This is a genomic window from Paenibacillus sp. MB22_1, from assembly GCF_047200555.1.
In the GTDB taxonomy this organism is placed as follows: domain Bacteria; phylum Bacillota; class Bacilli; order Paenibacillales; family Paenibacillaceae; genus Fontibacillus; species Fontibacillus phoenicis.
Genome location: NZ_JBLADV010000001.1, coordinates 1 through 57,671 on the forward strand (window position 1 = coordinate 1; position 57,671 = coordinate 57,671).

Below are 57,671 nucleotides of genomic sequence, written 5' to 3' on the forward strand. Positions count from 1 at the left end.
CCTGTAATGAATTAATTTGAGGTTTGAACGAAAAAAGCGCCTCCTGTATGCTGGGTCTTGGAATGTGGACCATTCACTGCCCTAATTAAGAGGAGGACGCTCACTATGAAGTATAAGCAATCGAAGAAGCAGAATCAACGGATTACACAAATTACCGAAGCTACACTAGTGGTTGGAGCAGACATTGCAAAAGAAACCCATGTAGCACGCGGGATCGACTTTCGGGGAATCGAACTTGGCAAAGAATGTGTGTTTAGCAATAACCGCTCAGGGCTGACTAAACTGGTATCGTGGATGAAGGAGCTACAGTGGCAACATGCGAAGACTGATGTGATCTTCGGCATCGAGCCGACCGGACACTACTGGTTCCCGCTAGCGGAATTTCTGCAGCACGAAGGGATTAAGGTGGTTATCGTCAATCCTCATCATGTGAACAAGAGCAAAGAGCTTGAGGACAATTCCCCGACGAAAAACGACTATAAAGATGCCAAAGTGATCGCAGATCTGATCCGCAATGGGAAGTACACCGAACCGAAATTCCCGAAGAGCGTCTATGCGGATTTACGCATCTTGATGAACCTGAGGGAAAAAGTGATGGGGAACTTTGGGCAAGTCCAAAGGCGGATTCAAAACTGGCTGGACCGTTTCTTCCCGGAATACCAACAGGTGTTCAAAGACTGGGAAGGGAAAGCATCGCTCATCACACTGACAGATTTTCCAACACCGCAAGACGTCGTATCTCAAGGCGCCTATACGATTCTGAAGCGTTGGAAGCAGGATGTGAAACGAGCTGTAGGCATGAAGCGAGCGGAGAAACTGGTTCAAGCCGCCAAGTCTTCGATCGGACTTACCGAGGGTCTCACTGCAGCCAAAATCGAATTGAAGGCTTTACTGGAGCAGTACGACTTATTTGCTCGTCAGCTAGAAGACATCATGCAACAGGTGGAACAACTACTGGATCGGGTTCCCGGTTCTGAAGAGATGTTGACGGTACCTGGAGTCGGAGTGGTGACACTGGCTGGTTTCCTGGCGGAAGTCGGGGATCTGCGAGGCTACGATCATGGCCAACAGATCATACGACTTGCCGGATTCAATCTGAAGGAAAACAGCTCCGGCAAGAAGAAGGGCAAGTCCACGATCACCAAACGTGGACGATCCCGGCTACGGGCGTTGCTGTTCCGGGCTGTCATGCCGATGGTGGCAAAAAACGCGGAGTTTAAGGCATTACATCAATATTACACGACACGCACAAACAATCCGTTAAAGAAGAAACAGTCCATTGTAGCCCTGTGTGGAAAACTCATTCGAGTCTTATTCACATTGGGGACAAAACAAATGTGCTACAACCCTATGGATGTTCTGGGGCCGGTACGCCAGTCTCAGCTTCGGATGGCAGCGTAAAACGAGATTCAAACTTTCAGCGTTTGCATACGACGAATAGGTTATAAACAACGACAACAGAAGCACGGAGCAGCCGCAAGGAATTATTCCATAAGGGCAACGACCCAGTAAAGGAGCAAGAAGCGGCGTCCACCCCTTGAGAGGCAGGACGAAGGAATGTGAGGGCTATGACCCAGTGTGACATGGGAGGGTAAGCCGTCAAGGGAATGGTGTGGATATCCAAGGTGCGAACATACCGATGTTATCCATAGATTGGAAAATGGGTTCCAAACTCTATTCCTGCCATCGGCTCCACCAGAAAAATATGTCATATAAACATAATATCTCCATCTCTCGAAAACGTCGAAGTTGAAAATCTAAGAAATCGTAAGCAAATGAAAGAAAACATTAATTTATAGTGGGAGGATGAAAAGGAACAAATCATGGTCTTTCGGCCTGAACTATTCAATATTTGGGAACCAACCACGGAACTTACAAAAGGCATTTATGAAATTAGTAAAAATCTCGATGATGTGACCCGAATGCAATTGATTGACCTTCATTTATGGTTGCCAGGGAATATTCTCATGAAGGCAGATAAGATGAGTATGGCACATTCTTTAGAGATTCGGGTTCCTTTTTTGGATAAAGAGGTTTTCAATATTGCCCGAAAAATCCCGGTGAATTATCGCATATCAAAAGACACTACAAAGTTTGTTTTACGTCGGGCCATGGACGGTCTGGTCCCTGATCATGTGTTAAATCGGCCTAAGCTTGGCTTTCCCGTACCCTTAAGAAAATGGCTTATGACATCTATAGGGGATCACATGCTAGAGCAAATCATAGGTAGTGGGGTAGAGGAATGGTTTAAACTTAGTCAGGTGAAGGAGATGTTAGATCGGCACCGCAAAGGTTTAGGGGATTACTCCAGAAAGCTCTGGACCATTTATATTTTTTCATTGTGGAAGTCCCTCTATATTCAGCCCGATTATATGAAAATGGTCATGATAAATTGATTAACTGCCTTGTTCATGCACAAATGGTCTTCACATCGGTCATTAATAAAATGACATTCATCATAATGGTTAGGAGAATGAACATGTTTAGAGTAAAAAAGAAATTTTCTTGGGGATTTGGCTTTTACTTAACAATAGCTTTAGCTTTAATTATCATTTTTGCGATATGGGGTGGAACTAAAAAAAGCAAAGAATCAAATTTGGCATCTTTGATTACCGAGTCCAACACGCACCCACACGTCTTTAGTTATGCACTCGATGATACAACGGTTTTGATGGGGACACATACAGGTGTATATGAACTTGTTGATCAGAAGTGGCAGAGAACTTTTGAGCCGATTAAAACCAACGATGTGATGGGAATCGAAACGGATTTCGAGAATCCTTCAAAAATATATGCCGCAGGTCACGGATTTGTGAAACGATCTGTCGATGGCGGAGATACGTGGGAAACGATTGAAAATGGACTTCCTAATCAATCCAAACCCAATGAACCCGATGCGCATTATTTAGTTATGGATCCTGACGATCCGAATCATTTATTTACCTTGTTGGCAGGTTCGGAGAACAACTTATTTGAAACAAAAGATGGGGGCGAGATATGGCAGAACATAGGCACTCTGCCTGAAGGTGCGTACTCCATTACGGCGCTGCCGGGAGCTCCTGTTTCCTTTTTGGCAGCCACGGAAACAGGACTTATTCATTACATTGTTAATGAAGGCAAGGTTCAGAACTTGCTCTTAACCAATGAACCGGTATATGGGGTGCTTTATTTAGCTAATGGGGAGGTCATCCTTATGTCGGAAAGCGGATTTCTAAAATCAAAAGATTTGAAAGACTGGTCAGACCTTCATGTTGATTTAAAAGGTGAAATGCCGCTCGGCATCAAAGCGTCGAAACGTGATCCCAACCGGCTGGTCATTGTGACTGACCGATATTCTGTTTTTGAAAGCGACAATGGCGGCAGTAGCTGGTCACTGAGAGCAAGTGTTGAATAAACATATATCTTCTGATCTCTCCTTATTTTTATTATCTATTATTTCAAAATTTAGATGTCTTCATAAATTCCACACAAATTTTAGATATACTGTTGGAGATAAAATCAATAGGAGCATTCCTGTAATGAATTAATTTGAGGTTTGAACAAAAAGAGCGCCTCCTGTATGCTGGGTCTCGGAATGGTGCACATTCACTGCCCTAAATGAGGAGGACGCTCACTATGAAGCATACCCAATCTAGCAAGCAAAATCAACGTATCTTAAGAATCTCTGAATCGACGCTGGTCATCGGCACAGACATCGCCAAACGAAATCACGTTGCGCGTGCATTCAACTACCGCGGAATTGAGCTTGGCAAGCGCTGTCTGTTCACCAATGACGACAACGGCTTGAACAACCTACTAGCCTGGGCGAGAAACCTTCAGCAAGAGCATAGCATGAATGACATCGTCATGGGAGTCGAGCCCACAGGCCATTACTGGTTTCCGTTGTATCACTTCATGAAGTCTCGCGATGTCGAGGTGGTGTTGATCAATCCGCATCATGTGAACAAGAGCAAGGAACTGGACGACAACTCGCCAACCAAGAACGACACCAAGGATGCCAAGGTTATCGGAAAGCTGGTGATCGATGGTCGCTATACGAAGCCTCAACTGCCAGAAGGGATCTATGCCGATCTGAGAGTCTACATGAACCAGCGCGATCGCTTAAACAAAGACCTGAATCGTGCCAAGGCGCGAGTTCACAATTGGCTAGATCGATTCTTCCCCGAATATACCAAGGTGTTCAAGGACTGGGAAGGCAAGGCCTCGATTATCACATTGGAACACTTCCCAACGCCACATGAGGTGATTCAAGCTGGTGAAACATCGATTGTGGCGACTTGGAAGAAGAACGGCGTACAGCGGGCTGTAGGTGCCAAGAGAGCCGCTCAGCTGTATCGTACAGCCAGCAAGTCCATCGGCCTGACGGAAGGTGTAACGGCAGCCAGACATGAGCTAGCCCTGTGCTTGGAGCAGTACACCATGCTGTCTAGGCAGCTTGATCAACTGATGGAGCTTGTTGAAGCGTTGGTCAAACAGATTCCTGGGGCCGAAGTCATGATGAGTATCCCCTGTGTGAAGCTGGTTACTGTTGCAGGGTTTCTAGCGGAAGTCGGCGATCTCAGCGACTATGATCATAGCCAGCAGATCGTGCGTCACGCCGGTCTGAGCTTGCGTGAGAACAGTTCAGGGGATCGCAAAGGGGAGACGACCATATCCAAGCGAGGACGTCGTCGCCTAAGAGCCTTGTTGTATCGGGCGACGCTTACCTTGGTAGCGAAGAATCCTGAGTTCCGTGCATTGCATCTGTACTTCACGACACGCAGAGACAATGCACTGAAGAAGAAGCAATCGATGATTGCACTGTGTAACAAGCTCATCCGTGTCTTATTTGAGCTGGGTCGAAAGCAAAAGCACTATGATTCAAGCAAAGTCCTTGGCCCCCATCGGGAGGCTCAAATGCAAATCGCAGCTTAATTTATTCACAGGTTAGCAACTCAACGTTTTACTTGCTTTATCCACATGTTGATCTTTGACAAACGAAGCACGGATAGGCCGGGAGGAATTATCACCACAAGGGCATCGACCCCGCAAAGGAGCTTACCTGGCCTCCACCCCTTGAGAGGTAGAACGAAGGAATGTAAGGGCATTGACCCAGAGAGATATGGGAGGGTAAACCGCAAGGGAATGTGTGGAGATCCATTTGCGACCAAAGGGCTGAAAAAACGAGGTGACCACCACCTCTGTTCCCGCCGACAGGTCGATCCCATATTTTTGCTCTTCATTAAATCTTATCCAAGGACGCTTCGTTGGTCAAAGGAGATATTGTAAGAAAAAGCGAGAAAAACGTAGGAAACATTAAATTATTGAGGGAGGATCATTATGAAAGGTAAACTAAAAATTCTACTTGCAGTAGGTGCTTTTAGTGTCATTGTGGCAGGTTGCGCAAATTCAGACGGTCAAAATGGGATGGAAGGCATGGATCATTCAAAAATGAACATGAGTGATTCTCAACAGAATACGGATCAAAATAAAGACCAGTCAGGGGAAATCAAATTGACGAAAGGGTAGCGTCCCGTCAAGTGGTGTAAAATTGATTTCTACTCTGTGACCCATATTTATTTCTGCAAGAGCATAGCAGATGTTAAGAGATTTTGCTCCCCCTGAACCACTTTGGCCATGGACTCTTTACTAAAATAACGGCGCGATACTGTCCATTCATCCTGCTGTTCCATCAGGATGGCACCAATAAGACGAATGGCAGACTCTCGATTCGGAAAGATCCCAACAACATCGGAACGCCGGCGGATTTCTCGGTTCAAGCGCTCCAATGGATTCGTGGAATGGATTTGCCGCCAATGTTCCTTGGGGAAAGCCATGTAAGCCAGGACATCACTTTCAGCCTGCTCAAGGATCTCCATAGCCTTCGGGAACTTCCCGTGAAGCTGGTTCACGACTTGCCGTAATTGCAGGATTGCATCTTCTTGGGTCGGCTGTGCAAAAATGGTCCGAATAATCGAAGAAACCATCGATTGTGAAGACTTCGGCACCTGGCTCAACACATTGCGCATAAAGTGAACACGGCAACGCTGCCAAACCGCGCCTGTCAGAACTTGCTCGATTGCGCCGCGTAATCCTTCATGTGCATCACTAATCACCAGTTGAACGCCATGCAGCCCTCTTGAAACCAATTTGCGAAGAAATTCAACCCAGAACGGGCCGTCTTCGCTCATCCCAAGGTCAAAACCAAGGATCTCTCGTTCTCCGGTTTCCCGAACCCCAATGGCTACAACCAGTGCCATACTTCGTACACGGCCGCCTTCACGCACCTTCGGGAATGTCGCGTCCAACCAAACATAAGGGAACTGCCCTTCGAGCGGACGCTCCTTGAAGGCCAGTACGACTTCATCCAGCTCTTTGCAGATCCGGGAGACTTCACTTTTGCTAATGCCCTTCATGCCGAGCGATTCTACGAGTTCGTCTACTTTCCGTGTGCTGACGCCATGAACGTATGCCTCCTGAACCACGGAAAGCAGCGCTTTCTCTGCACGCTTTCGAGGCTCAAGCAGCGAAGGAAAATAAGTGCCTTTGCGTAGTTTTGGGATTCTTAGATCGAGTGTTCCTACGCGTGTATCCCATTCACGGTGTCGATAGCCATTTCGATGGTTGGTTCTGTCTGTGTTGCGTTCATAACGCTCTGCACCGATTTGTGCCGCTACCTCCACCTCCATCAGTGCATGAACCAGAACGTTCAAAGCCTCTTTAAGAAAATCTACATCACCATCAATTCCGGACTTGCGCAACAGCTCTAAAAGTGACATTCTATCTATAGAAGTCACGGTGTGATCCTCCTTCTAAAGGTGATTGGCTTCACTTTAGTAGAAATCATACCGTGGCTTCCTTTGTCAAGAAGCCCGGGCTAATTTTACACCACTACTTGAGACTATAACGACGAAAGTTGCTCCTGTTGCGGATGGAAAAGAATTTACGATTACCGCGCAAACGAGCAACTTGAAAGTATCGGATGATCTGACGCTGCCTGTGTGGACGTTTAACAATTCGGTGCCGGGTCCACAGATTCGTGTGAAGGTCGGTGATACCGTGAAAATCAAATTGAAGAATGAGTTGGAGGAGCCTGTCTCCATACACTGGCATGGTTATCCTGTTCCAAATAATATGGATGGTATTCCGGGGGTAACTCAAGATGCAGTACCTGCAGGTAAGGAATTCACCTATGAATTTAAAGCGACTGTCCCGGGAACTTATTGGTATCACTCGCACCAAGATAGTGTAAATCAGCTTGATAAGGGCTTGTATGGTACGTTAATCGTAGAAGATCCCAATGAAAACTATGACCGTGATTATACCCTTGTGCTGGATGAGTGGATGAGCTCAGGCGAGATGGATATGAGCAACATGGAAGGCATGGAGGGGATGGATCACAGCCAAATGAACATGGGAGATATGAGTAGCATGACAGAGATGGCTGGGCATGATATGAGCGTGTATGACCTGTACACCATGAATGGGAAAACTGGGGATTCGATTGATAAGCTTATCGTGAAGGAAGGGGATAAAGTTCGCATTCGTTTGGTCAATGCGGGCTACATTACGCACACGTTGCATTTACACGGACATGAGTTTAAAGTCATTGCCTCCGATGGGCAACCTGTAAATAGTCCAGCCGTGATCGCCAATCAAGGCATTGCGATCGCGCCTGGTGAACGCTATGATCTCGAATTTACTGCCAATAACCCCGGATCATGGCTCTTCGAAGAGCATGGAAAAGATGAGCGGGTGAAGAACATGCGTGCTGTAATTGAGTATGAGGGCGCAATAGGCAAAACCGATAACTCGAATGCGGATGATGAGCTGCCTAACTTTGATTTAACCAAATACGGCCAACAAGCGATGTCTAATTTCTCTTTGGATCAAAAGTTTGATCAAGACGTAAAATTAAATCTGAACACAGAAATGAAGGATGGGGAAATGGTCTACACAATCAATGGAAAGATGTTTCCTGATACCGATTCGATCAAAGTAGATAAAGGGGACAAAGTGAAGGTTACCTTAGTTAATTTGTCTAAAACCGATGATCATCCCATGCACTTACACGGTCATTTCTTCCAAGTATTAAGTAAGAACGGTAAACCACTAGAAGGAGCACCTGTGATCAAAGACACGCTTAATGTGAAGCCTGGCGAAGAATACGTGGTTGCATTTGAAGCGGATAATCCGGGGGATTGGATGTTCCACTGCCATGATTTACACCATGCGTCCGCAGGGATGGTTACAGACGTGATGTACGAGGGCTACAAAAGTAATTACACACCTGACCCTACAGTCGGAAATAAGCCAGAATAATTTAACAGACTCCTGCAGCGATCAGTCGTTGCAGGAGTTTTTGTTTCAACTCTTCTCTATGTCTATCGACAAAACTCGCTTCTATTTTTCATCTTCTTACTTTCCACACAGATTCTCAACATTTTCCATGTACAATGGACTCATCATAGATTACGAGAGGAGCAATTCCTGTAGTGAATTAATTTGCGGTTTGAAATGAAAAAGCGCCTCCTGTATGCTGGGTCTCGGAATGTCGCACATTCACTGCCCTAAATGAGGAGGACGCTCTAGATGAAGCATAACCAATCCAGCAAACAAAATCAACGGATTTCGAGAATTTCTGAAACAACACTGGTCATCGGGACCGACATCGCGAAGCACAACCATGTCGCTCGGGCCTTCAACTATCGTGGCATTGAGCTTGGCACGCGTTGCCTGTTCCAGAACGACGAGAATGGCCTGCTGAACTTGTTGGCTTGGGCCGAATCCATCCAGCAAGAACATGGACTGACGGACGTACTACTTGGCGTAGAGCCAACCGGGCACTACTGGTTCCCGCTGTTTCACTTCCTGAAGCGGCGCGGCGTCGAAGTCGTTTTGGTGAATCCGCATCACGTCAAGAAAAGTAAGGAACTCGACGACAACTCGCCGACCAAGAACGACATCAAAGATGCGAAGGTCGTTGCCAAACTCGTCATCGACGGACGCTATACACAGCCGCAGCTGCCGGAAGGCGTTTACGCCGACCTGCGTGTGCTGATGAACCAGCGAGACCGTTTGTGCGGGGATTTGAACCGGGTGAAAGGAAGAATCCATAATTGGCTGGATCGCTTCTTTCCCGAATATAGACAAGTGTTCAAAGACTGGGAAGGCAAGGCCTCGCTTATTACGCTCACGCACCTTCCCCTGCCGCAAGACGTCGTCGCCGCCGGCGAAACAACGGTCGTGGCCATCTGGAAGAAGAACGGCGTGAAACGAGCGGTAGGCCCCAAGAGAGCGGAACTGCTCTATCGGAAAGCCCGAAAGTCCATCGGCCTCACGGAAGGCGCTACGGCGGCCAAGCATGAGCTAGCCATGTACTTGGAGCAGTACGCCATGCTGTGCAGGCAGATCGAAGAACTGATGGAGCATGTGGCGGCTCTGGTGGAGCAGATTCCGGGCGCCTGTCACATGATGAGCATTCCATGCATCGGCCTCGTTACGGTTGCAGGCTTCCTGGCGGAAGTCGGGGACTTGAGCGGCTACGATCATAGCCAGCAAATTGTCCGTCACGCCGGTCTCAGTCTGCGGGAAAACAGCTCCGGGCTCCACAAGGGGGAAACGACCATCAGCAAGCGAGGTCGCTGTCGCCTTCGGGCCCTGCTGTACCGAGCAGCGCTGACGATGGTTGCCAAGAACCCGGAGTTCCGCGCGCTGCACCTGTACTTTACGACGCGCCGGGATAACCCGCTGAAGAAGAAGCAGTCGATGATTGCGATCTCGAGCAAGCTCATTCGCGTCATGTTTGAGCTAGGCCGTAAACAGAAGGACTATGACGCCAGCAAAGTGCTCGGCCCCCATCGGGAGGCTCAATTGCAAACAGCAGCTTAATTCATTCACAGCTGGATAACTCACTCACGTTTTATCGCTTATACACATGTTGATCTTTGACAAACGAAGCACGGATAGGCTGGGAGGAATTCATTCCATTAGGGCGTCGACCCCGCAGAGGAGCTAACCTGGCCTCCACCCCTTGAAAGGTAGAACGAAGGAATGTAAGGGCATCGACCCAGGGAGATATGGGAGGGTAAACCGCAAGGGCTCATGTGGAGATCCATATGCGACCATACGGCTTTCAAAAAGCGGGGTGGTCCCCACCTCTATTCCCGCCAACAGGTCGATCCCAAATATTCGCTCCTCGTCAAATCCTATCCAAGGGGGCTTTGGATGTCAAAGAAGAAAACATGCGAAAAAGTGAGAAAAACGGAGAAACCATTAATTTATTGAGGGAGGATACAGTACACGATTATTGAGTAAATCAAGAAATGGAGGAGACGATTTTGATCAAAAAATTTTGGAAGCATGGCAGCTTGGCGGTCTTACTCGCGGTAAGTGCCTTTGGTTCTGTAGGGGCCGCTAATGCGGAGCAAGCCAAGCCGGCTAAACAAGATTTGAATATCCTGACCACCACTCAATTGCGAAAATTGCCTCCGTTAAAAGAGACAGACACAATTGTACCGACAGGTAAAGTAAAAGAGTTTACGCTCGATGTCAAGGAAGAAAAGTGGGAGTTGGTGAAAGGGACAACCGTAGACGCCATTACCATCAACGGCACGGTCCCGGGACCGGAAATCCGGGTGACCGAGGGAGATACGGTTCGTATCACGGTCAAAAATAACCTTAAGGAAGACACATCGATTCACTGGCATGGACTCCATGTTCCAAACAATATGGACGGAGTACCTCCTTTTACGCAAGATGGCATTAAAGCGGGTAAATCTTATACTTACGAGTTTATTGCGAACCATGCGGGAACTTTCATGTATCATTCCCATTTAAATAGTGTCAAGCAAATCGATAAAGGGTTTTACGGAGCGTTTATTATAGATCCGCAAAAACCCGAAGCACAACCCAAATTTGATCAGGATATAACCTGGATGCTTGGCGGCTGGAACGTAGGCGATATGCAAGCAATGAGTGTCAATGGGACAATGTTAGATAAAGCCGGTATGAATGCTGAAATGCCGGATGCACATGGCAAGATGACGGATATGGCAGGTATGGATATGGGGATGCACACTGCGGAAGGAACCGGCTCAGCTCAGATGAACATGGACTACAATTACTGGACGATCAACGGGAAAGCATTCCCGGACACGAAACCTCTTGTTGTCAAGAAGGGACAAACCGTTCGCTTACGTCTCATCAATATCAGCAACCTAAATCACCCGATGCATTTGCATGGACACGATTTCCGGGTCATTGCGGAAGACGGCCATCCCATCTCTAATCCGCAGGTCATGAATACCATTGATATTGCACCCGGTAAAACCTACGATATTGAATTCATTGCCGACAACCCGGGAACTTGGGTATTCCATTGCCATGAACTGCACCACACAATGAACGGTGAAGTGGAACCAGGCGGATTAATCGGTGTGATCCAATATGAAGGCCAACCGGCTACTGTTCAAACCCAGAGCGGCATGGAATAAGTCATAGGAGGAGTTCAGTAAGAGAGGAGAAATAGATTGAAGAAGATTATTGGATCAATTTTATTCCTTACCCTACTTACCGTGTTTAATGCCGGAAGCGTGTTTGCCAGTGAGTCGGCATTGCAGTCGGAAGTCGATCAAGTATTGGGGACCCCCTACCTATATGGTGGAACGACAACCAAAGGATTTGATTGTTCTGGATTTATTCAATATGTGTTTAAACAAGTAGATGTTGATCTCCCTAGAACAACGAAATTACAGGCAAAAGAAGGAGCAAAGGTGGAGAAGAAAAACCTGCGTTCAGGGGATCTTGTATTTTTTAATACGGACGGAACGGGCATCTCGCACGCCGGCATTTATATGGGGAATGGATTATTCTCCCACTCATCTGCAAGTAAGGGAGTTCAAATCAGCAAACTTTCGGAGGATTATTATGTCGAACGTTATGTAACCGCTCGCCGTATATTATCTGATGATGAGTATAATAAAATAACAAAAGAATGAAAGAATAGCTCGGTACATTAGTTGGACAGGCTTAACCCTAGAATTTAACAGTAAAAAGAAGTGCTTAAAACGCACTTCTTTTTCATTCTACCACTTAGAGGGGCGTAGGCATTCTTGATAAAGTCAATCAATATAAAGGGAAATTTTTTAATTTTATTAAGTATTTTCTTTGTATCTGTTTCCTTATTTGTATACCAAGTAATACTAACAAGAATATATTCGGCACTTTTATCCTATCACTATACTTTTCTTATCACATCTTTTGCAATATGCGGCGTTGGTGTCGGAAGCGTACTTGTATATATGCAGCAGAAAAAGGCAAAAGAACCGGGTAAGATACAGAAGGTGCAAAGTATAGGTTATGCGGCTTTTTTGTTAGCCCTATTTTATCTCGTCATATTATCGGTGATCTATAAGCTGCCTTATATAAATAGTGTTTTAATCTATGCCCTGTTGGGAACCCTTCCTTTTGTAATAGGGGGATATTATATATCCCTTCTCTTCAGACTATCCGCGGGGATAAGCAATAAACTTTATTTTGCAGATTTGCTCGGCTCAGGGGTTGGGAGCGTAGTTGTACTTCTATTAATGAACAATTTAGGAATGTTCAGGTCTTCCTTGGTTATAGCTATTATTGCCTTATTGGCTGCGCTCAGCTTCTCGTTGTTAGCAAATTTTAAGAGGTTGATTGCTGTAACCATAGTTTCTCTCGTTCTATTATCTTCAGGTTTATTCGTTCCAGTTCAGTATATAAATTCGATCGAGAAGAATTTCAACGGTTTATTGACTAATCCAGGTAAAACGTTTGGGTTTTATCAATATGAAGGTGAGAATGCAGAAATTATATCTACGGAATGGAATTCATTCTCTAGGACTGATGTTATAAGACTACCGGAAATACCCGACTATATGGTGGTTACTATTGATGGAGCGGCTAATGCCCCAATGATGAAATATAACGGTGATTTAAGCAGTCTGGAGAAATATAAAAAGGAAACTGAGTTTTTACCTTTTTCGATAGGGAAGAATGATAAGTCTTTGATCATTGGGCCAGGAGGGGGAAGAGATATATTATACGCTTTAGCGGCCGGGAGTAAAGATATTACCGCAGTTGAAATAAATACTTCGAGCATTGACGCCGTAGAAAAGTACTCCGACTTTAACGGCAACATTTACAATTTGCCGGAAGTGAAGGTATATGCAGAAGATGGTCGGAATTTCGTCAGAAGGACGAACGATAAATTCGATACGATCTTTTTATCCTTAGTAATGACCAATGCTTCTCAAAGTGTGGGGTACGCTCTTTCTGAAAACTATATCTATACGGTTGAGGCAGTGAAAGATTATCTAAATAAACTGGAAAGTAACGGAAGAGTCGCCTTTCTTGCTCATGATCAAAACGATCTCGAAAAAATAGTGGCAACCTCCATTTCAGCTCTTACTCAAAGAGGAGTTCCCTTGAAGGAAGCACCAAAATACATCGCTATTTTAGCCAAAAATATGCCTCCATCAGAACATGGCGGTGATGCTGAACATATTCATTATCCTATTGTAATCATAAAAAATGTACCTTTTACAGAGAATGAGAGTAACCAGTTATTAGACAAGGCATTACAAGGCGGTAATACGCCGTTATTCCTTCCTAATATTTACGAGGAGGGGCCTTTAAAGCACCTGGAAGATGAGCACGATACTTTCAAACAATTCACAGCCAAATTTAGCAACAATGTGGTCCCGTCTACAGATGATAGTCCCTATTTCTACAATTTTGAGAAGGGTTTACCTACATCGTTGCTTAATCTTCTTGCTGCTGTTGGAATTGGGAGTGTGATTCTCTTTGTCCCGTTTTTAATAAGAAATCGGAACTTGAAGAGACCAGCACTTTACTTTGGACTTCTAGGTGCCGGATTTATGTTGATTGAAACACCGCTCATACAGAAATTTTCTCTTTACTTCGGTCATCCTGTACTTACTTTTAGCTATATTCTGGCGGCATTGCTGGTAGGAAGCGGGTTGGGAGGATACATGAGTAGAAATAAATCGCTTAACAAAATTCTGAAAAATGACTGTATACCTCCTCTTTTGGTTGTGGTAGTCAATATAGCATTAATACTGCTTTTAGAAAAAATGTTTCTCATCACGTCGGAGTGGAGCTTAGTTAGTTTCCCCTGAAAAAGTCAGGGTGTTTTGAGCATAATTAAAAGGAATTCAGCACCTCAAAATGGAAATTGTTATTGACGAGATAACAAAGTTCCACACCCCGAGGGAAGAATTCCTTTGCTATAGGAGTTCAACAGAAGCCCTCGGGAATCCTTCCAAGAGGTGAAGAAAATGTTGAAACTTCGAGACGAGCAATTGACCATCTGGGATGCCATTCTCCCGGAATCTGTTAGAAAGTTGCCGGTCGAGCTTGCAATCATAGATCAATTACTGGACGACGACCGTTTTCTTCAACCGTTTACTGAGTTGCACCCGAAAGGCAAGAAAAGCGGCCGTCCTACGCTTGCAATTGAAAAGTACATCCGTCTTATGGTCCTGAAGCATAAATACAATTTGGGCTACGAGTCACTCGTGAAGGAAGTCGGTGACAGCATCACATGGCGAATGTTCTGCCGGTTTGCCATCGACGAACCGATGCCCGACCCGTCTACGCTCATCTATGCCCGCAAACGCTACGGCGACAAGATCGTCGAAGACATCAATGCCGCACTCGTAAAGCAGTGTGAGGAAAAAGCCGTTCTGAAAACCCGCAAATTGCGCACGGATACGACGGTTGTGGAATCCGACATCCATCACCCGACAGACGCTACGCTGTTGCAAGATGGCGTAAAAGTCATCACTCGAACGATTCAGAAAATCCGGAAAGTCGCCTCCCACACTGTTCAAGGCTTTGAAGATCGTACGGCAGAAATCAAGGAAAAGATTCTGTCCATCGCGAAAGTTCTACGTCGCCGCACCCGTGAATCTTGGGAAGAAGTTGACCGGATCACTGGGAGCGTAATCGAAGTAGCCGAGAACGTTGTGAACAAGGCGCAAGCCGTTATCGAGAAACTGCAAGACAAGGGCAAAGCTGCTCTTCGACAAAGTAAAACCAAACTGACCGAGGCGGTCACGCTAACCGGCAAGTTGTTGGAACAAGCCAAACAGGTCGTTTCCGGCAATCGAATCATCGCAGATCGGATCGTCAGTTTCTTTGACCCGGAAGCAAGACCGATTAAGAAAGGTAAGCTGGCCAAAGGAACTGAGTTCGGCTACAAGGTGCGAATCGACGAGACGGAAAGTGGCTTTGTGACCGGCTACGCTGTCTACGAGGGGAACCCCTCGGATGATGAACTGCTCGTTCCCGCTGTACAGGCGCATATCAAGCAATTCGGCAAAGCGCCGCAAGCTGTAGCGACCGACCGCGGTTTCTCAAGCAAGAAGAACGAAACGGCCATTACCGAACTTGGTGTGAAGCGAGCTAGCTTGCCGCGAAAGGGCAAAAAAGGCATTGCCCGATCCGAGTACGAAAACGAATTATGGTTCAAAGACTTGCAGCGTTACCGTGCAGCTGGAGAAGCGAAGATTAGTCTTCTCAAGCGGAAGTACGGTTTGAACCGCAGCAGGTATCGGGGCTTTGTCGGCTCAAAATGCTGGGTCGGCTTCGGGATTCTGACCCACAACCTGCAAAGAGCGGCAAAAATGCTCCAAAACTAACATGGAAACCGATCATTAGGGAAAGTTCTCCCTCACAACCCAGCCAGCAACCCGAAACTATTTTTGAAAATCGACTTTTTCAGGAGCAACTAGTTAATAAAATCATTGTTGCTTCCATATTAGTAATGATTCAAGGGTTCTTTATGGGGATTCCATTTCCAAGAGGACTAAAACGACTTGAGGAATCAGGTAAAGAGGACGCAATTCCGATGATGTTCGGCATAAACGGTGTTATGTCTGTAATGGGCTCGGTACTAGCGGTTATTCTCTCCATGAGCCTGGGGTTCAATGGCGCACTGCTCGTTGGCGGATTCATTTATGCTCTGATAAGCGTTATTAATAGACCCTAATTTTGAATAAGTGAGGTACGATTATTATGCATCTTTTGGATAAGAATGCGTACGGTCTCTGGGGATCCGTTCTATTTAACATCCTGTTTTTTGGTATGTTTGTATTTGCGGCATATAAGCCCCAAACGAAAAGGGAGTGGAGAACATTAGGAGCCTTCGCGGCATTTATAGTTGCACTTTTCAGTGAAATGTTTGGATTTCCGTTAACAATCTATATTTTAACTTCAGCTTTGGGGAGTAAATACCCGGTACTAGATCCGTTTACTCATCTTAATGGGCATTTATGGGTAGCCTTGGCTGGCGGTTCAACAACACTATACTCCATTCTCCACCCTCTCAGTAACCTACTTATATTTGCGGGGATATTGATTATTGGGATAGGTTGGAAAGGGATTCATGCCGGAAAGGGAGAGATGGTCACTAGCGGGATATACAGAATAGTACGGCACCCTCAGTACAGCGGTTTTGTGCTTAGTATCATTGGCTTCCTGGTGCAGTGGCCAACAATAATTACGATTTTGATGGCGCCTATCCTTTTAGTCATGTATACAAAACTTTCCAAAAGAGAAGAAAAACAAATGATAGAAGAATTTGGAGAAAAATATCTGGAGTATAAAAAAACAGTTCCGGCATTCATTCCGAGAAGATTATTAACTAGAAATGAAATTTCAGAAATTGCAGGGACATTTAGAAATAGGTAAGCCTATATTTTTTGTAATAGAAACTATGTATTAATATTGTATAAGGAGCAATTTATCGTGAAACTCTCCATAAAATTGATGATCATGTTTTCGAGTGTCATTTTAATTGTTGTCGTTTCATTAGGGGGATACTCGGCAGTAATGATGAAAAATGAGGTAACCCACCTTGCTGAGAAGAAACTCGCAACGAATGAAGCTATGGCCAAGGCATTGCTCAATGAAAAATATCCAGGGGAGTGGGAAATTAAAAATACCAAGTTGTACAAGGGCGAAACATTAATGGAAAATAATCGTCAAGCGGTAGAATCCATTAATAAACTGACTGGAGATAGTATCGTCATTTTTAAAGGTAAAATCAGCGTTGCAACTGCAGATGATTCCATGGCAAATAATGAATCGATGAGTTCCCTTGAAACTGAGGTTCAAAAGACGGTTTTGGAGAAAGGGGAAGCCTATCTTGGTTCTTCCCATAATGGAGAAGAACTTTCTTTATATGAACCGATAAGAAATAAGCAGGGCGATGTTATTGGAGCTTTTCATGTAAGTATGCCGAAAGAAATGTATGAGCATGCCTCCCAAAATTTTCGAAAAAGTATGATTTGGTTTGCCTTAATCGGTCTCTTAGTTTCCTTAATAGTTGCTGCTTATTTATCGGTCAGATTTGTACGGCCAATTCTCCAGATGACACATCTTATGGAGAAGGTTTCAGTTGGCGATTTAAGAGTAGATCTTCTGGTTTCTAAGTCTAGAGATGAGCTAGGTAGACTAGCTATTAGCGTCAATCAAATGGTGCGGGGGCTTCAAGAAATGGTACATTCCGTCAAAGAAGTTTCTATAGGTGTTCACCATTCTTCTCTATCTGTTGACGAGAAGACGAAGCAAATTGCAGAGATGGCTCTAGATGTGAACTCAAATGTCATACAAGTTGAATCAGGGGCGCTTAAGCAAGCTCAGGGAATGAATGCCAGTGCTAATGCCATGGATGATATTTCAGAAAACATTCAGCATATCGCCGAAACAACTTCCATTGTCGCACTAACTTCAAGTGAAATGTTGGAACATGCTGATCGGGGAAACCAGTCAATCCAAACAGCTGTTGAGGAGATCCATCAGCTTAATGAAACGACTTGCTTAATGGCAGATAGTATTAATGAGTTGTACCAGATGTCTGATAATGTTAGCAGTATAGCAGGAATGATTACAGAGATTTCCTCACAAACCCATCTATTGGCATTGAACGCAGCCATTGAGGCAGCTCGAGCAGGAGAGAATGGCCGAGGGTTTACGGTGGTCGCCGATGAAGTGAAAAAATTGGCTGAACAATCTGAGCGTTCTTCACATGAAATTCAATCTTTAATTGATACTGTTCAAACGAAGACAAGTGACGCTGCAGAAATGGTGGAGCTGGGACTCAAGCAGCTTGATCGAGGGATAAAAGTCCTACAGAAAGCAGGACAAGCATTCAGCAATATTGTCAATTCTGCTGGAGTTGTAGCTAAGCAAAATCAGGAAATATCTACGGCAACTCAGGAAATATCTGCTGGAATTGAAGAAATTGCCTCCTCATTTCAGACGGTATCTTCAATCGCCGACGAGACAGTAAAAAATGTCCAACACATCATGGAAGCGAGCCATTCACAAGTGAATAGAACAGAGGATATATCCGAAACTTCATCCAAAATGTTGGAAACGATCGAAAAAATGAGAAAGGCCGTTAATCAATTTCAAGTATAAATTTGGAGAAAGGACGAGCCAGTGAGTTATTTCTCACTGGCTTGTTATGCTATTTCAACACACTTCCCCCAAACAGAAAGCGCTTTTCCCATTGAGTGCCCTCAATTTTATCGATACGAACGCCGCCCGATTCTTTGGAATAAGTTTGCAGGATTTTCCCGTTTCCAAGATAAATTCCGTTATGAGTGATGCGGGCAGTGCTTTTATTAATTCCTTGGTAGTCAGAAGCTTTGCTGCCTCTGTAAGACATGAAGAACATAATGTCTCCACGCTTGAGGTTCTTCCAGTTTGTTGTATAGGTGCCGTTTTTCTTGATATAAGCTCCTTGAGTCCTCGAATTAGAAGGCAACCTGATTCCTGCTCCTTCCCAATAGGCTTGTCTTACAAAGTCGGAACAGTCGAAGGTTTTGGTATTGCTTCTGCTGGACCCGAACTCATAAGGAGTTCCTAAATATTTCATCCCTTTTGCGATAACATTTTCCCGCACGCTGCTTACTGTTGCTTTAGCTTGTGTAGGAATGTCGCTTGATGCATGAGTCGTCGGAGCTCCAAACGGACTCATTACGAGAGAAGCAGATACCATTAAAATTGCTAAAGATTTCTTCATGCTGAATTTCCTCCTGATGTTTTTTTGTGAAACTGACGTCATCCTAACACAGGATTTCAGGGTTTGTTTAGGCGTAATATTTGGAAGCGGAAAAGGTAATAATTAAACGGGATCTCCACGAAAACCACATACTTTCCACAAGCTTTTTGTTTAAAATGGATATCACCTAATAACTCTATTTAGAAAATAATGAGAATTTACAGGAGGCGCTTATGAAGAAACCAGTCCAACTCGGAGTAGCTTTATTAGTTACGGTGTTCATTTTATCGGCCTGCACCAATTCGGGAAACGACAATGCTGCTAAAGCTGAGAATACGGTTCAACCATCAAGTAATACAACTGTTTCCGAAGTAAAAGTCGTGACTCCATGGATTTCCTCAAAAAATACGACGCGGATAAACACGGATAATCCCGTGGAAGCGGCGGTGTCGGTATCGCGAACGTTATGGATGGCAACCAGTGATGATAACCGTCCAGGGAGTATTATTCTTACATCTGCTGATGATTGGCAGAATGCAGTTGTTAGTGCCGACTTGATCCATCATCCAAGCAATGGCCCGATTTTGTTTGTCAATCAGGATGGTATTCCTGAAGCTACTGCAAATGAGATGAAAAGATTAAAGCCGAAAGGCGTGGAGAGTAACGAGGGAATTCAAGCGATCTTGGTTGGTGATCTTGATCAAAAAGTTGAGGATCAGGCAAAGGAACTCGGGTTCAAAACGGACAAACTTGCAGCCGATAATCCTGCAGCTTTGGCTAAAGCCATTGATGCTTATTACGCTAAAGTAGCGGGTGAAAATCCTTCTTCCGTCATCATTGGATCGATGGAAAGTCTTGAGTATACAATGCCGGCCATCAACTGGATCGCTCATATGCCTGAGCCCCTGTTGTATGTCATGAAAGATGAGATACCGCAGGAAACCAAAGAAGCGTTACAAACCCGGGGAGGAAAGGCCAATATTTATATTTTAGGGCCTGAATCTGTCATTTCACAGAATGTAGCCAATCAAATAAAGCAATATGGCAAAGTGGTACGTATTGCTGGCGATGATCCATATGCTAACGCTGTTGCCTTTGCTCAATATAAGGACAAAGCAACCGGATTTGGTTGGGGAATTACAACACCTGGGCATAACTTTTCGTTTGTAAATCCAGAAAATCCGGGACTGGCTATTGCGGGTGCGCCTTTTTCTCACTTAGGCAAGCATGCACCGCTTCTATGGACAACAAAGGACAGTATGCCGGATTCGGTGATGTCTTACGTGATGTCTGTCCAACCCAAATATGAGAAATCTCCAACAGAGGGACCGTATAACCATGCCTGGCTAACCGGCTCTCAGGCATCCATTTCTGCTGAAGCTCAGGGGCAAATCGACACCATGCTGGAGATTGTATCGGCATCAGGGATGGATCATGGAAGTATGGGTGGAATGAACGGCAATACGGAGGATATGCCCGGGATGAACCACTAACCCGAAGAAAAGGCAAAAAGGCTGTATAGGATTGTTTAATATGATCCATGCAGCCTTTTTATTAAAAAAATGATGTTAGTATTAGGGAGCGAATCCGGCAATGTTACAGGCAGAAGATGTTGCAGAATGGTTGGCAGGCTGGGGGATAGGATCGTACGTCCTTAGCATCGTCCTCAATGTGGTCATCAGCATCTTAGGGGTAATTCCTTCCGTTTTTCTCACGATGGCCAATGTGTTAGTGTTTGGGGGAATCCCAGGTTTTTTCGTATCCTGGCTCGGTGAAATGGCCGGTGCGATTGTTTCCTATATGTTATACCGAAAAGGGGCACTCAAACTAGAGGAGAAGTATCTTTCAAAGAACAGAAGATTGTGGTTCCATCGTATACAACGGATGAGTACTCTTAGGCAGTTTCTCACGGTTTTGATCGCCAGAATCATTCCATATATGCCGTCCGCCCTGGTTACAGTCATGAGTGTAATAGCACAAGTACGTATCCCGATCTATCTCCTCGCTACAGGCATCGGAAAAGCCCCGTCCATTCTTTTAGAGTCTATGGCTGGCTATGGGTTTAAGATGATTGAAGACCAACGCGTCAAGACGGGTATTTCAATATTGCTACTATTTTCATTCTTTTTCATTCTCTTTATACCCGGAAAGTTCAGATCTAGGAAGTCGGATATTTAAACATTCGCCAAAGAAAGGATCGAAGGGGCTGAATTATTGACATGCCTAGTTTGGATACAGTACCGTCCACGCCTTACCACGACCATAATATCGGGTCGTGTTTTTTTATAAGTCCATAGAAATTGCACGCTTTCCACACGGTTTCTACACAATCACTCTTTACAATGAACATATCAAGTTATTGAAATGATAAAGGAGGAATACAAATGGATTGGTCTTGGCTGCTATTGTTGGCTTGTCCGTTAATGATGGTGTTTATGATGTTTGGAATGAAGGGGCATGGTCATGGACACGGCTCTCATTCGGAGCATTCAAATGACCGTGCGATGCAAGTACAGCTTGACGAACTAAAAGCGCAAAATGAGCAAATGAAGCAAGAAATTCAAAAATTATCCCGGTAAACCAATCCGAAGTTCAAATTAACAAAGGAGCCATTCCTGTAATGAATTAATTTGAGGTTTGAACGAAAAAAGCGCCTCCTGTATGCTGGGTCTTGGAATGTGGACCATTCACTGCCCTAATTAAGAGGAGGACGCTCACTATGAAGTATAAGCAATCGAAGAAGCAGAATCAACGGATTACACAAATTACCGAAGCTACACTAGTGGTTGGAGCAGACATTGCAAAAGAAACCCATGTAGCACGCGGGATCGACTTTCGGGGAATCGAACTTGGCAAAGAATGTGTGTTTAGCAATAACCGCTCAGGGCTGACTAAACTGGTATCGTGGATGAAGGAGCTACAGTGGCAACATGCGAAGACTGATGTGATCTTCGGCATCGAGCCGACCGGACACTACTGGTTCCCGCTAGCGGAATTTCTGCAGCACGAAGGGATTAAGGTGGTTATCGTCAATCCTCATCATGTGAACAAGAGCAAAGAGCTTGAGGACAATTCCCCGACGAAAAACGACTATAAAGATGCCAAAGTGATCGCAGATCTGATCCGCAATGGGAAGTACACCGAACCGAAATTCCCGAAGAGCGTCTATGCGGATTTACGCATCTTGATGAACCTGAGGGAAAAAGTGATGGGGAACTTTGGGCAAGTCCAAAGGCGGATTCAAAACTGGCTGGACCGTTTCTTCCCGGAATACCAACAGGTGTTCAAAGACTGGGAAGGGAAAGCATCGCTCATCACACTGACAGATTTTCCAACACCGCAAGACGTCGTATCTCAAGGCGCCTATACGATTCTGAAGCGTTGGAAGCAGGATGTGAAACGAGCTGTAGGCATGAAGCGAGCGGAGAAACTGGTTCAAGCCGCCAAGTCTTCGATCGGACTTACCGAGGGTCTCACTGCAGCCAAAATCGAATTGAAGGCTTTACTGGAGCAGTACGACTTATTTGCTCGTCAGCTAGAAGACATCATGCAACAGGTGGAACAACTACTGGATCGGGTTCCCGGTTCTGAAGAGATGTTGACGGTACCTGGAGTCGGAGTGGTGACACTGGCTGGTTTCCTGGCGGAAGTCGGGGATCTGCGAGGCTACGATCATGGCCAACAGATCATACGACTTGCCGGATTCAATCTGAAGGAAAACAGCTCCGGCAAGAAGAAGGGCAAGTCCACGATCACCAAACGTGGACGATCCCGGCTACGGGCGTTGCTGTTCCGGGCTGTCATGCCGATGGTGGCAAAAAACGCGGAGTTTAAGGCATTACATCAATATTACACGACACGCACAAACAATCCGTTAAAGAAGAAACAGTCCATTGTAGCCCTGTGTGGAAAACTCATTCGAGTCTTATTCACATTGGGGACAAAACAAATGTGCTACAACCCTATGGATGTTCTGGGGCCGGTACGCCAGTCTCAGCTTCGGATGGCAGCGTAAAACGAGATTCAAACTTTCAGCGTTTGCATACGACGAATAGGTTATAAACAACGACAACAGAAGCACGGAGCAGCCGCAAGGAATTATTCCATAAGGGCAACGACCCAGTAAAGGAGCAAGAAGCGGCGTCCACCCCTTGAGAGGCAGGACGAAGGAATGTGAGGGCTATGACCCAGTGTGACATGGGAGGGTAAGCCGTCAAGGGAATGGTGTGGATATCCAAGGTGCGAACATACCGATGTTATCCATAGATTGGAAAATGGGTTCCAAACTCTATTCCTGCCATCGGCTCCACCAGAAAAATATGTCATATAAACATAATATCTCCATCTCTCGAAAACGTCGAAGTTGAAAATCTAAGAAATCGTAAGCAAATGAAAGAAAACATTAATTTATAGTGGGAGGATGAAAAGGAACAAATCATGGTCTTTCGGCCTGAACTATTCAATATTTGGGAACCAACCACGGAACTTACAAAAGGCATTTATGAAATTAGTAAAAATCTCGATGATGTGACCCGAATGCAATTGATTGACCTTCATTTATGGTTGCCAGGGAATATTCTCATGAAGGCAGATAAGATGAGTATGGCACATTCTTTAGAGATTCGGGTTCCTTTTTTGGATAAAGAGGTTTTCAATATTGCCCGAAAAATCCCGGTGAATTATCGCATATCAAAAGACACTACAAAGTTTGTTTTACGTCGGGCCATGGACGGTCTGGTCCCTGATCATGTGTTAAATCGGCCTAAGCTTGGCTTTCCCGTACCCTTAAGAAAATGGCTTATGACATCTATAGGGGATCACATGCTAGAGCAAATCATAGGTAGTGGGGTAGAGGAATGGTTTAAACTTAGTCAGGTGAAGGAGATGTTAGATCGGCACCGCAAAGGTTTAGGGGATTACTCCAGAAAGCTCTGGACCATTTATATTTTTTCATTGTGGAAGTCCCTCTATATTCAGCCCGATTATATGAAAATGGTCATGATAAATTGATTAACTGCCTTGTTCATGCACAAATGGTCTTCACATCGGTCATTAATAAAATGACATTCATCATAATGGTTAGGAGAATGAACATGTTTAGAGTAAAAAAGAAATTTTCTTGGGGATTTGGCTTTTACTTAACAATAGCTTTAGCTTTAATTATCATTTTTGCGATATGGGGTGGAACTAAAAAAAGCAAAGAATCAAATTTGGCATCTTTGATTACCGAGTCCAACACGCACCCACACGTCTTTAGTTATGCACTCGATGATACAACGGTTTTGATGGGGACACATACAGGTGTATATGAACTTGTTGATCAGAAGTGGCAGAGAACTTTTGAGCCGATTAAAACCAACGATGTGATGGGAATCGAAACGGATTTCGAGAATCCTTCAAAAATATATGCCGCAGGTCACGGATTTGTGAAACGATCTGTCGATGGCGGAGATACGTGGGAAACGATTGAAAATGGACTTCCTAATCAATCCAAACCCAATGAACCCGATGCGCATTATTTAGTTATGGATCCTGACGATCCGAATCATTTATTTACCTTGTTGGCAGGTTCGGAGAACAACTTATTTGAAACAAAAGATGGGGGCGAGATATGGCAGAACATAGGCACTCTGCCTGAAGGTGCGTACTCCATTACGGCGCTGCCGGGAGCTCCTGTTTCCTTTTTGGCAGCCACGGAAACAGGACTTATTCATTACATTGTTAATGAAGGCAAGGTTCAGAACTTGCTCTTAACCAATGAACCGGTATATGGGGTGCTTTATTTAGCTAATGGGGAGGTCATCCTTATGTCGGAAAGCGGATTTCTAAAATCAAAAGATTTGAAAGACTGGTCAGACCTTCATGTTGATTTAAAAGGTGAAATGCCGCTCGGCATCAAAGCGTCGAAACGTGATCCCAACCGGCTGGTCATTGTGACTGACCGATATTCTGTTTTTGAAAGCGACAATGGCGGCAGTAGCTGGTCACTGAGAGCAAGTGTTGAATAAACATATATCTTCTGATCTCTCCTTATTTTTATTATCTATTATTTCAAAATTTAGATGTCTTCATAAATTCCACACAAATTTTAGATATACTGTTGGAGATAAAATCAATAGGAGCATTCCTGTAATGAATTAATTTGAGGTTTGAACAAAAAGAGCGCCTCCTGTATGCTGGGTCTCGGAATGGTGCACATTCACTGCCCTAAATGAGGAGGACGCTCACTATGAAGCATACCCAATCTAGCAAGCAAAATCAACGTATCTTAAGAATCTCTGAATCGACGCTGGTCATCGGCACAGACATCGCCAAACGAAATCACGTTGCGCGTGCATTCAACTACCGCGGAATTGAGCTTGGCAAGCGCTGTCTGTTCACCAATGACGACAACGGCTTGAACAACCTACTAGCCTGGGCGAGAAACCTTCAGCAAGAGCATAGCATGAATGACATCGTCATGGGAGTCGAGCCCACAGGCCATTACTGGTTTCCGTTGTATCACTTCATGAAGTCTCGCGATGTCGAGGTGGTGTTGATCAATCCGCATCATGTGAACAAGAGCAAGGAACTGGACGACAACTCGCCAACCAAGAACGACACCAAGGATGCCAAGGTTATCGGAAAGCTGGTGATCGATGGTCGCTATACGAAGCCTCAACTGCCAGAAGGGATCTATGCCGATCTGAGAGTCTACATGAACCAGCGCGATCGCTTAAACAAAGACCTGAATCGTGCCAAGGCGCGAGTTCACAATTGGCTAGATCGATTCTTCCCCGAATATACCAAGGTGTTCAAGGACTGGGAAGGCAAGGCCTCGATTATCACATTGGAACACTTCCCAACGCCACATGAGGTGATTCAAGCTGGTGAAACATCGATTGTGGCGACTTGGAAGAAGAACGGCGTACAGCGGGCTGTAGGTGCCAAGAGAGCCGCTCAGCTGTATCGTACAGCCAGCAAGTCCATCGGCCTGACGGAAGGTGTAACGGCAGCCAGACATGAGCTAGCCCTGTGCTTGGAGCAGTACACCATGCTGTCTAGGCAGCTTGATCAACTGATGGAGCTTGTTGAAGCGTTGGTCAAACAGATTCCTGGGGCCGAAGTCATGATGAGTATCCCCTGTGTGAAGCTGGTTACTGTTGCAGGGTTTCTAGCGGAAGTCGGCGATCTCAGCGACTATGATCATAGCCAGCAGATCGTGCGTCACGCCGGTCTGAGCTTGCGTGAGAACAGTTCAGGGGATCGCAAAGGGGAGACGACCATATCCAAGCGAGGACGTCGTCGCCTAAGAGCCTTGTTGTATCGGGCGACGCTTACCTTGGTAGCGAAGAATCCTGAGTTCCGTGCATTGCATCTGTACTTCACGACACGCAGAGACAATGCACTGAAGAAGAAGCAATCGATGATTGCACTGTGTAACAAGCTCATCCGTGTCTTATTTGAGCTGGGTCGAAAGCAAAAGCACTATGATTCAAGCAAAGTCCTTGGCCCCCATCGGGAGGCTCAAATGCAAATCGCAGCTTAATTTATTCACAGGTTAGCAACTCAACGTTTTACTTGCTTTATCCACATGTTGATCTTTGACAAACGAAGCACGGATAGGCCGGGAGGAATTATCACCACAAGGGCATCGACCCCGCAAAGGAGCTTACCTGGCCTCCACCCCTTGAGAGGTAGAACGAAGGAATGTAAGGGCATTGACCCAGAGAGATATGGGAGGGTAAACCGCAAGGGAATGTGTGGAGATCCATTTGCGACCAAAGGGCTGAAAAAACGAGGTGACCACCACCTCTGTTCCCGCCGACAGGTCGATCCCATATTTTTGCTCTTCATTAAATCTTATCCAAGGACGCTTCGTTGGTCAAAGGAGATATTGTAAGAAAAAGCGAGAAAAACGTAGGAAACATTAAATTATTGAGGGAGGATCATTATGAAAGGTAAACTAAAAATTCTACTTGCAGTAGGTGCTTTTAGTGTCATTGTGGCAGGTTGCGCAAATTCAGACGGTCAAAATGGGATGGAAGGCATGGATCATTCAAAAATGAACATGAGTGATTCTCAACAGAATACGGATCAAAATAAAGACCAGTCAGGGGAAATCAAATTGACGAAAGGGTAGCGTCCCGTCAAGTGGTGTAAAATTGATTTCTACTCTGTGACCCATATTTATTTCTGCAAGAGCATAGCAGATGTTAAGAGATTTTGCTCCCCCTGAACCACTTTGGCCATGGACTCTTTACTAAAATAACGGCGCGATACTGTCCATTCATCCTGCTGTTCCATCAGGATGGCACCAATAAGACGAATGGCAGACTCTCGATTCGGAAAGATCCCAACAACATCGGAACGCCGGCGGATTTCTCGGTTCAAGCGCTCCAATGGATTCGTGGAATGGATTTGCCGCCAATGTTCCTTGGGGAAAGCCATGTAAGCCAGGACATCACTTTCAGCCTGCTCAAGGATCTCCATAGCCTTCGGGAACTTCCCGTGAAGCTGGTTCACGACTTGCCGTAATTGCAGGATTGCATCTTCTTGGGTCGGCTGTGCAAAAATGGTCCGAATAATCGAAGAAACCATCGATTGTGAAGACTTCGGCACCTGGCTCAACACATTGCGCATAAAGTGAACACGGCAACGCTGCCAAACCGCGCCTGTCAGAACTTGCTCGATTGCGCCGCGTAATCCTTCATGTGCATCACTAATCACCAGTTGAACGCCATGCAGCCCTCTTGAAACCAATTTGCGAAGAAATTCAACCCAGAACGGGCCGTCTTCGCTCATCCCAAGGTCAAAACCAAGGATCTCTCGTTCTCCGGTTTCCCGAACCCCAATGGCTACAACCAGTGCCATACTTCGTACACGGCCGCCTTCACGCACCTTCGGGAATGTCGCGTCCAACCAAACATAAGGGAACTGCCCTTCGAGCGGACGCTCCTTGAAGGCCAGTACGACTTCATCCAGCTCTTTGCAGATCCGGGAGACTTCACTTTTGCTAATGCCCTTCATGCCGAGCGATTCTACGAGTTCGTCTACTTTCCGTGTGCTGACGCCATGAACGTATGCCTCCTGAACCACGGAAAGCAGCGCTTTCTCTGCACGCTTTCGAGGCTCAAGCAGCGAAGGAAAATAAGTGCCTTTGCGTAGTTTTGGGATTCTTAGATCGAGTGTTCCTACGCGTGTATCCCATTCACGGTGTCGATAGCCATTTCGATGGTTGGTTCTGTCTGTGTTGCGTTCATAACGCTCTGCACCGATTTGTGCCGCTACCTCCACCTCCATCAGTGCATGAACCAGAACGTTCAAAGCCTCTTTAAGAAAATCTACATCACCATCAATTCCGGACTTGCGCAACAGCTCTAAAAGTGACATTCTATCTATAGAAGTCACGGTGTGATCCTCCTTCTAAAGGTGATTGGCTTCACTTTAGTAGAAATCATACCGTGGCTTCCTTTGTCAAGAAGCCCGGGCTAATTTTACACCACTACTTGAGACTATAACGACGAAAGTTGCTCCTGTTGCGGATGGAAAAGAATTTACGATTACCGCGCAAACGAGCAACTTGAAAGTATCGGATGATCTGACGCTGCCTGTGTGGACGTTTAACAATTCGGTGCCGGGTCCACAGATTCGTGTGAAGGTCGGTGATACCGTGAAAATCAAATTGAAGAATGAGTTGGAGGAGCCTGTCTCCATACACTGGCATGGTTATCCTGTTCCAAATAATATGGATGGTATTCCGGGGGTAACTCAAGATGCAGTACCTGCAGGTAAGGAATTCACCTATGAATTTAAAGCGACTGTCCCGGGAACTTATTGGTATCACTCGCACCAAGATAGTGTAAATCAGCTTGATAAGGGCTTGTATGGTACGTTAATCGTAGAAGATCCCAATGAAAACTATGACCGTGATTATACCCTTGTGCTGGATGAGTGGATGAGCTCAGGCGAGATGGATATGAGCAACATGGAAGGCATGGAGGGGATGGATCACAGCCAAATGAACATGGGAGATATGAGTAGCATGACAGAGATGGCTGGGCATGATATGAGCGTGTATGACCTGTACACCATGAATGGGAAAACTGGGGATTCGATTGATAAGCTTATCGTGAAGGAAGGGGATAAAGTTCGCATTCGTTTGGTCAATGCGGGCTACATTACGCACACGTTGCATTTACACGGACATGAGTTTAAAGTCATTGCCTCCGATGGGCAACCTGTAAATAGTCCAGCCGTGATCGCCAATCAAGGCATTGCGATCGCGCCTGGTGAACGCTATGATCTCGAATTTACTGCCAATAACCCCGGATCATGGCTCTTCGAAGAGCATGGAAAAGATGAGCGGGTGAAGAACATGCGTGCTGTAATTGAGTATGAGGGCGCAATAGGCAAAACCGATAACTCGAATGCGGATGATGAGCTGCCTAACTTTGATTTAACCAAATACGGCCAACAAGCGATGTCTAATTTCTCTTTGGATCAAAAGTTTGATCAAGACGTAAAATTAAATCTGAACACAGAAATGAAGGATGGGGAAATGGTCTACACAATCAATGGAAAGATGTTTCCTGATACCGATTCGATCAAAGTAGATAAAGGGGACAAAGTGAAGGTTACCTTAGTTAATTTGTCTAAAACCGATGATCATCCCATGCACTTACACGGTCATTTCTTCCAAGTATTAAGTAAGAACGGTAAACCACTAGAAGGAGCACCTGTGATCAAAGACACGCTTAATGTGAAGCCTGGCGAAGAATACGTGGTTGCATTTGAAGCGGATAATCCGGGGGATTGGATGTTCCACTGCCATGATTTACACCATGCGTCCGCAGGGATGGTTACAGACGTGATGTACGAGGGCTACAAAAGTAATTACACACCTGACCCTACAGTCGGAAATAAGCCAGAATAATTTAACAGACTCCTGCAGCGATCAGTCGTTGCAGGAGTTTTTGTTTCAACTCTTCTCTATGTCTATCGACAAAACTCGCTTCTATTTTTCATCTTCTTACTTTCCACACAGATTCTCAACATTTTCCATGTACAATGGACTCATCATAGATTACGAGAGGAGCAATTCCTGTAGTGAATTAATTTGCGGTTTGAAATGAAAAAGCGCCTCCTGTATGCTGGGTCTCGGAATGTCGCACATTCACTGCCCTAAATGAGGAGGACGCTCTAGATGAAGCATAACCAATCCAGCAAACAAAATCAACGGATTTCGAGAATTTCTGAAACAACACTGGTCATCGGGACCGACATCGCGAAGCACAACCATGTCGCTCGGGCCTTCAACTATCGTGGCATTGAGCTTGGCACGCGTTGCCTGTTCCAGAACGACGAGAATGGCCTGCTGAACTTGTTGGCTTGGGCCGAATCCATCCAGCAAGAACATGGACTGACGGACGTACTACTTGGCGTAGAGCCAACCGGGCACTACTGGTTCCCGCTGTTTCACTTCCTGAAGCGGCGCGGCGTCGAAGTCGTTTTGGTGAATCCGCATCACGTCAAGAAAAGTAAGGAACTCGACGACAACTCGCCGACCAAGAACGACATCAAAGATGCGAAGGTCGTTGCCAAACTCGTCATCGACGGACGCTATACACAGCCGCAGCTGCCGGAAGGCGTTTACGCCGACCTGCGTGTGCTGATGAACCAGCGAGACCGTTTGTGCGGGGATTTGAACCGGGTGAAAGGAAGAATCCATAATTGGCTGGATCGCTTCTTTCCCGAATATAGACAAGTGTTCAAAGACTGGGAAGGCAAGGCCTCGCTTATTACGCTCACGCACCTTCCCCTGCCGCAAGACGTCGTCGCCGCCGGCGAAACAACGGTCGTGGCCATCTGGAAGAAGAACGGCGTGAAACGAGCGGTAGGCCCCAAGAGAGCGGAACTGCTCTATCGGAAAGCCCGAAAGTCCATCGGCCTCACGGAAGGCGCTACGGCGGCCAAGCATGAGCTAGCCATGTACTTGGAGCAGTACGCCATGCTGTGCAGGCAGATCGAAGAACTGATGGAGCATGTGGCGGCTCTGGTGGAGCAGATTCCGGGCGCCTGTCACATGATGAGCATTCCATGCATCGGCCTCGTTACGGTTGCAGGCTTCCTGGCGGAAGTCGGGGACTTGAGCGGCTACGATCATAGCCAGCAAATTGTCCGTCACGCCGGTCTCAGTCTGCGGGAAAACAGCTCCGGGCTCCACAAGGGGGAAACGACCATCAGCAAGCGAGGTCGCTGTCGCCTTCGGGCCCTGCTGTACCGAGCAGCGCTGACGATGGTTGCCAAGAACCCGGAGTTCCGCGCGCTGCACCTGTACTTTACGACGCGCCGGGATAACCCGCTGAAGAAGAAGCAGTCGATGATTGCGATCTCGAGCAAGCTCATTCGCGTCATGTTTGAGCTAGGCCGTAAACAGAAGGACTATGACGCCAGCAAAGTGCTCGGCCCCCATCGGGAGGCTCAATTGCAAACAGCAGCTTAATTCATTCACAGCTGGATAACTCACTCACGTTTTATCGCTTATACACATGTTGATCTTTGACAAACGAAGCACGGATAGGCTGGGAGGAATTCATTCCATTAGGGCGTCGACCCCGCAGAGGAGCTAACCTGGCCTCCACCCCTTGAAAGGTAGAACGAAGGAATGTAAGGGCATCGACCCAGGGAGATATGGGAGGGTAAACCGCAAGGGCTCATGTGGAGATCCATATGCGACCATACGGCTTTCAAAAAGCGGGGTGGTCCCCACCTCTATTCCCGCCAACAGGTCGATCCCAAATATTCGCTCCTCGTCAAATCCTATCCAAGGGGGCTTTGGATGTCAAAGAAGAAAACATGCGAAAAAGTGAGAAAAACGGAGAAACCATTAATTTATTGAGGGAGGATACAGTACACGATTATTGAGTAAATCAAGAAATGGAGGAGACGATTTTGATCAAAAAATTTTGGAAGCATGGCAGCTTGGCGGTCTTACTCGCGGTAAGTGCCTTTGGTTCTGTAGGGGCCGCTAATGCGGAGCAAGCCAAGCCGGCTAAACAAGATTTGAATATCCTGACCACCACTCAATTGCGAAAATTGCCTCCGTTAAAAGAGACAGACACAATTGTACCGACAGGTAAAGTAAAAGAGTTTACGCTCGATGTCAAGGAAGAAAAGTGGGAGTTGGTGAAAGGGACAACCGTAGACGCCATTACCATCAACGGCACGGTCCCGGGACCGGAAATCCGGGTGACCGAGGGAGATACGGTTCGTATCACGGTCAAAAATAACCTTAAGGAAGACACATCGATTCAGCTGGCATGGACTCCATGTTCCAAACAATATGGACGGAGTACCTCCTTTTACGCAAGATGGCATTAAAGCGGGTAAATCTTATACTTACGAGTTTATTGCGAACCATGCGGGAACTTTCATGTATCATTCCCATTTAAATAGTGTCAAGCAAATCGATAAAGGGTTTTACGGAGCGTTTATTATAGATCCGCAAAAACCCGAAGCACAACCCAAATTTGATCAGGATATAACCTGGATGCTTGGCGGCTGGAACGTAGGCGATATGCAAGCAATGAGTGTCAATGGGACAATGTTAGATAAAGCCGGTATGAATGCTGAAATGCCGGATGCACATGGCAAGATGACGGATATGGCAGGTATGGATATGGGGATGCACACTGCGGAAGGAACCGGCTCAGCTCAGATGAACATGGACTACAATTACTGGACGATCAACGGGAAAGCATTCCCGGACACGAAACCTCTTGTTGTCAAGAAGGGACAAACCGTTCGCTTACGTCTCATCAATATCAGCAACCTAAATCACCCGATGCATTTGCATGGACACGATTTCCGGGTCATTGCGGAAGACGGCCATCCCATCTCTAATCCGCAGGTCATGAATACCATTGATATTGCACCCGGTAAAACCTACGATATTGAATTCATTGCCGACAACCCGGGAACTTGGGTATTCCATTGCCATGAACTGCACCACACAATGAACGGTGAAGTGGAACCAGGCGGATTAATCGGTGTGATCCAATATGAAGGCCAACCGGCTACTGTTCAAACCCAGAGCGGCATGGAATAAGTCATAGGAGGAGTTCAGTAAGAGAGGAGAAATAGATTGAAGAAGATTATTGGATCAATTTTATTCCTTACCCTACTTACCGTGTTTAATGCCGGAAGCGTGTTTGCCAGTGAGTCGGCATTGCAGTCGGAAGTCGATCAAGTATTGGGGACCCCCTACCTATATGGTGGAACGACAACCAAAGGATTTGATTGTTCTGGATTTATTCAATATGTGTTTAAACAAGTAGATGTTGATCTCCCTAGAACAACGAAATTACAGGCAAAAGAAGGAGCAAAGGTGGAGAAGAAAAACCTGCGTTCAGGGGATCTTGTATTTTTTAATACGGACGGAACGGGCATCTCGCACGCCGGCATTTATATGGGGAATGGATTATTCTCCCACTCATCTGCAAGTAAGGGAGTTCAAATCAGCAAACTTTCGGAGGATTATTATGTCGAACGTTATGTAACCGCTCGCCGTATATTATCTGATGATGAGTATAATAAAATAACAAAAGAATGAAAGAATAGCTCGGTACATTAGTTGGACAGGCTTAACCCTAGAATTTAACAGTAAAAAGAAGTGCTTAAAACGCACTTCTTTTTCATTCTACCACTTAGAGGGGCGTAGGCATTCTTGATAAAGTCAATCAATATAAAGGGAAATTTTTTAATTTTATTAAGTATTTTCTTTGTATCTGTTTCCTTATTTGTATACCAAGTAATACTAACAAGAATATATTCGGCACTTTTATCCTATCACTATACTTTTCTTATCACATCTTTTGCAATATGCGGCGTTGGTGTCGGAAGCGTACTTGTATATATGCAGCAGAAAAAGGCAAAAGAACCGGGTAAGATACAGAAGGTGCAAAGTATAGGTTATGCGGCTTTTTTGTTAGCCCTATTTTATCTCGTCATATTATCGGTGATCTATAAGCTGCCTTATATAAATAGTGTTTTAATCTATGCCCTGTTGGGAACCCTTCCTTTTGTAATAGGGGGATATTATATATCCCTTCTCTTCAGACTATCCGCGGGGATAAGCAATAAACTTTATTTTGCAGATTTGCTCGGCTCAGGGGTTGGGAGCGTAGTTGTACTTCTATTAATGAACAATTTAGGAATGTTCAGGTCTTCCTTGGTTATAGCTATTATTGCCTTATTGGCTGCGCTCAGCTTCTCGTTGTTAGCAAATTTTAAGAGGTTGATTGCTGTAACCATAGTTTCTCTCGTTCTATTATCTTCAGGTTTATTCGTTCCAGTTCAGTATATAAATTCGATCGAGAAGAATTTCAACGGTTTATTGACTAATCCAGGTAAAACGTTTGGGTTTTATCAATATGAAGGTGAGAATGCAGAAATTATATCTACGGAATGGAATTCATTCTCTAGGACTGATGTTATAAGACTACCGGAAATACCCGACTATATGGTGGTTACTATTGATGGAGCGGCTAATGCCCCAATGATGAAATATAACGGTGATTTAAGCAGTCTGGAGAAATATAAAAAGGAAACTGAGTTTTTACCTTTTTCGATAGGGAAGAATGATAAGTCTTTGATCATTGGGCCAGGAGGGGGAAGAGATATATTATACGCTTTAGCGGCCGGGAGTAAAGATATTACCGCAGTTGAAATAAATACTTCGAGCATTGACGCCGTAGAAAAGTACTCCGACTTTAACGGCAACATTTACAATTTGCCGGAAGTGAAGGTATATGCAGAAGATGGTCGGAATTTCGTCAGAAGGACGAACGATAAATTCGATACGATCTTTTTATCCTTAGTAATGACCAATGCTTCTCAAAGTGTGGGGTACGCTCTTTCTGAAAACTATATCTATACGGTTGAGGCAGTGAAAGATTATCTAAATAAACTGGAAAGTAACGGAAGAGTCGCCTTTCTTGCTCATGATCAAAACGATCTCGAAAAAATAGTGGCAACCTCCATTTCAGCTCTTACTCAAAGAGGAGTTCCCTTGAAGGAAGCACCAAAATACATCGCTATTTTAGCCAAAAATATGCCTCCATCAGAACATGGCGGTGATGCTGAACATATTCATTATCCTATTGTAATCATAAAAAATGTACCTTTTACAGAGAATGAGAGTAACCAGTTATTAGACAAGGCATTACAAGGCGGTAATACGCCGTTATTCCTTCCTAATATTTACGAGGAGGGGCCTTTAAAGCACCTGGAAGATGAGCACGATACTTTCAAACAATTCACAGCCAAATTTAGCAACAATGTGGTCCCGTCTACAGATGATAGTCCCTATTTCTACAATTTTGAGAAGGGTTTACCTACATCGTTGCTTAATCTTCTTGCTGCTGTTGGAATTGGGAGTGTGATTCTCTTTGTCCCGTTTTTAATAAGAAATCGGAACTTGAAGAGACCAGCACTTTACTTTGGACTTCTAGGTGCCGGATTTATGTTGATTGAAACACCGCTCATACAGAAATTTTCTCTTTACTTCGGTCATCCTGTACTTACTTTTAGCTATATTCTGGCGGCATTGCTGGTAGGAAGCGGGTTGGGAGGATACATGAGTAGAAATAAATCGCTTAACAAAATTCTGAAAAATGACTGTATACCTCCTCTTTTGGTTGTGGTAGTCAATATAGCATTAATACTGCTTTTAGAAAAAATGTTTCTCATCACGTCGGAGTGGAGCTTAGTTAGTTTCCCCTGAAAAAGTCAGGGTGTTTTGAGCATAATTAAAAGGAATTCAGCACCTCAAAATGGAAATTGTTATTGACGAGATAACAAAGTTCCACACCCCGAGGGAAGAATTCCTTTGCTATAGGAGTTCAACAGAAGCCCTCGGGAATCCTTCCAAGAGGTGAAGAAAATGTTGAAACTTCGAGACGAGCAATTGACCATCTGGGATGCCATTCTCCCGGAATCTGTTAGAAAGTTGCCGGTCGAGCTTGCAATCATAGATCAATTACTGGACGACGACCGTTTTCTTCAACCGTTTACTGAGTTGCACCCGAAAGGCAAGAAAAGCGGCCGTCCTACGCTTGCAATTGAAAAGTACATCCGTCTTATGGTCCTGAAGCATAAATACAATTTGGGCTACGAGTCACTCGTGAAGGAAGTCGGTGACAGCATCACATGGCGAATGTTCTGCCGGTTTGCCATCGACGAACCGATGCCCGACCCGTCTACGCTCATCTATGCCCGCAAACGCTACGGCGACAAGATCGTCGAAGACATCAATGCCGCACTCGTAAAGCAGTGTGAGGAAAAAGCCGTTCTGAAAACCCGCAAATTGCGCACGGATACGACGGTTGTGGAATCCGACATCCATCACCCGACAGACGCTACGCTGTTGCAAGATGGCGTAAAAGTCATCACTCGAACGATTCAGAAAATCCGGAAAGTCGCCTCCCACACTGTTCAAGGCTTTGAAGATCGTACGGCAGAAATCAAGGAAAAGATTCTGTCCATCGCGAAAGTTCTACGTCGCCGCACCCGTGAATCTTGGGAAGAAGTTGACCGGATCACTGGGAGCGTAATCGAAGTAGCCGAGAACGTTGTGAACAAGGCGCAAGCCGTTATCGAGAAACTGCAAGACAAGGGCAAAGCTGCTCTTCGACAAAGTAAAACCAAACTGACCGAGGCGGTCACGCTAACCGGCAAGTTGTTGGAACAAGCCAAACAGGTCGTTTCCGGCAATCGAATCATCGCAGATCGGATCGTCAGTTTCTTTGACCCGGAAGCAAGACCGATTAAGAAAGGTAAGCTGGCCAAAGGAACTGAGTTCGGCTACAAGGTGCGAATCGACGAGACGGAAAGTGGCTTTGTGACCGGCTACGCTGTCTACGAGGGGAACCCCTCGGATGATGAACTGCTCGTTCCCGCTGTACAGGCGCATATCAAGCAATTCGGCAAAGCGCCGCAAGCTGTAGCGACCGACCGCGGTTTCTCAAGCAAGAAGAACGAAACGGCCATTACCGAACTTGGTGTGAAGCGAGCTAGCTTGCCGCGAAAGGGCAAAAAAGGCATTGCCCGATCCGAGTACGAAAACGAATTATGGTTCAAAGACTTGCAGCGTTACCGTGCAGCTGGAGAAGCGAAGATTAGTCTTCTCAAGCGGAAGTACGGTTTGAACCGCAGCAGGTATCGGGGCTTTGTCGGCTCAAAATGCTGGGTCGGCTTCGGGATTCTGACCCACAACCTGCAAAGAGCGGCAAAAATGCTCCAAAACTAACATGGAAACCGATCATTAGGGAAAGTTCTCCCTCACAACCCAGCCAGCAACCCGAAACTATTTTTGAAAATCGACTTTTTCAGGAGCAACTAGTTAATAAAATCATTGTTGCTTCCATATTAGTAATGATTCAAGGGTTCTTTATGGGGATTCCATTTCCAAGAGGACTAAAACGACTTGAGGAATCAGGTAAAGAGGACGCAATTCCGATGATGTTCGGCATAAACGGTGTTATGTCTGTAATGGGCTCGGTACTAGCGGTTATTCTCTCCATGAGCCTGGGGTTCAATGGCGCACTGCTCGTTGGCGGATTCATTTATGCTCTGATAAGCGTTATTAATAGACCCTAATTTTGAATAAGTGAGGTACGATTATTATGCATCTTTTGGATAAGAATGCGTACGGTCTCTGGGGATCCGTTCTATTTAACATCCTGTTTTTTGGTATGTTTGTATTTGCGGCATATAAGCCCCAAACGAAAAGGGAGTGGAGAACATTAGGAGCCTTCGCGGCATTTATAGTTGCACTTTTCAGTGAAATGTTTGGATTTCCGTTAACAATCTATATTTTAACTTCAGCTTTGGGGAGTAAATACCCGGTACTAGATCCGTTTACTCATCTTAATGGGCATTTATGGGTAGCCTTGGCTGGCGGTTCAACAACACTATACTCCATTCTCCACCCTCTCAGTAACCTACTTATATTTGCGGGGATATTGATTATTGGGATAGGTTGGAAAGGGATTCATGCCGGAAAGGGAGAGATGGTCACTAGCGGGATATACAGAATAGTACGGCACCCTCAGTACAGCGGTTTTGTGCTTAGTATCATTGGCTTCCTGGTGCAGTGGCCAACAATAATTACGATTTTGATGGCGCCTATCCTTTTAGTCATGTATACAAAACTTTCCAAAAGAGAAGAAAAACAAATGATAGAAGAATTTGGAGAAAAATATCTGGAGTATAAAAAAACAGTTCCGGCATTCATTCCGAGAAGATTATTAACTAGAAATGAAATTTCAGAAATTGCAGGGACATTTAGAAATAGGTAAGCCTATATTTTTTGTAATAGAAACTATGTATTAATATTGTATAAGGAGCAATTTATCGTGAAACTCTCCATAAAATTGATGATCATGTTTTCGAGTGTCATTTTAATTGTTGTCGTTTCATTAGGGGGATACTCGGCAGTAATGATGAAAAATGAGGTAACCCACCTTGCTGAGAAGAAACTCGCAACGAATGAAGCTATGGCCAAGGCATTGCTCAATGAAAAATATCCAGGGGAGTGGGAAATTAAAAATACCAAGTTGTACAAGGGCGAAACATTAATGGAAAATAATCGTCAAGCGGTAGAATCCATTAATAAACTGACTGGAGATAGTATCGTCATTTTTAAAGGTAAAATCAGCGTTGCAACTGCAGATGATTCCATGGCAAATAATGAATCGATGAGTTCCCTTGAAACTGAGGTTCAAAAGACGGTTTTGGAGAAAGGGGAAGCCTATCTTGGTTCTTCCCATAATGGAGAAGAACTTTCTTTATATGAACCGATAAGAAATAAGCAGGGCGATGTTATTGGAGCTTTTCATGTAAGTATGCCGAAAGAAATGTATGAGCATGCCTCCCAAAATTTTCGAAAAAGTATGATTTGGTTTGCCTTAATCGGTCTCTTAGTTTCCTTAATAGTTGCTGCTTATTTATCGGTCAGATTTGTACGGCCAATTCTCCAGATGACACATCTTATGGAGAAGGTTTCAGTTGGCGATTTAAGAGTAGATCTTCTGGTTTCTAAGTCTAGAGATGAGCTAGGTAGACTAGCTATTAGCGTCAATCAAATGGTGCGGGGGCTTCAAGAAATGGTACATTCCGTCAAAGAAGTTTCTATAGGTGTTCACCATTCTTCTCTATCTGTTGACGAGAAGACGAAGCAAATTGCAGAGATGGCTCTAGATGTGAACTCAAATGTCATACAAGTTGAATCAGGGGCGCTTAAGCAAGCTCAGGGAATGAATGCCAGTGCTAATGCCATGGATGATATTTCAGAAAACATTCAGCATATCGCCGAAACAACTTCCATTGTCGCACTAACTTCAAGTGAAATGTTGGAACATGCTGATCGGGGAAACCAGTCAATCCAAACAGCTGTTGAGGAGATCCATCAGCTTAATGAAACGACTTGCTTAATGGCAGATAGTATTAATGAGTTGTACCAGATGTCTGATAATGTTAGCAGTATAGCAGGAATGATTACAGAGATTTCCTCACAAACCCATCTATTGGCATTGAACGCAGCCATTGAGGCAGCTCGAGCAGGAGAGAATGGCCGAGGGTTTACGGTGGTCGCCGATGAAGTGAAAAAATTGGCTGAACAATCTGAGCGTTCTTCACATGAAATTCAATCTTTAATTGATACTGTTCAAACGAAGACAAGTGACGCTGCAGAAATGGTGGAGCTGGGACTCAAGCAGCTTGATCGAGGGATAAAAGTCCTACAGAAAGCAGGACAAGCATTCAGCAATATTGTCAATTCTGCTGGAGTTGTAGCTAAGCAAAATCAGGAAATATCTACGGCAACTCAGGAAATATCTGCTGGAATTGAAGAAATTGCCTCCTCATTTCAGACGGTATCTTCAATCGCCGACGAGACAGTAAAAAATGTCCAACACATCATGGAAGCGAGCCATTCACAAGTGAATAGAACAGAGGATATATCCGAAACTTCATCCAAAATGTTGGAAACGATCGAAAAAATGAGAAAGGCCGTTAATCAATTTCAAGTATAAATTTGGAGAAAGGACGAGCCAGTGAGTTATTTCTCACTGGCTTGTTATGCTATTTCAACACACTTCCCCCAAACAGAAAGCGCTTTTCCCATTGAGTGCCCTCAATTTTATCGATACGAACGCCGCCCGATTCTTTGGAATAAGTTTGCAGGATTTTCCCGTTTCCAAGATAAATTCCGTTATGAGTGATGCGGGCAGTGCTTTTATTAATTCCTTGGTAGTCAGAAGCTTTGCTGCCTCTGTAAGACATGAAGAACATAATGTCTCCACGCTTGAGGTTCTTCCAGTTTGTTGTATAGGTGCCGTTTTTCTTGATATAAGCTCCTTGAGTCCTCGAATTAGAAGGCAACCTGATTCCTGCTCCTTCCCAATAGGCTTGTCTTACAAAGTCGGAACAGTCGAAGGTTTTGGTATTGCTTCTGCTGGACCCGAACTCATAAGGAGTTCCTAAATATTTCATCCCTTTTGCGATAACATTTTCCCGCACGCTGCTTACTGTTGCTTTAGCTTGTGTAGGAATGTCGCTTGATGCATGAGTCGTCGGAGCTCCAAACGGACTCATTACGAGAGAAGCAGATACCATTAAAATTGCTAAAGATTTCTTCATGCTGAATTTCCTCCTGATGTTTTTTTGTGAAACTGACGTCATCCTAACACAGGATTTCAGGGTTTGTTTAGGCGTAATATTTGGAAGCGGAAAAGGTAATAATTAAACGGGATCTCCACGAAAACCACATACTTTCCACAAGCTTTTTGTTTAAAATGGATATCACCTAATAACTCTATTTAGAAAATAATGAGAATTTACAGGAGGCGCTTATGAAGAAACCAGTCCAACTCGGAGTAGCTTTATTAGTTACGGTGTTCATTTTATCGGCCTGCACCAATTCGGGAAACGACAATGCTGCTAAAGCTGAGAATACGGTTCAACCATCAAGTAATACAACTGTTTCCGAAGTAAAAGTCGTGACTCCATGGATTTCCTCAAAAAATACGACGCGGATAAACACGGATAATCCCGTGGAAGCGGCGGTGTCGGTATCGCGAACGTTATGGATGGCAACCAGTGATGATAACCGTCCAGGGAGTATTATTCTTACATCTGCTGATGATTGGCAGAATGCAGTTGTTAGTGCCGACTTGATCCATCATCCAAGCAATGGCCCGATTTTGTTTGTCAATCAGGATGGTATTCCTGAAGCTACTGCAAATGAGATGAAAAGATTAAAGCCGAAAGGCGTGGAGAGTAACGAGGGAATTCAAGCGATCTTGGTTGGTGATCTTGATCAAAAAGTTGAGGATCAGGCAAAGGAACTCGGGTTCAAAACGGACAAACTTGCAGCCGATAATCCTGCAGCTTTGGCTAAAGCCATTGATGCTTATTACGCTAAAGTAGCGGGTGAAAATCCTTCTTCCGTCATCATTGGATCGATGGAAAGTCTTGAGTATACAATGCCGGCCATCAACTGGATCGCTCATATGCCTGAGCCCCTGTTGTATGTCATGAAAGATGAGATACCGCAGGAAACCAAAGAAGCGTTACAAACCCGGGGAGGAAAGGCCAATATTTATATTTTAGGGCCTGAATCTGTCATTTCACAGAATGTAGCCAATCAAATAAAGCAATATGGCAAAGTGGTACGTATTGCTGGCGATGATCCATATGCTAACGCTGTTGCCTTTGCTCAATATAAGGACAAAGCAACCGGATTTGGTTGGGGAATTACAACACCTGGGCATAACTTTTCGTTTGTAAATCCAGAAAATCCGGGACTGGCTATTGCGGGTGCGCCTTTTTCTCACTTAGGCAAGCATGCACCGCTTCTATGGACAACAAAGGACAGTATGCCGGATTCGGTGATGTCTTACGTGATGTCTGTCCAACCCAAATATGAGAAATCTCCAACAGAGGGACCGTATAACCATGCCTGGCTAACCGGCTCTCAGGCATCCATTTCTGCTGAAGCTCAGGGGCAAATCGACACCATGCTGGAGATTGTATCGGCATCAGGGATGGATCATGGAAGTATGGGTGGAATGAACGGCAATACGGAGGATATGCCCGGGATGAACCACTAACCCGAAGAAAAGGCAAAAAGGCTGTATAGGATTGTTTAATATGATCCATGCAGCCTTTTTATTAAAAAAATGATGTTAGTATTAGGGAGCGAATCCGGCAATGTTACAGGCAGAAGATGTTGCAGAATGGTTGGCAGGCTGGGGGATAGGATCGTACGTCCTTAGCATCGTCCTCAATGTGGTCATCAGCATCTTAGGGGTAATTCCTTCCGTTTTTCTCACGATGGCCAATGTGTTAGTGTTTGGGGGAATCCCAGGTTTTTTCGTATCCTGGCTCGGTGAAATGGCCGGTGCGATTGTTTCCTATATGTTATACCGAAAAGGGGCACTCAAACTAGAGGAGAAGTATCTTTCAAAGAACAGAAGATTGTGGTTCCATCGTATACAACGGATGAGTACTCTTAGGCAGTTTCTCACGGTTTTGATCGCCAGAATCATTCCATATATGCCGTCCGCCCTGGTTACAGTCATGAGTGTAATAGCACAAGTACGTATCCCGATCTATCTCCTCGCTACAGGCATCGGAAAAGCCCCGTCCATTCTTTTAGAGTCTATGGCTGGCTATGGGTTTAAGATGATTGAAGACCAACGCGTCAAGACGGGTATTTCAATATTGCTACTATTTTCATTCTTTTTCATTCTCTTTATACCCGGAAAGTTCAGATCTAGGAAGTCGGATATTTAAACATTCGCCAAAGAAAGGATCGAAGGGGCTGAATTATTGACATGCCTAGTTTGGATACAGTACCGTCCACGCCTTACCACGACCATAATATCGGGTCGTGTTTTTTTATAAGTCCATAGAAATTGCACGCTTTCCACACGGTTTCTACACAATCACTCTTTACAATGAACATATCAAGTTATTGAAATGATAAAGGAGGAATACAAATGGATTGGTCTTGGCTGCTATTGTTGGCTTGTCCGTTAATGATGGTGTTTATGATGTTTGGAATGAAGGGGCATGGTCATGGACACGGCTCTCATTCGGAGCATTCAAATGACCGTGCGATGCAAGTACAGCTTGACGAACTAAAAGCGCAAAATGAGCAAATGAAGCAAGAAATTCAAAAATTATCCCGGTAAACCAATCCGAAGTTCAAATTAACAAAGGAGCCATTCCTGTAATGAATTAATTTGAGGTTTGAACGAAAAAAGCGCCTCCTGTATGCTGGGTCTTGGAATGTGGACCATTCACTGCCCTAATTAAGAGGAGGACGCTCACTATGAAGTATAAGCAATCGAAGAAGCAGAATCAACGGATTACACAAATTACCGAAGCTACACTAGTGGTTGGAGCAGACATTGCAAAAGAAACCCATGTAGCACGCGGGATCGACTTTCGGGGAATCGAACTTGGCAAAGAATGTGTGTTTAGCAATAACCGCTCAGGGCTGACTAAACTGGTATCGTGGATGAAGGAGCTACAGTGGCAACATGCGAAGACTGATGTGATCTTCGGCATCGAGCCGACCGGACACTACTGGTTCCCGCTAGCGGAATTTCTGCAGCACGAAGGGATTAAGGTGGTTATCGTCAATCCTCATCATGTGAACAAGAGCAAAGAGCTTGAGGACAATTCCCCGACGAAAAACGACTATAAAGATGCCAAAGTGATCGCAGATCTGATCCGCAATGGGAAGTACACCGAACCGAAATTCCCGAAGAGCGTCTATGCGGATTTACGCATCTTGATGAACCTGAGGGAAAAAGTGATGGGGAACTTTGGGCAAGTCCAAAGGCGGATTCAAAACTGGCTGGACCGTTTCTTCCCGGAATACCAACAGGTGTTCAAAGACTGGGAAGGGAAAGCATCGCTCATCACACTGACAGATTTTCCAACACCGCAAGACGTCGTATCTCAAGGCGCCTATACGATTCTGAAGCGTTGGAAGCAGGATGTGAAACGAGCTGTAGGCATGAAGCGAGCGGAGAAACTGGTTCAAGCCGCCAAGTCTTCGATCGGACTTACCGAGGGTCTCACTGCAGCCAAAATCGAATTGAAGGCTTTACTGGAGCAGTACGACTTATTTGCTCGTCAGCTAGAAGACATCATGCAACAGGTGGAACAACTACTGGATCGGGTTCCCGGTTCTGAAGAGATGTTGACGGTACCTGGAGTCGGAGTGGTGACACTGGCTGGTTTCCTGGCGGAAGTCGGGGATCTGCGAGGCTACGATCATGGCCAACAGATCATACGACTTGCCGGATTCAATCTGAAGGAAAACAGCTCCGGCAAGAAGAAGGGCAAGTCCACGATCACCAAACGTGGACGATCCCGGCTACGGGCGTTGCTGTTCCGGGCTGTCATGCCGATGGTGGCAAAAAACGCGGAGTTTAAGGCATTACATCAATATTACACGACACGCACAAACAATCCGTTAAAGAAGAAACAGTCCATTGTAGCCCTGTGTGGAAAACTCATTCGAGTCTTATTCACATTGGGGACAAAACAAATGTGCTACAACCCTATGGATGTTCTGGGGCCGGTACGCCAGTCTCAGCTTCGGATGGCAGCGTAAAACGAGATTCAAACTTTCAGCGTTTGCATACGACGAATAGGTTATAAACAACGACAACAGAAGCACGGAGCAGCCGCAAGGAATTATTCCATAAGGGCAACGACCCAGTAAAGGAGCAAGAAGCGGCGTCCACCCCTTGAGAGGCAGGACGAAGGAATGTGAGGGCTATGACCCAGTGTGACATGGGAGGGTAAGCCGTCAAGGGAATGGTGTGGATATCCAAGGTGCGAACATACCGATGTTATCCATAGATTGGAAAATGGGTTCCAAACTCTATTCCTGCCATCGGCTCCACCAGAAAAATATGTCATATAAACATAATATCTCCATCTCTCGAAAACGTCGAAGTTGAAAATCTAAGAAATCGTAAGCAAATGAAAGAAAACATTAATTTATAGTGGGAGGAACTAACATGAGTTGCTGTGGTAATCACAACCATGACGGAAATAATCATGCTGGCGGGGAGCATTCCGGCCATTCCAAAAAACATAATTGGATGATGATCTTGTGCTGTGTTTTGCCGATCGTTCTATTCGCTGCAATGCTACTTTTTAACGGAATAACAGGCTCAACGGGAAACATTATTCCATTCCTGCTTCTGCTGATTTGCCCATTGTCACACCTGGTTTTGATGCCGATGATGAGTAAGAAACGACACTAACAAACCCAATGACGAGAACATGGAGTGGATGAGTTCATGAAAAATATCTATCGATGGGGGGGAGTTTTGCTTTTCCTTTTGCTCGTTGCCGGTACTTGGCTTTTCGTAAAACAGCCAGAAGGGAAAGCAGCTCCTGCTTCAGTTTTTTATGTACCAAACGCTGGAGACGGAACCATCTCCGTTGTTGATTATGAACAAGGAAAAGCAGTGGACACGATTAAACTGGGAACAGACCAAGCTTCCCATGGTATTGCACTAAGCTTAGACCAAAAAGTACTTTACGTCGGCACCGGCTTTGACGGCAAAACGCTGATAGCGATCGATACGAAAACCAAAAAGAAAATAAAGGAACTTGCTTTTGACGAAGGCGTTCATGGCATCGATATAAGCCCGGACGGTCAAAACTTATACGTATCCCTTAATCCGGGGCTTGGTAAAACGGGCGGGAAATTAGCCATTGTGGATACGGCGAATCTCAATCTAAAATCCATGGTTGAGACGGGAGAAGGCCCGGCGCATGTGGCAGTTACTGCGGATGGTTCCCAAGTTTGGACAGCTAATGTGAATGATGATACGATTTCCATCGTAGACGCAACAACGGCAAAAGTCGTCAAAACCATCGCTGTCGGGAAAGTACCTAACGAGGTGGCGGTTATGCCGGATTCGCGATATGCTTTTGCTGCCAATGTAGAGTCGAATACGGTGTCTGTCATCGATATGAAAACCATGCAAGTGATCAAGGATATTGAAGCGGGAGAGGCTCCTCATGGGGTAACTGTCTCCCCAGACGGAAAAGAATTGTGGGTCAGCAATAACAAATCGAACGATGTCACAGTGATCAATACGGACAACTTTCGTGTTTTAGCGACGATTTCAACGGGTTCCTATGCAAATCACGTAGGCTTTTCACCTGATGGGGTATGGGCTTTTGTCTCAAATCGGCAATCGAACGATATCGTAAAGATCAACCGAGAAGACAGAAAGGTCGTAGCCATAATTCCGGTAGGTTCCGAACCGCATGAAATATCGCTGGAAGATATCATTGTTCCTGTCCAAGCTTCGAACGTAACCGCCCCTGACATTAGTCCGGATCCATCCGTTCAGGAGGGAACGCTTGGCTCGGCTCAAATCACGGTGCAAAGGTTAAAGGCAACTGACCTTGGGAATGATCCGAATTTTACGGATATCAAAGCGGAGGATTTTCAACAAAATGATATCTATGGAATTTCATTAGCTGCTCATTCTGGCGATATTTCTGATTTGTTAAATGAGCAGAGGATTAGCCTGCAAGGCTTAAATGGTAAATATGTGTCTCCTTCTCGGTTGGTTTCCGTAAGCAACGACTCACACCATCCTTTTTATTTGGCCTGGTTTCCAAAAACAGAGCAAGCCTCTCAGGTCGAAATGAAAATTGACGGACCCAATGGAGAAACGGTTTCTTTATCCTGGAGTGAGTAACTGAATCGAGAAATATAGTGAGCACGCTCACTATATTTTTTGGGGATAAATATAAAAATGAGAATAAATAAATTTAGGGGGATAAATAACATGAAAAGAAACTGGATGATAACGCTCTCTGTAGCGGTTTTAGCCATTGGTATTACTGCCTGTGGTACTGCACAACAGAATAACAATGCTGCACAACAGAATAACAATGCTGCACAACCAAATCAAACCACGAATAACTCTGAAAACAAAGCTGAAGCCCCAATTTCACAAAATGTTGCGCCGGCGTTTTTTTACACTGCCGATGAAGGGGGAAGTGTTACTAAGATAGATGCAACTTCAAATCAAGTCCTGCAGACCATTAAGGTTGAAGGGGCCGTTCATAATGTCCAGGTCTCTCCCGACGGGAAATTGGTAGGAGCTACGGTTGTTCCATCAATGTCGGACATGGAAGGAATGTCGGAGGCGGAAGATCAAGAGGGCGGACATGGCGAAGATGGCGATCATGAAATGAGCGGTTATGCCAATTTTTATGACACGGTTTCAGACGAACTCGTCAAGAAAGTCGAAGTAGGTATCCACCCGGCTCATCTCGTTTTTACGATGGATGGGAAAAATGTTCTGGTTACCAATAATGAAGGAAATAATGTAACGGTACTGGATGCCAAGACGTTTCAAACGGTGGGAACGATTCCAGCAGGAAAAGGCCCTCATGGTTTTAGAGTGTCGGCGGACAGTAAATTTGCCTATGTGGCAAATATGAGCGAAGACACCGTTAGTGTGTTGAACTTGCAGACCATGGTTGAGGAGAAAAAGATCAAGGTCGGTAGCACGCCTGTAACGACTGGCGTAACGAGTGACGGTAAAACCCTGGTCGTTCCTTTAAACGCAGAGAATGCAGCCGTAATTGTGGACTTAGCTACCGAGAAAATGATCAAAGTACCTGTCGGTAACGGTCCTGCGCAGGTGTATATTCCATCCGACAACAAGTATGCGATTATTGCGAATCAAGGTACCGAACAAAATCCATCAAATAGTATCTCGAAAATTGACCTGGCTACAAATCAGGTCATTGCCACGATCGAGACGGGCAAAGGGGCGCATGGCGTGGTAGTGAGCCCGGATAACAGTAAAATATATGTGACAAACATGTTCGATAACACTGTAACCGTGATCGACAATGAAACCAATAAAGTGATTACAACGATTAAAGTAGGCACAACGCCAAATGGAATTAGTGTTACTCCATAATAATAAGGGGATAGTGACGTGAGAGTAATTTTATTTGAAATCGGGGGATTCTCCCTTAGATCCTATGGCGTCGTAGTGGGTTTGGCTGTATTGCTTGCCGTGGGCATGGCGTATTATTTAGCTAGAGGGACGCAATATCAAAAACATATCTTTAATCTGGTGTTCTATGTACTTCTTGGTGCCATTCTAGGAGCCAGAATATGGCATGTGTTCTTTTTTCAATGGGGATACTACTCGAACCATTTATCTGAGATTTTTGCCATCTGGAATGGCGGAATCGCCATACAGGGAGCATTGGTTGGCGGATTCCTGACAACGGCTGTTTATACCTGGAAAAATAAAATTTCGTTTTGGGAACTCGCCGATATTGTGGCTCCTGCCATCATATTAGGTCAGGCCGTAGGCCGGATTGCCTGCTTCCTAAATGGTGATGCGTTTGGAGCTCCGACTGGGACAGGCTTTGGGGTTGTTTACCCTGAAGGTACCATCGCTTTTGAACGGTATGGTTCCGTTCCGCTATGGCCGGCCGAAGTTTGGGAGGGTCAGCTCGATTTGATCGTATTTGGAGTTCTCATAGCCATGAAGAATATCAAGCTTCCCGTAGGGGTGCTGTTTTTAAGTTATAATATGATGTATGCACTGGTCCGGTTTTCTTTGGAATTCCTTCGTGGGGATTCACCACGGTACGCCTTGGATTGGACTGCCGGACAATGGACCAGTATGAGTATCTTCCTGATCTCTATGGCCTTGATGGTGTATTTCTTCTTTAAGCGCAACCAAGAGACAAAGGTAATCACTATGTAAAAATGAGTCAATCGGTAAAGGCGGGTGGCGGCGTGCCAAAACTACAGGTTCTTGTTGTAGATGATGAATGGAATATGCGCAATCTCTTGCGGATTTATTTAACGCGAGAAGGGTTCGAGGTCAAGGAAGCTACAAACGGCAATGAAGCCTTGGAAATGGCGGCTAACCATCATTTCGACATTATTCTGCTGGACCTTATGCTGCCGGATATGGACGGGTGGCAAGTATGCAAAAAGATCCGGGAGAAGGATCATGTAGCTATTTTGATGCTCACCGCGCGTTCGGAGACGAAAGATAAAGTGTACGGGCTTGGCATCGGCGCGGACGATTATTTGACCAAGCCATTTGAACCTGAGGAATTGCTTGCCCGGGTCTATTCCTTAATCCGCCGTTCGGCGATTACACAATCCATCAGGCGGCAAGAGGCTGCGTTAGAGTTTCCCCATCTGAGAATATTACCGGAAGGTAGAGAAGTTATTATCCATGACCATTCCGTTGAATTCACACAGAAAGAGTTTGATTTATTCATCTCGCTCGCGAAAAGCGAACAACGTGCGTTCAGCCGCGAAGAGTTGGTGAATCTAATCTGGGGAGACGAATACGAGGGAGAAGTTCGCGTCGTAGATACTCATATCAAAAATATTCGGGAAAAGACTCAAAAGGCAGGGCTTGGCTATAATCCGATTCAAACGGTGTGGGGAGTAGGGTATAAGTTCAACGGAGCGGGTACTTCCAATGAGAAGGAATAAAATTGGCTTCAGGCTTGGTTTGATGATTCTCGTCGCTTTTGTTGTCGTGATTCTCTCTTTAGGATTGACGATTGATCGAATGTTCACGAATTTCTATAACTCGGAAATGAGAACAGAGGTAAATGAACTCACGACTCACTTCACAGCGATGAGCCAATCGCCTGAGATGTTGTCCGAAGAGACGCTGCTCAAGTTTGCCGATTTTTCAAACGTCAGTATTTTATTTGTTTCTGAACAAGGAGACATATTGGCAAATTCCGGAACCTATGAAATATCGGACCGAACATTCATTAAACCCAAGGACCTGAAGCTTCTTTTTACCGGGAAAGCCGTAAAGCTTGAACATACCGATGCTAATGGAGAACGTTACTTCGTGGCGGCCAGACCCGTATTGGATGCCACGGGGGTAAATATTAAAGCCGCGGTTTATGTCCTTTCTTCAACCGGGCATATGGATGAATCCATCACGGCCGTTCGTAGCGTATTGGTACTGTCAGGCCTAGGGGCATTTCTACTGGCACTGGGAATCACCTGGATCATCGCCAAAATCCTATCCCGACCCATGCTGCAAATGCAAGCGGCAACCCGGAAAATTGCCGCGGGTGAGCTGGAAACTCGATTAACGATTCAGCGAGATGATGAAATTGGTGTTTTGGCGGATTCCATCAATCATCTGGCCATCGAGCTACAGCGATATAGGGATACCCGGCAGGAATTTTTTGCGAATATATCTCATGAGCTGCGAACTCCGATCACGTACTTGGAAGGATATGCACAAGTCCTCAAGAAGCGTCTATATGAAACAGAGGAGGAGAAGGATAAATATTTAGATATTATTCATGAAGAGGCCATGCGTTTACAGCACCTCGTTGATGATCTATTCGATTTGGCTAAGATGGAAGAAGGAAAAGTCAGCCTGTCGCTGGAGTGGATTGACTTAGCGGAAATTACGGATAACGCGGTTCAAAAAATTAAGCTTAAAGCCGGCGAGAAGAACTTATCTCTCCAAACGAAGATCAACAGCAACATTCCATTGATTTACGGTGACGGTTTGAGAACGGAGCAGGTTCTTCTTAACTTGTTGGAAAATGCTGTACGCTATACGGAGAAGGGCAGCATCGTCGTTGAACTGGACCAAAACCGCTCCTTTATTTATATAGCAGTGGAAGATACCGGTATGGGTATCCCTGAGGATGAGATTCCGTACATCTTTGACCGTTTTTATCGTGTGGAGAAGTCCCGCTCACGGCAATATGGTGGTACAGGGCTCGGTTTGCCAATCGCTAAAAAGTTGGTGGAGCTGCAAGGCGGGGAACTCAAGGTCTTTAGTAAGTTAGGCCACGGAACTAGGTTTGAGATCCGCTTTGTGCCTGAACACCAGGAGGAACGAATATGAAGAAGGCGGATTGGGTTATAGTCATTGTTCTCATAACTATGGGGCTGGCATGTTTAATCGTATCGGCTTTCTCATTCCGTGGCATGTCATTTACTCAGATGGGACTTTCCATCGGGCAGGCTTGCTTATCGATGATTGTGATAGCTACGATCTTTGGTATCGTATATTGGTTCACGCAAAGAAACAAACCTTAACTCCTATCGGTTCCCTAAGTTCAAATCCGAGGTGAAAATATTGAATAAGGTCCAAACCGAAAAAATAAAAAGGCGATACAATCGCGTAGCCCCTCTGTTCCACAAAATGGACAGTAAAATGATGAAAACTTGGAGAAGCAGCTTATTATCAGGATTAAGTGGCAATATTCTGGAGGTTGGCATTGGTACGGGAGCTAATCTTCCCTACTATCCTTCTTCCGTTTCATTAACGGGAATAGATTTTAGTCCCAGTATGCTGAATTACGCCAAGCTACGCGCCGAAGAACTCGGCATGAAGGTAGATTTGATTGAAATGGATACAGAGCACATGGATTTTGCGGACCATACCTTTGATTATGTAATAGCTACCTGCGTGTTTTGCTCTGTTCCAGACCCTATACAAGGGATGAAAGAAATGGCTCGTGTATGTAAGCCGGAAGGACAAATTCGTTTATTGGAGCATATGCGTAGCGATAACCCGGTTGTGGGAAAAATCATGGATCTGCTTAATCCAATCACTGTGAGGTTGTCTGGGGCGAACATCAATCGAAGAACGATGGAAAACGTGGAAAAAGCGGGACTCGTTATTGAACAAAACGAGCAGTTGTTTTCTACAATCGTCAGAAGTCTAACCCTAAATACAATGGTTTGATCTTTATAACTTCTTCACAATGTATAAATTGAGTGTTTTGCATAATTCCGTTTCAGAGAAGAAGCGATAGCATATTCACTGTCGTTAAGGGGTAATTTTCGAAAATGGTATTATATGGATGAAGAAAAGGGCAGACTTGCAGAATTTTAGAACAGCTCGTTTTTTAAGCGGCAGCCCGTTTTGAATGATGAGAAACGGCGAGCGCAGATGCAAGCAGAACAATGGCATTCAAATACTGGTGAGTTGTGACTTTCTGAATGCCCCGGACATGTGCGGCGTCTGCCGTCAAATAGGTTTTCAATCGGGAGTTGCAGCGTTCTACGCTGGTTCGTTCATTGTAAAGTTCCTTCCAACGCTTTGTATCCCGATGAGGGATGCTGTATCGCCGGAGATCATCCTTCGCATTTACTTTGACGACCATTCCATAGTTTGAAGACGAGCAGGCAGCCATGCCAAGCGGACAGTCGACTTTACCCGTGGCATGCGGGCAGCGAAATTTATGCATATCGCCGTCAACTCCCCAGTATGTCATCGCATAACCCATGGAACAGCACGGTGTTCCGTTCGAGGTCATGCCAGCAGGCGGTTCCTTCTCCCCCCGAAGATTAAGGGGAATGATGGCTTGTGCCTTGACGTTGCGGGCGGCCTCATAAACTTTCATTTGGTCGTAGCCCGCATCGAGTATGAAAAATCGTGTGCTCGTCCTGGACGCTGTTTTCTCGATCAGGTCCGGCGCCATTTCTCCATCATTGACATGCGCCGGCGTTACTTCCAAGGCGATCGGCAATTCACTTTTCGTATCGACCGCCAGATGAATTTTGTAACCAAACCATGTGATTTTATTGCCGAAGGAATCAATTTTTGCGCCCCAGTTCGCATTACCCGTTTGCTCGCTTTTGCGTTTGGGCTGCTTTTTCTCGTAAGCGCGGAGAGCGGCGCTGTCTATGGCGACGTTACTGCCTTCTATGATACCTTCCTGCTGACAGCGTGTGACCAAATCCTCAAAAAGCCGTTTTGCCAAGTCCTTTCTCGTCAGTTCTGAGAAAACTCGGCTTAATGTGGATATGGAAGGAGCTTCTCGATCCAGCGGAAGACCACACTGATAACGAAACCGGAGATCCGTATCCAAACGCTTATGCAACCCTGAAAAGGTACTTATTCCTTCAAGCGGCGCAGCCAAGAGTGCTCGTAGAATACCTTGTCTGCAGTATCCCTCAGCGCCTCGGGGTGAACGGCTTCTCAGTTCCTTGGCATACGGTCTCAGATCGAGAGAACTGAAGAAGATCGGCAATCTCTCCTTGGGTTGAATTTTTAAAAGTTCTTCGAAGGAAAACAGACATTCTTGGAGAATATACAAAGTGACTTCCTCCATCCTTGAGGTTTTTGGGTTTAGTCACTTGAAAACTTCTCCAAGTTGGGGTGAAGTCCCTTTTTTATGTCCGAAAATCCTTACGGCTCAAGGCCTCAGATTACTGCAAAACGCTCAATTAGTTCTTCATATTTATCGTTTATATTATATTCAAAAGGAGCCATTCCTGTAATGAATTAATTTGAGGTTTGAACGAAAAAAGCGCCTCCTGTATGCTGGGTCTTGGAATGTGGACCATTCACTGCCCTAATTAAGAGGAGGACGCTCACTATGAAGTATAAGCAATCGAAGAAGCAGAATCAACGGATTACACAAATTACCGAAGCTACACTAGTGGTTGGAGCAGACATTGCAAAAGAAACCCATGTAGCACGCGGGATCGACTTTCGGGGAATCGAACTTGGCAAAGAATGTGTGTTTAGCAATAACCGCTCAGGGCTGACTAAACTGGTATCGTGGATGAAGGAGCTACAGTGGCAACATGCGAAGACTGATGTGATCTTCGGCATCGAGCCGACCGGACACTACTGGTTCCCGCTAGCGGAATTTCTGCAGCACGAAGGGATTAAGGTGGTTATCGTCAATCCTCATCATGTGAACAAGAGCAAAGAGCTTGAGGACAATTCCCCGACGAAAAACGACTATAAAGATGCCAAAGTGATCGCAGATCTGATCCGCAATGGGAAGTACACCGAACCGAAATTCCCGAAGAGCGTCTATGCGGATTTACGCATCTTGATGAACCTGAGGGAAAAAGTGATGGGGAACTTTGGGCAAGTCCAAAGGCGGATTCAAAACTGGCTGGACCGTTTCTTCCCGGAATACCAACAGGTGTTCAAAGACTGGGAAGGGAAAGCATCGCTCATCACACTGACAGATTTTCCAACACCGCAAGACGTCGTATCTCAAGGCGCCTATACGATTCTGAAGCGTTGGAAGCAGGATGTGAAACGAGCTGTAGGCATGAAGCGAGCGGAGAAACTGGTTCAAGCCGCCAAGTCTTCGATCGGACTTACCGAGGGTCTCACTGCAGCCAAAATCGAATTGAAGGCTTTACTGGAGCAGTACGACTTATTTGCTCGTCAGCTAGAAGACATCATGCAACAGGTGGAACAACTACTGGATCGGGTTCCCGGTTCTGAAGAGATGTTGACGGTACCTGGAGTCGGAGTGGTGACACTGGCTGGTTTCCTGGCGGAAGTCGGGGATCTGCGAGGCTACGATCATGGCCAACAGATCATACGACTTGCCGGATTCAATCTGAAGGAAAACAGCTCCGGCAAGAAGAAGGGCAAGTCCACGATCACCAAACGTGGACGATCCCGGCTACGGGCGTTGCTGTTCCGGGCTGTCATGCCGATGGTGGCAAAAAACGCGGAGTTTAAGGCATTACATCAATATTACACGACACGCACAAACAATCCGTTAAAGAAGAAACAGTCCATTGTAGCCCTGTGTGGAAAACTCATTCGAGTCTTATTCACATTGGGGACAAAACAAATGTGCTACAACCCTATGGATGTTCTGGGGCCGGTACGCCAGTCTCAGCTTCGGATGGCAGCGTAAAACGAGATTCAAACTTTCAGCGTTTGCATACGACGAATAGGTTATAAACAACGACAACAGAAGCACGGAGCAGCCGCAAGGAATTATTCCATAAGGGCAACGACCCAGTAAAGGAGCAAGAAGCGGCGTCCACCCCTTGAGAGGCAGGACGAAGGAATGTGAGGGCTATGACCCAGTGTGACATGGGAGGGTAAGCCGTCAAGGGAATGGTGTGGATATCCAAGGTGCGAACATACCGATGTTATCCATAGATTGGAAAATGGGTTCCAAACTCTATTCCTGCCATCGGCTCCACCAGAAAAATATGTCATATAAACATAATATCTCCATCTCTCGAAAACGTCGAAGTTGAAAATCTAAGAAATCGTAAGCAAATGAAAGAAAACATTAATTTATAGTGGGAGGAGATACTAATGAAAAAACTATGGATTGGAATCGCAACGATGGCTTTGGTTATGGGAATTGGAACGGCAGGTGTCTATGCGGCTACATCCGAAAACGGCACCGACGACAGCGGTAAAACAAATAACCAAAGCACCTTTGAACAAATGTTGCCGCATGCCAAACAAATGCACCCGGATCTCTCCGAGGAACAAATTCGGGAGATGTATAATAACTGCCATGGTGGCAATGGCTCGGGTGCTAAAGGTATGATGAACAATACTCAGATGGGCAGCAATATGATGAACTTCTAATCACGAATTTAGACAGGCCTCGCGAGTTACGTGAGGTCTTGTCTTATTTAATGAAAGGATTTGTATGGAACGGACAAAAATTTTAATTGTCGATGATGAGCCAAGCCTTCTCCACGTCATTAAAGCCTATCTGGAGAAACAGGATTACCTGGTTTATGAAACAGATTCAGGGCAGGGTGCGCTTCGGCTTTTTGAAAATCTCCAACCTGACTTAATCATCTTAGACTTAATGCTTCCGGATCTTTCGGGTGAGGATGTCTGCAAAACGATCCGAAAGAAATCGGATATACCTATCCTCATGTTGACCGCCAAAAGCGGTGAAGATGACCTTGTTCACGGTCTATTAATTGGAGCTGATGACTATCTTGTCAAGCCGTTCAGCCCTCGGGAACTGATGGCCAGAGTGATCAGCTTGCTAAGAAGATCCAAGTCCGCTGGATACACGACTCAGGAAAAAAAGATTTCTTTCGGCGGGAACCGCCTATCCATCGATCCGGAACGGCATGAAGTAACAGTCAGGGGTGAAATCGTCCAGCTTACCCCCATTGAATTCAAATTACTTGAAACTTTAGCCAAACATCCTAAAAGAGCATTTAGCCGTTTCGAACTGGTTAATCTGATCCAAGGTGATGATTTTGAAGGTATGGAACGAACGATCGATGTCCATATCAAGAACATCCGCCAAAAAATCGGTGATGATCCTAAAAATCCATCGTTTATTATTACGGTCTATGGGGTGGGTTATAAATTTCAGGAGGTCCCTGATGAATAGCGGAGGACTGCGTAAAAGACTGTTAATTTCGCATCTAGGCGTAAGCCTCGGTTCACTGCTGCTCATCATGATCATTGTTTATCTCGTCATGTCTTTCTCATTTGGAAGGTATACGCAAACCCAGCAACAGGCAGAGGCAGATACGATTGTCGAAGATTTGGAAGGATCCTATGATGAAAGTTCAAGGGGATGGTCTGAGGATTCTTTAATGTCTATCTCCCATCAAGCTATGCTCCGGAACTATAACGTGAGCATTTATAACGCCGGAGGCAATTTGATCTGGGATACGAAATCCATGGGGAGAATGATGCATGCCTCTACACTGACTGAAAAAGGTACTATAAATACGAAAGTAATAACGCGAGAGATTACAAAGAATCATGTGAAGATTGGCAGGATCGAAATTGAGGGACTTGCAAGCAATTTTGAAATACAAAACCGACAGTTTTTGAACCTGTTTAACACGTTACTTTGGGTGGCGTTTATTTTAGCCATTGCCGGTGTAACGATATTTAGCGTAATTATGTCAAATAGCCTAAGCAGGCCTTTATTACGCATTAAACAAATAGCTACTCAAATGAAGGAAGGGAACTTGTCTTCCCGTGTTGTACTGGCGCATCGTCAAACGGAAATCGAGGAGGTGGGACTCGCTTTAAACCATCTAGCGGATGCACTGGAGCAACAAGATCAGTTGCGCAAAAATTTAACGGCCGATATCGCCCATGAATTACGCACACCGCTGGCCACGATCCAAAGCCATATTGAAGCTTTTCAAGATGGTGTATGGGAAGCAACGCCCGATAAATTGGAGGTTTGTCATGGGCAAGTTATCCGGTTAGTAAAGCTTATTCATGATTTGGAGAACTTGTCAGCGGTCGAAAATCCGATGCTCAAGCTAAAACAAGAACCGGTTAGACTGCTTGAGGTAATCAGAGAATCCGAAAAAACGGTAAAAGCTCAGTTCAGCGAGAAACCGATCGATCTCATCATTCAGGAAGAAACTCCTGTTGTTATCACCGGCGATGCTGGACGACTGATTCAAGTTTTTGTGAACCTGTTGAATAACGCTTATAAATTTACTGGCGAAGGTTCAATTTATGTTAGAATTTTTGAAGCTGCAGATCAAGTGAACGTAACCGTTTCGGATACGGGTTCGGGCATAGCGTCCGATGAGCTGCCACATATTTTCGAGCGTTTCTATCGTGGAGATAAATCGCGGAATCGCAAAACAGGCGGTGCCGGAATCGGTTTGGCTATCGTAAAGGCCATCGTAGAAGCGCACGGCGGCAGTATTCATGTCGAGAGTAAAATCAATCAAGGCACCCAGTTTACATTACACTTTCCCAAATGTCAAAATAAAAGATGAGCTATCTTAACAGAAGAGCTCATCTTTTTA

The 57,671-nt window shown here is 45.2% G+C and carries 49 protein-coding genes and 2 pseudogenes; 46 read left to right on the top strand and 5 right to left on the bottom strand.

Annotation, left to right across the window (positions count from 1 at the left end):
* The first annotated feature begins 105 nt into the window (after nucleotides 1–105).
* The 5 genes from ACL02P_RS00005 (at nucleotide 106) to ACL02P_RS00025 (ending at nucleotide 5,508) form a co-directional block, all read left to right on the top strand.
* On the top strand, nucleotides 106–1,401 hold the full coding sequence (locus tag ACL02P_RS00005; RefSeq protein WP_387803091.1) for an IS110 family transposase: 1,296 nt from the start codon (nucleotides 106–108) through the stop codon (nucleotides 1,399–1,401).
* 422 nt (nucleotides 1,402–1,823) lie between these two features.
* Complete coding sequence (locus ACL02P_RS00010; protein ID WP_412836559.1) at nucleotides 1,824–2,396, top strand: asparagine synthase-related protein; 573 nt, start codon at nucleotides 1,824–1,826, stop codon at nucleotides 2,394–2,396.
* 83 nt (nucleotides 2,397–2,479) lie between these two features.
* A complete protein-coding gene (locus ACL02P_RS00015; RefSeq protein ID WP_036644986.1) occupies nucleotides 2,480–3,394 on the top strand; it encodes a WD40/YVTN/BNR-like repeat-containing protein in 915 nt (304 codons plus the stop codon).
* 221 nt (nucleotides 3,395–3,615) lie between these two features.
* Nucleotides 3,616–4,914: an IS110 family transposase gene (locus tag ACL02P_RS00020; protein WP_412836560.1), complete on the top strand. Its 1,299-nt coding sequence runs from the start codon at nucleotides 3,616–3,618 to the stop codon at nucleotides 4,912–4,914.
* Between the two features lie 405 nt (nucleotides 4,915–5,319).
* On the top strand, nucleotides 5,320–5,508 hold the full coding sequence (locus tag ACL02P_RS00025) for a hypothetical protein (RefSeq protein WP_412836561.1): 189 nt from the start codon (nucleotides 5,320–5,322) through the stop codon (nucleotides 5,506–5,508).
* A gap of 47 nt (nucleotides 5,509–5,555) precedes the next feature.
* On the opposite strand, the gene ACL02P_RS00030 is transcribed toward ACL02P_RS00025, so the two are convergent.
* Nucleotides 5,556–6,758, bottom strand: coding sequence for an IS256 family transposase (locus ACL02P_RS00030; protein WP_412837292.1), 1,203 nt, complete (start codon nucleotides 6,756–6,758; stop codon nucleotides 5,556–5,558).
* A gap of 130 nt (nucleotides 6,759–6,888) precedes the next feature.
* Here ACL02P_RS00030 and ACL02P_RS00035 point away from each other — a divergent pair.
* The 8 genes and pseudogenes from ACL02P_RS00035 to ACL02P_RS00070 form a co-directional block, all read left to right on the top strand.
* A pseudogene (locus tag ACL02P_RS00035) lies at nucleotides 6,889–8,301 on the top strand (multicopper oxidase family protein); the annotation flags it as partial.
* A gap of 270 nt (nucleotides 8,302–8,571) precedes the next feature.
* Nucleotides 8,572–9,870, top strand: a complete 1,299-nt coding sequence (locus ACL02P_RS00040; protein WP_009227147.1) for an IS110 family transposase — start codon at nucleotides 8,572–8,574, stop codon at nucleotides 9,868–9,870.
* A 449-nt stretch (nucleotides 9,871–10,319) separates the two neighbouring features.
* Entirely contained in the window at nucleotides 10,320–11,474 is a 1,155-nt protein-coding gene (locus tag ACL02P_RS00045; RefSeq protein WP_198136186.1) for a multicopper oxidase family protein, read from the top strand.
* A 36-nt stretch (nucleotides 11,475–11,510) separates the two neighbouring features.
* Entirely contained in the window at nucleotides 11,511–11,978 is a 468-nt protein-coding gene (locus ACL02P_RS00050; RefSeq protein ID WP_009224849.1) for a C40 family peptidase, read from the top strand.
* 114 nt (nucleotides 11,979–12,092) lie between these two features.
* Nucleotides 12,093–14,150 carry a spermine synthase gene (locus ACL02P_RS00055; RefSeq protein WP_412836562.1) on the top strand — a complete coding sequence of 686 codons (2,058 nt, stop codon included), beginning with the start codon at nucleotides 12,093–12,095 and terminating at the stop codon, nucleotides 14,148–14,150.
* A 159-nt stretch (nucleotides 14,151–14,309) separates the two neighbouring features.
* Nucleotides 14,310–15,674: an ISNCY family transposase gene (locus ACL02P_RS00060; protein ID WP_019007868.1), complete on the top strand. Its 1,365-nt coding sequence runs from the start codon at nucleotides 14,310–14,312 to the stop codon at nucleotides 15,672–15,674.
* A 376-nt stretch (nucleotides 15,675–16,050) separates the two neighbouring features.
* A complete protein-coding gene (locus ACL02P_RS00065) occupies nucleotides 16,051–16,725 on the top strand; it encodes a methyltransferase family protein (RefSeq protein ID WP_412836563.1) in 675 nt (224 codons plus the stop codon).
* Nucleotides 16,726–16,782: 57 nt separating this feature from the next.
* Nucleotides 16,783–18,459, top strand: coding sequence for a methyl-accepting chemotaxis protein (locus ACL02P_RS00070; RefSeq protein WP_412836564.1), 1,677 nt, complete (start codon nucleotides 16,783–16,785; stop codon nucleotides 18,457–18,459).
* A 49-nt stretch (nucleotides 18,460–18,508) separates the two neighbouring features.
* Here ACL02P_RS00070 and ACL02P_RS00075 read toward each other — a convergent pair whose 3' ends face one another.
* The gene (locus ACL02P_RS00075; RefSeq protein WP_371859504.1) at nucleotides 18,509–19,066 is read right to left on the bottom strand and encodes a C40 family peptidase; all 558 of its coding nucleotides are present in this window, start codon (nucleotides 19,064–19,066) and stop codon (nucleotides 18,509–18,511) included.
* A gap of 212 nt (nucleotides 19,067–19,278) precedes the next feature.
* Here ACL02P_RS00075 and ACL02P_RS00080 point away from each other — a divergent pair, with 212 nt between their 5' ends.
* The 8 genes from ACL02P_RS00080 to ACL02P_RS00115 all read left to right on the top strand — a co-directional run bounded on the left by ACL02P_RS00080 (nucleotide 19,279) and on the right by ACL02P_RS00115 (nucleotide 27,167).
* A complete protein-coding gene (locus ACL02P_RS00080; RefSeq protein WP_412836565.1) occupies nucleotides 19,279–20,538 on the top strand; it encodes a cell wall-binding repeat-containing protein in 1,260 nt (419 codons plus the stop codon).
* Nucleotides 20,539–20,638: 100 nt separating this feature from the next.
* Nucleotides 20,639–21,223 (top strand): TVP38/TMEM64 family protein, encoded by a 585-nt coding sequence (locus ACL02P_RS00085; RefSeq protein ID WP_009224855.1) that lies wholly within the window; start codon nucleotides 20,639–20,641, stop codon nucleotides 21,221–21,223.
* Nucleotides 21,224–21,429: 206 nt separating this feature from the next.
* Nucleotides 21,430–21,624, top strand: coding sequence for a DUF2933 domain-containing protein (locus ACL02P_RS00090; protein WP_009224856.1), 195 nt, complete (start codon nucleotides 21,430–21,432; stop codon nucleotides 21,622–21,624).
* A gap of 140 nt (nucleotides 21,625–21,764) precedes the next feature.
* Entirely contained in the window at nucleotides 21,765–23,060 is a 1,296-nt protein-coding gene (locus tag ACL02P_RS00095) for an IS110 family transposase (protein ID WP_387803091.1), read from the top strand.
* A 422-nt stretch (nucleotides 23,061–23,482) separates the two neighbouring features.
* On the top strand, nucleotides 23,483–24,055 hold the full coding sequence (locus tag ACL02P_RS00100; RefSeq protein ID WP_412836559.1) for an asparagine synthase-related protein: 573 nt from the start codon (nucleotides 23,483–23,485) through the stop codon (nucleotides 24,053–24,055).
* Between the two features lie 83 nt (nucleotides 24,056–24,138).
* Complete coding sequence (locus ACL02P_RS00105) at nucleotides 24,139–25,053, top strand: WD40/YVTN/BNR-like repeat-containing protein (RefSeq protein ID WP_036644986.1); 915 nt, start codon at nucleotides 24,139–24,141, stop codon at nucleotides 25,051–25,053.
* A gap of 221 nt (nucleotides 25,054–25,274) precedes the next feature.
* A complete protein-coding gene (locus tag ACL02P_RS00110) occupies nucleotides 25,275–26,573 on the top strand; it encodes an IS110 family transposase (RefSeq protein ID WP_412836560.1) in 1,299 nt (432 codons plus the stop codon).
* A 405-nt stretch (nucleotides 26,574–26,978) separates the two neighbouring features.
* Nucleotides 26,979–27,167 carry a hypothetical protein gene (locus ACL02P_RS00115; RefSeq protein WP_412836561.1) on the top strand — a complete coding sequence of 63 codons (189 nt, stop codon included), beginning with the start codon at nucleotides 26,979–26,981 and terminating at the stop codon, nucleotides 27,165–27,167.
* Between the two features lie 47 nt (nucleotides 27,168–27,214).
* Here ACL02P_RS00115 and ACL02P_RS00120 read toward each other — a convergent pair whose 3' ends face one another.
* On the bottom strand, nucleotides 27,215–28,417 hold the full coding sequence (locus ACL02P_RS00120) for an IS256 family transposase (RefSeq protein ID WP_412837292.1): 1,203 nt from the start codon (nucleotides 28,415–28,417) through the stop codon (nucleotides 27,215–27,217).
* A gap of 130 nt (nucleotides 28,418–28,547) precedes the next feature.
* Here ACL02P_RS00120 and ACL02P_RS00125 point away from each other — a divergent pair.
* The 9 genes and pseudogenes from ACL02P_RS00125 to ACL02P_RS00165 all read left to right on the top strand — a co-directional run.
* Nucleotides 28,548–29,960 (top strand): annotated as a pseudogene (locus ACL02P_RS00125) (multicopper oxidase family protein); the annotation flags it as partial.
* A 270-nt stretch (nucleotides 29,961–30,230) separates the two neighbouring features.
* The gene (locus ACL02P_RS00130; RefSeq protein ID WP_009227147.1) at nucleotides 30,231–31,529 is read left to right on the top strand and encodes an IS110 family transposase; all 1,299 of its coding nucleotides are present in this window, start codon (nucleotides 30,231–30,233) and stop codon (nucleotides 31,527–31,529) included.
* Nucleotides 31,530–31,978: 449 nt separating this feature from the next.
* A complete protein-coding gene (locus tag ACL02P_RS00135) occupies nucleotides 31,979–32,407 on the top strand; it encodes a multicopper oxidase domain-containing protein (protein WP_412836566.1) in 429 nt (142 codons plus the stop codon).
* Nucleotides 32,370–33,134, top strand: a complete 765-nt coding sequence (locus tag ACL02P_RS00140) for a multicopper oxidase domain-containing protein (protein ID WP_412836567.1) — start codon at nucleotides 32,370–32,372, stop codon at nucleotides 33,132–33,134. Before ACL02P_RS00135 ends, ACL02P_RS00140 begins: the two co-directional genes overlap by 38 nt.
* Before the next feature lie 36 nt (nucleotides 33,135–33,170).
* Nucleotides 33,171–33,638, top strand: coding sequence for a C40 family peptidase (locus ACL02P_RS00145; RefSeq protein WP_009224849.1), 468 nt, complete (start codon nucleotides 33,171–33,173; stop codon nucleotides 33,636–33,638).
* A gap of 114 nt (nucleotides 33,639–33,752) precedes the next feature.
* Nucleotides 33,753–35,810, top strand: coding sequence for a spermine synthase (locus ACL02P_RS00150; protein ID WP_412836562.1), 2,058 nt, complete (start codon nucleotides 33,753–33,755; stop codon nucleotides 35,808–35,810).
* 159 nt (nucleotides 35,811–35,969) lie between these two features.
* Nucleotides 35,970–37,334 (top strand): ISNCY family transposase, encoded by a 1,365-nt coding sequence (locus ACL02P_RS00155; protein ID WP_019007868.1) that lies wholly within the window; start codon nucleotides 35,970–35,972, stop codon nucleotides 37,332–37,334.
* A 376-nt stretch (nucleotides 37,335–37,710) separates the two neighbouring features.
* Nucleotides 37,711–38,385, top strand: coding sequence for a methyltransferase family protein (locus ACL02P_RS00160; RefSeq protein ID WP_412836563.1), 675 nt, complete (start codon nucleotides 37,711–37,713; stop codon nucleotides 38,383–38,385).
* Between the two features lie 57 nt (nucleotides 38,386–38,442).
* The gene (locus ACL02P_RS00165) at nucleotides 38,443–40,119 is read left to right on the top strand and encodes a methyl-accepting chemotaxis protein (protein ID WP_412836564.1); all 1,677 of its coding nucleotides are present in this window, start codon (nucleotides 38,443–38,445) and stop codon (nucleotides 40,117–40,119) included.
* 49 nt (nucleotides 40,120–40,168) lie between these two features.
* On the opposite strand, the gene ACL02P_RS00170 is transcribed toward ACL02P_RS00165, so the two are convergent.
* Nucleotides 40,169–40,726, bottom strand: a complete 558-nt coding sequence (locus ACL02P_RS00170; RefSeq protein WP_371859504.1) for a C40 family peptidase — start codon at nucleotides 40,724–40,726, stop codon at nucleotides 40,169–40,171.
* Between the two features lie 212 nt (nucleotides 40,727–40,938).
* Here ACL02P_RS00170 and ACL02P_RS00175 point away from each other — a divergent pair, with 212 nt between their 5' ends.
* The 12 genes from ACL02P_RS00175 (at nucleotide 40,939) to ACL02P_RS00230 (ending at nucleotide 51,873) form a co-directional block, all read left to right on the top strand.
* The gene (locus tag ACL02P_RS00175; RefSeq protein WP_412836565.1) at nucleotides 40,939–42,198 is read left to right on the top strand and encodes a cell wall-binding repeat-containing protein; all 1,260 of its coding nucleotides are present in this window, start codon (nucleotides 40,939–40,941) and stop codon (nucleotides 42,196–42,198) included.
* Nucleotides 42,199–42,298: 100 nt separating this feature from the next.
* On the top strand, nucleotides 42,299–42,883 hold the full coding sequence (locus ACL02P_RS00180) for a TVP38/TMEM64 family protein (protein ID WP_009224855.1): 585 nt from the start codon (nucleotides 42,299–42,301) through the stop codon (nucleotides 42,881–42,883).
* Between the two features lie 206 nt (nucleotides 42,884–43,089).
* Entirely contained in the window at nucleotides 43,090–43,284 is a 195-nt protein-coding gene (locus tag ACL02P_RS00185) for a DUF2933 domain-containing protein (protein ID WP_009224856.1), read from the top strand.
* Nucleotides 43,285–43,424: 140 nt separating this feature from the next.
* Nucleotides 43,425–44,720 (top strand): IS110 family transposase, encoded by a 1,296-nt coding sequence (locus ACL02P_RS00190; protein WP_387803091.1) that lies wholly within the window; start codon nucleotides 43,425–43,427, stop codon nucleotides 44,718–44,720.
* Nucleotides 44,721–45,219: 499 nt separating this feature from the next.
* A complete protein-coding gene (locus tag ACL02P_RS00195) occupies nucleotides 45,220–45,381 on the top strand; it encodes a DUF2933 domain-containing protein (protein ID WP_412837293.1) in 162 nt (53 codons plus the stop codon).
* A 36-nt stretch (nucleotides 45,382–45,417) separates the two neighbouring features.
* Nucleotides 45,418–46,839, top strand: a complete 1,422-nt coding sequence (locus ACL02P_RS00200; protein WP_009224857.1) for a YncE family protein — start codon at nucleotides 45,418–45,420, stop codon at nucleotides 46,837–46,839.
* Between the two features lie 90 nt (nucleotides 46,840–46,929).
* Nucleotides 46,930–48,078: a cytochrome D1 domain-containing protein gene (locus tag ACL02P_RS00205; protein WP_412836568.1), complete on the top strand. Its 1,149-nt coding sequence runs from the start codon at nucleotides 46,930–46,932 to the stop codon at nucleotides 48,076–48,078.
* Between the two features lie 18 nt (nucleotides 48,079–48,096).
* Nucleotides 48,097–48,882 carry a prolipoprotein diacylglyceryl transferase gene (gene lgt, locus ACL02P_RS00210; RefSeq protein ID WP_009224859.1) on the top strand — a complete coding sequence of 262 codons (786 nt, stop codon included), beginning with the start codon at nucleotides 48,097–48,099 and terminating at the stop codon, nucleotides 48,880–48,882.
* Nucleotides 48,883–48,884: 2 nt separating this feature from the next.
* A complete protein-coding gene (locus ACL02P_RS00215) occupies nucleotides 48,885–49,631 on the top strand; it encodes a response regulator transcription factor (RefSeq protein WP_009224860.1) in 747 nt (248 codons plus the stop codon).
* Nucleotides 49,618–51,027: a sensor histidine kinase gene (locus ACL02P_RS00220; protein WP_009224861.1), complete on the top strand. Its 1,410-nt coding sequence runs from the start codon at nucleotides 49,618–49,620 to the stop codon at nucleotides 51,025–51,027. The genes ACL02P_RS00215 and ACL02P_RS00220 overlap by 14 nt, the downstream gene beginning before the upstream one ends.
* A complete protein-coding gene (locus ACL02P_RS00225) occupies nucleotides 51,024–51,221 on the top strand; it encodes a hypothetical protein (protein WP_036644990.1) in 198 nt (65 codons plus the stop codon). The genes ACL02P_RS00220 and ACL02P_RS00225 overlap by 4 nt, the downstream gene beginning before the upstream one ends.
* Nucleotides 51,222–51,252: 31 nt before the next feature.
* Nucleotides 51,253–51,873 carry a class I SAM-dependent methyltransferase gene (locus ACL02P_RS00230; protein ID WP_412836569.1) on the top strand — a complete coding sequence of 207 codons (621 nt, stop codon included), beginning with the start codon at nucleotides 51,253–51,255 and terminating at the stop codon, nucleotides 51,871–51,873.
* A gap of 163 nt (nucleotides 51,874–52,036) precedes the next feature.
* On the opposite strand, the gene ACL02P_RS00235 is transcribed toward ACL02P_RS00230, so the two are convergent.
* Nucleotides 52,037–53,230: a transposase gene (locus ACL02P_RS00235; protein WP_412836570.1), complete on the bottom strand. Its 1,194-nt coding sequence runs from the start codon at nucleotides 53,228–53,230 to the stop codon at nucleotides 52,037–52,039.
* A 282-nt stretch (nucleotides 53,231–53,512) separates the two neighbouring features.
* Here ACL02P_RS00235 and ACL02P_RS00240 point away from each other — a divergent pair, with 282 nt between their 5' ends.
* The 4 genes from ACL02P_RS00240 to ACL02P_RS00255 all read left to right on the top strand — a co-directional run bounded on the left by ACL02P_RS00240 (nucleotide 53,513) and on the right by ACL02P_RS00255 (nucleotide 57,641).
* Nucleotides 53,513–54,808 carry an IS110 family transposase gene (locus ACL02P_RS00240; RefSeq protein ID WP_387803091.1) on the top strand — a complete coding sequence of 432 codons (1,296 nt, stop codon included), beginning with the start codon at nucleotides 53,513–53,515 and terminating at the stop codon, nucleotides 54,806–54,808.
* 413 nt (nucleotides 54,809–55,221) lie between these two features.
* Nucleotides 55,222–55,503: an FAD/FMN-containing dehydrogenase gene (locus tag ACL02P_RS00245; protein WP_412836571.1), complete on the top strand. Its 282-nt coding sequence runs from the start codon at nucleotides 55,222–55,224 to the stop codon at nucleotides 55,501–55,503.
* Between the two features lie 64 nt (nucleotides 55,504–55,567).
* Nucleotides 55,568–56,275: a response regulator transcription factor gene (locus ACL02P_RS00250; protein ID WP_009224866.1), complete on the top strand. Its 708-nt coding sequence runs from the start codon at nucleotides 55,568–55,570 to the stop codon at nucleotides 56,273–56,275.
* Entirely contained in the window at nucleotides 56,268–57,641 is a 1,374-nt protein-coding gene (locus tag ACL02P_RS00255; RefSeq protein ID WP_412836572.1) for a sensor histidine kinase, read from the top strand. Before ACL02P_RS00250 ends, ACL02P_RS00255 begins: the two co-directional genes overlap by 8 nt.
* Nucleotides 57,642–57,671: the final 30 nt, after the last annotated feature.

Excerpts from the sequence above, each read along its gene's own strand:
- ACL02P_RS00030 (WP_412837292.1), bottom strand. The coding sequence starts at position 6,758 with ATGTCACTTTTAGAGCTGTTGCGCAAGTCCGGAATTGATGGTGATGTA.
- ACL02P_RS00060 (WP_019007868.1), top strand. The coding sequence starts at position 14,310 with ATGTTGAAACTTCGAGACGAGCAATTGACCATCTGGGATGCCATTCTC.
- ACL02P_RS00005 (WP_387803091.1), top strand. The coding sequence starts at position 106 with ATGAAGTATAAGCAATCGAAGAAGCAGAATCAACGGATTACACAAATT.
- ACL02P_RS00080 (WP_412836565.1), top strand. The coding sequence starts at position 19,279 with ATGAAGAAACCAGTCCAACTCGGAGTAGCTTTATTAGTTACGGTGTTC.
- ACL02P_RS00025 (WP_412836561.1), top strand. The coding sequence starts at position 5,320 with ATGAAAGGTAAACTAAAAATTCTACTTGCAGTAGGTGCTTTTAGTGTC.
- ACL02P_RS00020 (WP_412836560.1), top strand. The coding sequence starts at position 3,616 with ATGAAGCATACCCAATCTAGCAAGCAAAATCAACGTATCTTAAGAATC.
- ACL02P_RS00215 (WP_009224860.1), top strand. The coding sequence starts at position 48,885 with ATGAGTCAATCGGTAAAGGCGGGTGGCGGCGTGCCAAAACTACAGGTT.
- ACL02P_RS00160 (WP_412836563.1), top strand. The coding sequence starts at position 37,711 with ATGCATCTTTTGGATAAGAATGCGTACGGTCTCTGGGGATCCGTTCTA.
- ACL02P_RS00065 (WP_412836563.1), top strand. The coding sequence starts at position 16,051 with ATGCATCTTTTGGATAAGAATGCGTACGGTCTCTGGGGATCCGTTCTA.
- ACL02P_RS00015 (WP_036644986.1), top strand. The coding sequence starts at position 2,480 with ATGTTTAGAGTAAAAAAGAAATTTTCTTGGGGATTTGGCTTTTACTTA.
- ACL02P_RS00040 (WP_009227147.1), top strand. The coding sequence starts at position 8,572 with ATGAAGCATAACCAATCCAGCAAACAAAATCAACGGATTTCGAGAATT.
- ACL02P_RS00200 (WP_009224857.1), top strand. The coding sequence starts at position 45,418 with ATGAAAAATATCTATCGATGGGGGGGAGTTTTGCTTTTCCTTTTGCTC.
- ACL02P_RS00090 (WP_009224856.1), top strand. The coding sequence starts at position 21,430 with ATGGATTGGTCTTGGCTGCTATTGTTGGCTTGTCCGTTAATGATGGTG.
- ACL02P_RS00115 (WP_412836561.1), top strand. The coding sequence starts at position 26,979 with ATGAAAGGTAAACTAAAAATTCTACTTGCAGTAGGTGCTTTTAGTGTC.
- ACL02P_RS00100 (WP_412836559.1), top strand. The coding sequence starts at position 23,483 with ATGGTCTTTCGGCCTGAACTATTCAATATTTGGGAACCAACCACGGAA.
- ACL02P_RS00220 (WP_009224861.1), top strand. The coding sequence starts at position 49,618 with ATGAGAAGGAATAAAATTGGCTTCAGGCTTGGTTTGATGATTCTCGTC.
- ACL02P_RS00255 (WP_412836572.1), top strand. The coding sequence starts at position 56,268 with ATGAATAGCGGAGGACTGCGTAAAAGACTGTTAATTTCGCATCTAGGC.
- ACL02P_RS00225 (WP_036644990.1), top strand. The coding sequence starts at position 51,024 with ATGAAGAAGGCGGATTGGGTTATAGTCATTGTTCTCATAACTATGGGG.
- ACL02P_RS00155 (WP_019007868.1), top strand. The coding sequence starts at position 35,970 with ATGTTGAAACTTCGAGACGAGCAATTGACCATCTGGGATGCCATTCTC.
- ACL02P_RS00195 (WP_412837293.1), top strand. The coding sequence starts at position 45,220 with ATGATCTTGTGCTGTGTTTTGCCGATCGTTCTATTCGCTGCAATGCTA.
- ACL02P_RS00170 (WP_371859504.1), bottom strand. The coding sequence starts at position 40,726 with ATGAAGAAATCTTTAGCAATTTTAATGGTATCTGCTTCTCTCGTAATG.
- ACL02P_RS00205 (WP_412836568.1), top strand. The coding sequence starts at position 46,930 with ATGAAAAGAAACTGGATGATAACGCTCTCTGTAGCGGTTTTAGCCATT.
- ACL02P_RS00140 (WP_412836567.1), top strand. The coding sequence starts at position 32,370 with ATGGACGGAGTACCTCCTTTTACGCAAGATGGCATTAAAGCGGGTAAA.
- ACL02P_RS00190 (WP_387803091.1), top strand. The coding sequence starts at position 43,425 with ATGAAGTATAAGCAATCGAAGAAGCAGAATCAACGGATTACACAAATT.
- ACL02P_RS00110 (WP_412836560.1), top strand. The coding sequence starts at position 25,275 with ATGAAGCATACCCAATCTAGCAAGCAAAATCAACGTATCTTAAGAATC.
- ACL02P_RS00130 (WP_009227147.1), top strand. The coding sequence starts at position 30,231 with ATGAAGCATAACCAATCCAGCAAACAAAATCAACGGATTTCGAGAATT.
- ACL02P_RS00175 (WP_412836565.1), top strand. The coding sequence starts at position 40,939 with ATGAAGAAACCAGTCCAACTCGGAGTAGCTTTATTAGTTACGGTGTTC.
- ACL02P_RS00180 (WP_009224855.1), top strand. The coding sequence starts at position 42,299 with ATGTTACAGGCAGAAGATGTTGCAGAATGGTTGGCAGGCTGGGGGATA.
- ACL02P_RS00085 (WP_009224855.1), top strand. The coding sequence starts at position 20,639 with ATGTTACAGGCAGAAGATGTTGCAGAATGGTTGGCAGGCTGGGGGATA.
- ACL02P_RS00245 (WP_412836571.1), top strand. The coding sequence starts at position 55,222 with ATGAAAAAACTATGGATTGGAATCGCAACGATGGCTTTGGTTATGGGA.
- ACL02P_RS00250 (WP_009224866.1), top strand. The coding sequence starts at position 55,568 with ATGGAACGGACAAAAATTTTAATTGTCGATGATGAGCCAAGCCTTCTC.
- ACL02P_RS00010 (WP_412836559.1), top strand. The coding sequence starts at position 1,824 with ATGGTCTTTCGGCCTGAACTATTCAATATTTGGGAACCAACCACGGAA.
- ACL02P_RS00095 (WP_387803091.1), top strand. The coding sequence starts at position 21,765 with ATGAAGTATAAGCAATCGAAGAAGCAGAATCAACGGATTACACAAATT.
- ACL02P_RS00075 (WP_371859504.1), bottom strand. The coding sequence starts at position 19,066 with ATGAAGAAATCTTTAGCAATTTTAATGGTATCTGCTTCTCTCGTAATG.
- ACL02P_RS00240 (WP_387803091.1), top strand. The coding sequence starts at position 53,513 with ATGAAGTATAAGCAATCGAAGAAGCAGAATCAACGGATTACACAAATT.
- ACL02P_RS00120 (WP_412837292.1), bottom strand. The coding sequence starts at position 28,417 with ATGTCACTTTTAGAGCTGTTGCGCAAGTCCGGAATTGATGGTGATGTA.
- ACL02P_RS00105 (WP_036644986.1), top strand. The coding sequence starts at position 24,139 with ATGTTTAGAGTAAAAAAGAAATTTTCTTGGGGATTTGGCTTTTACTTA.
- ACL02P_RS00185 (WP_009224856.1), top strand. The coding sequence starts at position 43,090 with ATGGATTGGTCTTGGCTGCTATTGTTGGCTTGTCCGTTAATGATGGTG.